Annotated in this window: 37 protein-coding genes and 1 tRNA gene (1 of these 38 only partly in view); 25 read left to right on the top strand and 13 right to left on the bottom strand. The window is 57.6% G+C overall.

All coding sequences use genetic code 11. The features are described 5' to 3' along the window. Positions 1–233 precede the first annotated feature (233 nt). Complete coding sequence (locus tag ACIPUD_RS34020) at positions 234–572, bottom strand: DUF3175 domain-containing protein (protein WP_446482401.1); 339 nt, start codon at positions 570–572, stop codon at positions 234–236. A gap of 182 nt (positions 573–754) precedes the next feature. On the opposite strand from ACIPUD_RS34020, the gene ACIPUD_RS34015 reads away from it, so the two are divergent. The 3 genes from ACIPUD_RS34015 (at position 755) to ACIPUD_RS34005 (ending at position 4,769) form a co-directional block, all read left to right on the top strand. Further along, positions 755–2,242, top strand: a complete 1,488-nt coding sequence (locus ACIPUD_RS34015) for an MFS transporter (protein ID WP_446482400.1) — start codon at positions 755–757, stop codon at positions 2,240–2,242. A 3-nt stretch (positions 2,243–2,245) separates the two neighbouring features. Continuing rightward, positions 2,246–3,067, top strand: a complete 822-nt coding sequence (otsB, locus tag ACIPUD_RS34010) for a trehalose-phosphatase (protein WP_085348220.1) — start codon at positions 2,246–2,248, stop codon at positions 3,065–3,067. 238 nt (positions 3,068–3,305) lie between these two features. Continuing rightward, entirely contained in the window at positions 3,306–4,769 is a 1,464-nt protein-coding gene (locus ACIPUD_RS34005; protein ID WP_085348221.1) for a trehalose-6-phosphate synthase, read from the top strand. A 51-nt stretch (positions 4,770–4,820) separates the two neighbouring features. Here ACIPUD_RS34005 and ACIPUD_RS34000 read toward each other — a convergent pair whose 3' ends face one another. After that, positions 4,821–5,162, bottom strand: a complete 342-nt coding sequence (locus tag ACIPUD_RS34000; protein ID WP_018452861.1) for a hypothetical protein — start codon at positions 5,160–5,162, stop codon at positions 4,821–4,823. Between the two features lie 196 nt (positions 5,163–5,358). On the opposite strand from ACIPUD_RS34000, the gene ACIPUD_RS33995 reads away from it, so the two are divergent. The 4 genes from ACIPUD_RS33995 (at position 5,359) to ACIPUD_RS33980 (ending at position 9,780) form a co-directional block, all read left to right on the top strand. Then, positions 5,359–5,448, top strand: a tRNA-Ser gene (locus ACIPUD_RS33995). A 668-nt stretch (positions 5,449–6,116) separates the two neighbouring features. Beyond that, positions 6,117–7,556: an SMODS domain-containing nucleotidyltransferase gene (locus ACIPUD_RS33990; protein WP_446482399.1), complete on the top strand. Its 1,440-nt coding sequence runs from the start codon at positions 6,117–6,119 to the stop codon at positions 7,554–7,556. A 4-nt stretch (positions 7,557–7,560) separates the two neighbouring features. Next, positions 7,561–8,667 carry an SAVED domain-containing protein gene (locus ACIPUD_RS33985; protein WP_446482398.1) on the top strand — a complete coding sequence of 369 codons (1,107 nt, stop codon included), beginning with the start codon at positions 7,561–7,563 and terminating at the stop codon, positions 8,665–8,667. Positions 8,668–8,991: 324 nt separating this feature from the next. Continuing rightward, positions 8,992–9,780 carry a S1 family peptidase gene (locus ACIPUD_RS33980; RefSeq protein ID WP_446482397.1) on the top strand — a complete coding sequence of 263 codons (789 nt, stop codon included), beginning with the start codon at positions 8,992–8,994 and terminating at the stop codon, positions 9,778–9,780. A gap of 131 nt (positions 9,781–9,911) precedes the next feature. On the opposite strand, the gene ACIPUD_RS33975 is transcribed toward ACIPUD_RS33980, so the two are convergent. From ACIPUD_RS33975 to ACIPUD_RS33965, 3 genes are read right to left on the bottom strand one after another with little or no spacing between them, the layout of a single operon-like run. After that, the gene (locus ACIPUD_RS33975; RefSeq protein ID WP_446482396.1) at positions 9,912–10,337 is read right to left on the bottom strand and encodes a hypothetical protein; all 426 of its coding nucleotides are present in this window, start codon (positions 10,335–10,337) and stop codon (positions 9,912–9,914) included. Continuing rightward, on the bottom strand, positions 10,334–11,671 hold the full coding sequence (locus ACIPUD_RS33970; protein WP_446482395.1) for a recombinase family protein: 1,338 nt from the start codon (positions 11,669–11,671) through the stop codon (positions 10,334–10,336). Before ACIPUD_RS33970 ends, ACIPUD_RS33975 begins: the two co-directional genes overlap by 4 nt. After that, positions 11,668–12,114, bottom strand: coding sequence for a DUF2924 domain-containing protein (locus ACIPUD_RS33965; protein WP_446482394.1), 447 nt, complete (start codon positions 12,112–12,114; stop codon positions 11,668–11,670). The genes ACIPUD_RS33970 and ACIPUD_RS33965 overlap by 4 nt, the downstream gene beginning before the upstream one ends. Positions 12,115–12,386: 272 nt before the next feature. Here ACIPUD_RS33965 and ACIPUD_RS33960 point away from each other — a divergent pair, with 272 nt between their 5' ends. The 13 genes from ACIPUD_RS33960 (at position 12,387) to ACIPUD_RS33900 (ending at position 26,725) form a co-directional block, all read left to right on the top strand. Next, positions 12,387–13,553 (top strand): hypothetical protein, encoded by a 1,167-nt coding sequence (locus tag ACIPUD_RS33960; protein ID WP_446482393.1) that lies wholly within the window; start codon positions 12,387–12,389, stop codon positions 13,551–13,553. A gap of 80 nt (positions 13,554–13,633) precedes the next feature. Next, positions 13,634–13,852, top strand: coding sequence for a helix-turn-helix domain-containing protein (locus ACIPUD_RS33955; RefSeq protein WP_446482392.1), 219 nt, complete (start codon positions 13,634–13,636; stop codon positions 13,850–13,852). Between the two features lie 176 nt (positions 13,853–14,028). Then, positions 14,029–14,826: a helix-turn-helix domain-containing protein gene (locus ACIPUD_RS33950; RefSeq protein WP_446482391.1), complete on the top strand. Its 798-nt coding sequence runs from the start codon at positions 14,029–14,031 to the stop codon at positions 14,824–14,826. 429 nt (positions 14,827–15,255) lie between these two features. Beyond that, the gene (locus ACIPUD_RS33945; protein ID WP_446482404.1) at positions 15,256–16,539 is read left to right on the top strand and encodes a site-specific DNA-methyltransferase; all 1,284 of its coding nucleotides are present in this window, start codon (positions 15,256–15,258) and stop codon (positions 16,537–16,539) included. Positions 16,540–16,551: 12 nt separating this feature from the next. Continuing rightward, a complete protein-coding gene (locus tag ACIPUD_RS33940; protein ID WP_446482390.1) occupies positions 16,552–17,010 on the top strand; it encodes a phage terminase small subunit P27 family in 459 nt (152 codons plus the stop codon). Positions 17,011–17,089: 79 nt separating this feature from the next. Next, positions 17,090–19,123: a DNA/RNA helicase domain-containing protein gene (locus ACIPUD_RS33935; protein ID WP_446482389.1), complete on the top strand. Its 2,034-nt coding sequence runs from the start codon at positions 17,090–17,092 to the stop codon at positions 19,121–19,123. A 245-nt stretch (positions 19,124–19,368) separates the two neighbouring features. Beyond that, positions 19,369–19,650 (top strand): His-Xaa-Ser repeat protein HxsA2, encoded by a 282-nt coding sequence (gene hxsA2 / locus ACIPUD_RS33930; RefSeq protein WP_446482388.1) that lies wholly within the window; start codon positions 19,369–19,371, stop codon positions 19,648–19,650. Further along, complete coding sequence (locus ACIPUD_RS33925) at positions 19,625–19,975, top strand: hypothetical protein (protein WP_446482387.1); 351 nt, start codon at positions 19,625–19,627, stop codon at positions 19,973–19,975. Before hxsA2 ends, ACIPUD_RS33925 begins: the two co-directional genes overlap by 26 nt. 27 nt (positions 19,976–20,002) lie before the next feature. Then, a complete protein-coding gene (hxsB, locus tag ACIPUD_RS33920) occupies positions 20,003–21,451 on the top strand; it encodes a His-Xaa-Ser system radical SAM maturase HxsB (protein ID WP_446482386.1) in 1,449 nt (482 codons plus the stop codon). Continuing rightward, complete coding sequence (hxsC, locus tag ACIPUD_RS33915) at positions 21,448–22,626, top strand: His-Xaa-Ser system radical SAM maturase HxsC (protein ID WP_446482385.1); 1,179 nt, start codon at positions 21,448–21,450, stop codon at positions 22,624–22,626. Before hxsB ends, hxsC begins: the two co-directional genes overlap by 4 nt. A gap of 227 nt (positions 22,627–22,853) precedes the next feature. Continuing rightward, entirely contained in the window at positions 22,854–23,072 is a 219-nt protein-coding gene (locus ACIPUD_RS33910) for a hypothetical protein (RefSeq protein ID WP_446482384.1), read from the top strand. A 1-nt stretch (position 23,073) separates the two neighbouring features. Further along, positions 23,074–25,407, top strand: a complete 2,334-nt coding sequence (locus ACIPUD_RS33905) for an AAA family ATPase (protein ID WP_446482383.1) — start codon at positions 23,074–23,076, stop codon at positions 25,405–25,407. Further along, on the top strand, positions 25,400–26,725 hold the full coding sequence (locus ACIPUD_RS33900; RefSeq protein WP_446482382.1) for an McrC family protein: 1,326 nt from the start codon (positions 25,400–25,402) through the stop codon (positions 26,723–26,725). Before ACIPUD_RS33905 ends, ACIPUD_RS33900 begins: the two co-directional genes overlap by 8 nt. 230 nt (positions 26,726–26,955) lie before the next feature. On the opposite strand, the gene ACIPUD_RS33895 is transcribed toward ACIPUD_RS33900, so the two are convergent. Continuing rightward, complete coding sequence (locus ACIPUD_RS33895) at positions 26,956–27,621, bottom strand: hypothetical protein (RefSeq protein ID WP_446482381.1); 666 nt, start codon at positions 27,619–27,621, stop codon at positions 26,956–26,958. 192 nt (positions 27,622–27,813) lie between these two features. Here ACIPUD_RS33895 and ACIPUD_RS33890 point away from each other — a divergent pair, with 192 nt between their 5' ends. The 3 genes from ACIPUD_RS33890 to ACIPUD_RS33880 all read left to right on the top strand — a co-directional run bounded on the left by ACIPUD_RS33890 (position 27,814) and on the right by ACIPUD_RS33880 (position 34,984). After that, on the top strand, positions 27,814–29,985 hold the full coding sequence (locus ACIPUD_RS33890) for an AAA family ATPase (RefSeq protein ID WP_446482380.1): 2,172 nt from the start codon (positions 27,814–27,816) through the stop codon (positions 29,983–29,985). A gap of 92 nt (positions 29,986–30,077) precedes the next feature. After that, positions 30,078–31,331: an McrC family protein gene (locus tag ACIPUD_RS33885; protein WP_446482379.1), complete on the top strand. Its 1,254-nt coding sequence runs from the start codon at positions 30,078–30,080 to the stop codon at positions 31,329–31,331. A 254-nt stretch (positions 31,332–31,585) separates the two neighbouring features. Further along, entirely contained in the window at positions 31,586–34,984 is a 3,399-nt protein-coding gene (locus ACIPUD_RS33880; protein ID WP_446482378.1) for a TM0106 family RecB-like putative nuclease, read from the top strand. A 243-nt stretch (positions 34,985–35,227) separates the two neighbouring features. Here ACIPUD_RS33880 and ACIPUD_RS33875 read toward each other — a convergent pair whose 3' ends face one another. The 7 genes from ACIPUD_RS33875 to ku form a co-directional block, all read right to left on the bottom strand. Beyond that, complete coding sequence (locus ACIPUD_RS33875; RefSeq protein WP_446482377.1) at positions 35,228–35,746, bottom strand: hypothetical protein; 519 nt, start codon at positions 35,744–35,746, stop codon at positions 35,228–35,230. Positions 35,747–35,765: 19 nt separating this feature from the next. Continuing rightward, positions 35,766–37,154 (bottom strand): hypothetical protein, encoded by a 1,389-nt coding sequence (locus ACIPUD_RS33870; RefSeq protein WP_446482376.1) that lies wholly within the window; start codon positions 37,152–37,154, stop codon positions 35,766–35,768. Between the two features lie 617 nt (positions 37,155–37,771). Next, entirely contained in the window at positions 37,772–39,016 is a 1,245-nt protein-coding gene (locus tag ACIPUD_RS33865; RefSeq protein ID WP_446482375.1) for a pentapeptide repeat-containing protein, read from the bottom strand. Positions 39,017–39,041: 25 nt separating this feature from the next. Continuing rightward, a complete protein-coding gene (locus ACIPUD_RS33860; protein ID WP_446482374.1) occupies positions 39,042–39,866 on the bottom strand; it encodes a S1/P1 nuclease in 825 nt (274 codons plus the stop codon). Between the two features lie 73 nt (positions 39,867–39,939). After that, positions 39,940–41,832 (bottom strand): phospholipase D-like domain-containing protein, encoded by a 1,893-nt coding sequence (locus ACIPUD_RS33855; protein ID WP_446482373.1) that lies wholly within the window; start codon positions 41,830–41,832, stop codon positions 39,940–39,942. A gap of 378 nt (positions 41,833–42,210) precedes the next feature. Continuing rightward, positions 42,211–43,398, bottom strand: coding sequence for a hypothetical protein (locus ACIPUD_RS33850; RefSeq protein WP_446482372.1), 1,188 nt, complete (start codon positions 43,396–43,398; stop codon positions 42,211–42,213). Between the two features lie 192 nt (positions 43,399–43,590). Further along, a complete protein-coding gene (gene ku, locus ACIPUD_RS33845; protein ID WP_446482403.1) occupies positions 43,591–44,538 on the bottom strand; it encodes a non-homologous end joining protein Ku in 948 nt (315 codons plus the stop codon). A gap of 166 nt (positions 44,539–44,704) precedes the next feature. Here ku and ACIPUD_RS33840 point away from each other — a divergent pair, with 166 nt between their 5' ends. After that, the gene (locus ACIPUD_RS33840) at positions 44,705–45,073 is read left to right on the top strand and encodes a hypothetical protein (RefSeq protein WP_446482371.1); all 369 of its coding nucleotides are present in this window, start codon (positions 44,705–44,707) and stop codon (positions 45,071–45,073) included. Between the two features lie 7 nt (positions 45,074–45,080). Next, on the top strand, positions 45,081–45,316 hold the 5' portion of the coding sequence (locus ACIPUD_RS33835; protein ID WP_446482370.1) for a hypothetical protein. 214 nt of this gene lie beyond the right edge of the window; only the first 236 of its 450 coding nucleotides appear in the window; the start codon lies at positions 45,081–45,083; its stop codon lies off the right edge, out of view.

Below are 45,316 nucleotides of genomic sequence, written 5' to 3'. Positions count from 1 at the left end.
ATTGGCCGAAAGGCGGGCAATCTCGCATCGATCGTCAAGGGAGAGCTGTTTGTAAGTCCGCCCCATGGCAACACCTCCAGATGGAAGTGTTGCACTTCGTTTGTGAACTCAGGGGACCCATTACCCCAAGGCGGAGTTGCCGGGCGAACTGCCAACTCCGAGTCATCGCCAAACCGCTCCCTGGGGTAATAGGTCCTGGATCGGCGCTGCGCTTGTCCAGGACGACCTGGCGCTCACTCCCTCCCGAACGCCCGCTTCAGCTCCACCTTTGCCCGCTCCAGCCGCGTGCGCTGCGTCTGCGGCAGCGTCTTGCCGGCGCGGTTGATGTAGAACGTCAGCATCGACAGCGCCGAGCGGTAGGCGCCGGTCTTGCGACGCGCGCTGTGCTCGGCCGAGCGCTTCAACGAAGCCGCGATCTTCTTCGCACTGGTCAGCTTGAACACGCCTTGTTTGAGGTTGAGCGCGTCGCTCTCTTTCGTCACGCGCTGTGACCAGCGCTTCGGTGCGGCGCGTCTGGTGCTCTTGCGCGCCGATGTTTTGCGAGAATGTGTCGTCTTTCTGGCATGAGCCATGCGTCAACTCCTTGCGGCTCCACCGAAAACCAACGCCGTCAGCGGTCGTTCCTGCTGGAACCCGCCCCTGCCGCAGACGTTGTCGCAGGTGGCAGGCGGAATGCCGCACCCCCTTGATCGGATCGCCCCCATCCACGCCATGTGAACCGGGGCCATGTCCATTGGTCAGATGCAACAACGCGATGGAATTGCAGCGAAGCCCAGCGCCGAACGATGGACCTGTGGTCTCCACGGTGGCCGCGGCCGATCGAATCATCGAAACCAGCATTCCTGCACGGCTTGACGCGCTGCCGTGGAGCGGGTTTCACACGCGCGTCGTGCTTGCGCTCGGCATCACCTGGATTCTGGATGGCCTCGAGGTAACCTTGGCCGGCGCGCTCTCCGGCGCGCTGAAGCAAAGCCCCTCCCTGCATTTCTCCAATCTCGATCTCGGCATTGCCAATTCCGCCTATCTCGCGGGCGCGGTGCTCGGCGCGCTCGGCTTCGGCTGGCTGACCGATCGCATCGGTCGCAAGAAGCTGTTCTTCATCACCCTCGCGCTCTATCTCTCGGCGACGGCCGCGACCGCTCTGTCGTGGGATGTCGCGAGCTACGCACTGTTTCGCTTCCTCACCGGCGCCGGCATCGGCGGCGAATATACTGCGATCAATTCGACCATCCAGGAACTGGTGCCGGCGCGCTATCGCGGCTGGACCGATCTCGTCATCAACGGCAGCTTCTGGATCGGTGCCGCCATGGGCGCCGTGGCGGCCATCGTGCTGCTCGATCCCGCGGTGATCGGCCCCGATCTCGGCTGGCGCCTCGCTTATCTCATCGGCGCTGCCATCGGCCTCGTCGTGCTCTTGATGCGGATGTGGATTCCGGAGAGTCCGCGCTGGCTGATGATCCACGGCCGTCCCGACCAGGCCCACGCGATCGTCGACGAGGTCGAGCGCTCGGTGCTCGGACACGGCCAGGAGACGAGCGACGCGCGTTTCGCCAAGATCCGCCTGAAAATGCGGACTCACACGCCGATCCGCGAGGTGGTGCACACGCTGTTCTCGGTCTATCGCCAGCGCGCGATGGTCGGCCTCGTGCTGATGATCGCGCAGGCCTTCTTCTACAACGCCATCTTCTTCACCTTTGCGCTGGTGTTGACCGATTTTTACGGGATCAGCGCCGATCATGTCGGCTGGTATCTGCTTCCCTTCGCCGCCGGCAATTTCCTTGGTCCGCTGCTGCTCGGCCGCCTGTTCGATGCGCTCGGCCGCCGGACCATGATCATGTTCACCTACGGCGCGTCGGGCGTGTTGCTGGCGCTGTCGGGTTATCTGTTCTCGATCGGCGCCTTGAGCGCGCAGGGGCAGACCATCGCCTGGATGGTGATCTTCTTCTTTGCCTCGCCCGCCGCGAGCGCCGCCTATCTCACCGTCAGCGAGACTTTTCCCTTGGAAGTCCGCGCGCTCGCGATCGCGGTGTTCTATGCGGTGGGCACCGGCATCGGCGGCGTGATCGGCCCCGCATTGTTCGGGGCGCTGATCGACACGGGATCACGCAGGAGCGTGTTCGCAGGCTATTTGCTGGGGGCGTTCCTGATGATCGCGGCCGCGATCGTGGCGTGGCGCTATGCCATCTCGGCGGAACGCAGATCGCTCGAAGAAATCGCGCGGCCGCTTGCGTCCATGGAGTAGACTATGAAATCGGAACTGGCTGAATTGGATCTAAAGCGCACCATGGTCGACGATGAAGCGCCCGATGCGGTGCCGGTGCCCCACGCACTCGTGCCGCATCTCAATGAAACAGCGATCCTGCTCGACATCGACGGGACACTGCTCGACCTGATGCCGACGCCGCGTGAGGTGTGGGTGCCGCCAGGCCTGTCGGAAACGCTGAACCGGCTGACGGAGCGCACGTCGGGCGCGCTGGCGATGGTCAGCGGGCGTTCGCTCAACGACATCGACCTGATCTTCGCGCCCGATGTCTTTCGCGCCGTCGCCGGCCACGGCGCCGAGATGCGGCTTTCCATTGACAACGAAGCCGATGCCGTCAGCGCGCCGCCGCTGGATAAGGAGCTGAAGCGGCGGCTCGCGGCGGTGGCCAAGCTCAGTCCCGGCATTCTGCTCGAAGACAAGGGCTATTCGCTGGCGCTGCACTACCGCCTTGCGCCGCATGCGGAGAAAGCGATCTACGAAGCCGTTTCGCTGATCCGCGCCGACCTGCCCAATGCGCCGATCGAGGTGCTGCCCGGAAAGTTCGTTTGCGAGATCAAGCATTCCGGTTTTACCAAGGCGACCGGCGTGCGCGAGTTGATGAAGCACGAGCCTTTCAAGGGGCGCCGTCCGATCTTCATCGGTGATGACGTTACCGATGAGACCGTGTTCGCGATCATGCCCGACATGAACGGGCTCTCTTTTTCGGTTGGTCGCCGCGCCATGGGGGTCAACGGGCACTTCGACGCCCCGAACGATGTGCGCACGTTCCTTGCGCGGCTGCTCGACGACTCAAGGTTGGAATAAGGCACCGACATCTCGGAGCCACATATCGCGTGCGTAATTCCTCCAGCGCGTCGCTTCATGCTGCGCGCGCCACGGTTCCAAATCCGGCTTTGTGTAGCGAAATCGTCAGGTTGCCTGGAGGTAAACCGGTTCCAACGCGCACGCCCGATTTTGGTTTCAATTGGTGCAAAGGATGATCAGGAACCATATTGATGAACGGCAGTTAAATGGGGTGGAATGAAACAGGAGGGGACGACCTGTGAACTTAGTCGTCGTTTCGAATCGCGTCGCGCGCGGCAAGCCCAATGAGCCCATGACGGGTGGTCTCGCGGCGGCCTTGCTACCCGTTGTGGAACATTCGGGCGCGATCTGGGTGGGATCCTCGGGCCGTGTGCGTGACGGTCATCAGAAGGAGCCGTTCGCCGAGATCGAAGCACTGGGTTCGGGCGCGATTGCGACGCTGGATCTGCCGGCGGCGCACTATGGCGGCTATTACGAGGGCTTTGCCAATTCGGCGCTGTGGCCGGCGCTGCACTCGCGCAGCGATCTGATCCGCGTCTCGCGCGACGACTATGTCAGCTATCGCGAGGTCAACGCCTTCATGGCGCGCGCCTTGATGCGCTTCCGGAAAGCGCAAACCGCGTTCTGGGTGCAGGATTACCATTTCCTCGCGCTCGGCGCGGAGCTGCGGGATCTCGGCGTCGACGATCCGATCGGCTTCTTCCTCCATACGCCATGGCCTGTCGCCGCGGTGATGCAGGGCGTGCCCAATCATCGTGAGCTGATCACGGCGATGCTGGCCTACGATCTGATCGGCTTCCAGACCAATGACGATTGCCAGAATTTTCTCGGCTATGTCGCGGGCGAACTCGGCCTCGCCGTCGAAGACGGCGTTGCGATCTCGCAGCATGGCCGAACGCGCTGCGAGGTGTTTCCGATCGGCATCGACGCCGAGAAGTTCGCGCAATACGCGGCGAAATCGGCGTCCCATCCGGACGTGTCGCGGCTGCGCCGCAGTCTCAACGGTGAACGGCTCGCGATCGGCGTCGACCGGCTCGACTATTCCAAGGGCCTCGTCAACCGCATCAGCGCGTTCGATCGGCTCTGGACCGAGCATCCGCACTTTGCGCGCAGCATCTCGCTGTTGCAGATCGCAAATCCCTCGCGCGGTGCCATCGAAGCCTATGGCAATTTGCAGAACGAGGTCGCGCGGCTCGTGTCCGACGTCAACGGCCGCCACGGCGAGGCCGACTGGACACCGATCCGCTATCTCAACAAGGGCTTTAGCCAGGCCGTGCTCGCGGGCCTCTATCGCACCGCGCAGATCGGCGTGGTGACCCCGCTGCACGACGGCATGAACCTTGTCGCCAAGGAATACGTCGCTGCGCAAAATCCGGCTGATCCCGGCGTGCTGGTGCTGTCGAAATTCGCCGGCGCGGCCAACGAGCTCGACGCCGCGCTGCTGGTCAATCCGCATGACATCGACGGCATGGCGCGCGCGATCGCCGTCGCGGCGGCGATGCCGCTCACCGAGCGCAAGATGCGCTGGGATGCGATGATGAAGAAGCTGCGCGGCCACACCATCCAGCAATGGTCGGCGGATTTCGTCGCTGAACTGGAGAAGTGCCGGACGGAGAAGGCTGCAGTCGCGCCGCTCGCCAACCAGCCGCCGCAAGCGCTGCGCTGGCTCAAGTCGGCGATCTCAGGCGTGCGGTTGATCTAGTCTTCTTCTCCCCCGTTCTTTACAGCGAGGGCAGGGGCGAAGACGACAGCCTCAATAGCAGTACGACACGCCCTCCAGAATCGCACACTGCCGCTTGTTCGGCGCGTTCGGATCGTCGAGCGGCACCATGCCCTTGCCCTGGCCGACGAACACGCCGGGCCCGACATGCACTGAGCTCTTGTGGCCGATGATGACGCTTTGATGCGGCGTCGCGCTCGAGCGCGTGCCGTCCGGCCAGAGGATGGCATCGCCCGAAAGCATCCCGCGCCGTCCGTCGTCACAGCTGACATCAACCCCGTGCCGGGTGCAGACCTGGGCGGCGGCCGGTCCGGCGAAGGCAGCGGCAAGGGCCCAAATCAGGCTCAGCGCGGCAATGGTGTTGCGGATGGTCATGGTGCCCCCGGACGTGTTTGACGGTCTTGAGTGAATCGTCGCGCCAAACCCGCCGCCGGTTCAGCGGGCGGCCGGTTCCAAGCGTCGCCGTGGCGCCTGATATTGTCTATAAAGTACAATATCTTACGGAAAAATCATCCGATTTCCCCGCGATCCCTTGCAAAATCACCGGCGCCCCTTCAAGAGAGTGCGCTCCGGAGAGATGGCCGAGTGGCTTAAGGCGCACGCTTGGAAAGCGTGTGTGCGGGAAACCGTACCGTGGGTTCGAATCCCACTCTCTCCGCCAGCCTGCACGAGGCCGCGTATTCTCCGGGCGTACTCGTGGGCAAATATGCACGTAACAGCAGCGATTTCTCATCTGAGCTCCGCGCTCCCGATCGGCAGAGCCGGCCCATTGTTCTCGGAAAGGCCCGTTTCTCTCCGAAGCTTTGGACCCCATCCATTCGGTACGGTTCTCGAAATTCGAACGTTTGGAGTTGCTTAAGAACCTCCGCTGAAGAGGTTTCTGCCGCTTCGCTCGGACAGGCGAGAGCGCCTGATTCAAGCACGCCATATCGGGGTTCGACGCCCCCCGCATCAGTAGCAGACGTAACCTTGGCCTGGCGCGTGCATCTGCTGATGACCACAGCGTGTCCGCTCCGTACCGGCTTTCCGAAGCATAAGTCCGCTTTTGGGCAGTAAGCAAACTCGGTGTCGGGCTGGTCGGATTCCGCCTTGAACCTTGAGCGGACCGGACGATCCGACACAGTCCGCTTTTAGGGGCAGCCGCTGCGTGTAGTCCCTAGGCCTTACAAATGGGCCCAGAACGAACGAAGGCCCCGCTCGTGGGCTTTCCTATTGATATAGATCGCTATTTTAGCAGCGGGCGAAGTGGAACTTTCGTTTCCTGAACAACCCCGACTCACCTTAGAATAGTGCTTTCGCCCTTCTGCACGGCGGATAGAGGGTTTGCGTATGTTGTTTATTGAAGCGTTCGATACGTTCCTAGCCGAGGAAGTGAATCTCAATAAGACCCGCATCGATACCTTGGTGAACCGAGTCTCGACCATCGAGGGATTCATCACCGCCAGTTCATGGCAACCAACGATCACTCGGTACAGCCGGCAGGGGTCTTGGGCACATAAGACGATCATCAAGCCTCCCGGCAACGGCGGCTTCGATGCGGACGTTCTCGTTATCGTAGAGCATGTCCCGGGCTGGAGCGCCGAGAACTACGTCCTCAAGCTGAAAGAGGTATTCAACGGCTCGGGCACCTATAAAGACAAGGCGGGCTTAGGCAACCGCTGCGTCACACTCGAATACTCAGGCGATTTCGAGATCGACATCGTTCCGTGCGTCATCAACCGCCCTGGCCGAACGTCGAACTTCGAGGTCTGCAACCGCCGGGACAATAAGTTCGAGGCGACCGACTCGGAAGCCTATACCCGCTGGCTGGAGCAGCGGAATGACTGGGTCGGAAATGACCGCTTCCGAGAAGTGACCCGACTGCTCAAATACATTCGCGACGTGAAGCTCACGTTCAGTTGCAAGTCGATCTTGCTGACGACCCTCATAGGCGAGCGGATCACGCAGACCGACGCGCACAGTCAGCACATTTACTTTCCAAATCTTCCGACCGCCCTGCACACATTGGTGCATCGATTGGACGACTACCTTCAGGCGCGCCCGAAACTTCACGAAGTGCGGAATCCCGTCCTTCCCTCGGAGAACTTCATTCGTCATTGGGACGACGAGAAGTACGAGAACTTCCGGGAAATGATCCACAAATACTGGCAGTGGATCGATGAGGCGTACCTTGAGACGAACGAAGCGGAGAGTACGCGCAAGTGGCAGAAGATCTTCGGCGATGAATTCAATAAGGCGGACACGAAGGCCCTTGCCAATCTTACCGAAGCAGCGCTGATTCCCGTACCCGGTACGCCTGCAAACGATGCAGTGCAGTTGGTCAAGACATTGGGCACGGCCATACTTGCGAACGTAAAATCCGCTCTGCCCTGGCTGAAGCCGCCAGCTTGGAAAATGGTGAGCCAGGGGAATGTCGCGATACGGGCGACCGCCTACCGTTCTCGCAATAACTTGAATTCGCTGATCGACCGCATCGTTTCCGGTCAGATCCTGCCGAGCGGAATCGATATTCAGTTCGAAGCCATTTCTTCGACGGGTATCCTCTATAATTCGAAAGACTTTGATGTGAAGTGGCAGGTGGTCAATACGGACCACGAGGCATTCGAGAAGAGAGCCCTGCGCGGCGGCTTTTACGATTCGGATACCCGGGGCGTTCGCTGGGAAGCCACCGAGTACCGCGGCATTCACTGGATCGAGGCTTTTGTCATCCTGAAGCGCAACCGCGTTTGCACGGCCCGATCAGGCCGGTTCTTTGTTGTGATCGAGTAGCAAAATGGTCTCACCGAAAACAAGGGCTGTTCTGTGGGCTCGAGGCGCCGGTCGGTGCCACTACTGCAATACGTCGCTTATTGGCGACTACATCAGTGGAAATGAGGACGCGAATTTCGGCTTTGTCGCCCATATCGTTGCCGACAAGCCGACTGGCCCTCGCGGCGATCCAGTTCGCTCCTCGCTGCTCGAAGACGACGTGAGCAACCTGATGCTCATGTGTTATCCGCATCACAAGCTGATCGACCGCGACGAGCTCGATCAATACCCGGAGCAGCGCCTACTGGACATGAAGGCCGGCCACGAAGAACGGATCAGGATACTCACGGATGTTACGCAAGATCGATCCTCTCACGTGCTCCGATATGGGGCGAAGATCGGCGCGCATGACTCTCCCGTTTCCTTCTCCCGAGTACGACAGGCAATGCTCCCAGAGCGCTATCCATCCGAAGGGCGCTCGATCGGGATAGGTATCATTGGCAACATAGCGACCGATGGCGAAGAGAAGTTCTGGTCGGTCGAATCCGATAACCTGAAGCGGCAGTTCCAACGGCTTATTGCCGAACGGATCGCGGCGCGAGAAATCGAACACCTATCGGTTTTTGCTCTCGGCCCAATTCCGCTCTTGGTCGAGCTGGGGAGCCTCCTCGGCGATATCACGCCGGCAGACGTCTATCAGCTTCACCGGGAGCAAGCAGGTTGGCGATGGGCGGAAAACGGTCCTCGCATTACGTATGTCCGTAGGCGCGCGGCCGAGATCAAGCCGAAGGTCGCACTCAAGCTCGGGATCAGTGCCACCGTCACGGATGATCGAATTACATCCATATTGGGCGACGATGTGTCGATCTGGTCGCTTACGGTTGAAAACCCAAACAATGACATCATGCGCTACGCCGCAGACCTGGCTGAGTATCGAAAGCAGATTCGATGCTTGTTTGATGAGATCAAGGCCGCTCATGGACAGAGCGCCGTCATCAACGTCTTTCCTGCAATTCCGGTTTCCTGCGCTGTTGAGACCGGGCGCGTACGAATGCCAAAAGCAGATTTGCCGCTCGTAATCTTCGACCAGGTACCCAACAAAGGATTCATCTCGCGTCTCACCATCGGTTAGACCCAGCCTCCCCCGATCGCCTGTGAATGCTTCTTGAAACAGACTGAGACACAAAATCAGATGGTGCGGACGGCCGGGTTAGACGTTTTTCCGCGCTTTCGCACTTGTACCCCGGCTGCCTTGCATCATTTAGTGGATGTATTTTTGATGTGTGACCCCCGAGTCAAACACGTTTTCCTGGCGAAGATCGATGCACACAAGAGGCCGCTATTGCTAGCGACCAAATTTGATGCTGCCGATTAAGGCTCACCCAACGATGCGCACTGCGCCTTAGTGCATACCCACATGTACTACAGACCAGGAACGAGCGATGAAGGGGACAGCATGACAGCAGAGTTGGATCGCTTCTCACTCGTTACCGTTCCGCTTTCCCTCCATTTCGATGACACGCATCTTTCCGATGCGACCGGTTTCATTTGGCAAGAGGGTAGGCAGAATTATTTAATCACAAACTGGCATGTCGTCACAGCCAGGCACTCGCAGACCGGAAAGTCACTCAATACGCATGGCGGCCGCCCGAACAAGATTCACGCACTCTTCAATACCCGCATCCTACAATTCCTGAAACAAACGCACGTCATCAATATCCGGGACGCCGATGACAAGGCTCTATGGCTAGCACATCCAGCGCGGGGCCGTGCGGTAGATGTGGTCGCCATTCCGCTGCCCTATGCCGATGAAGATCCGATCTTCGACCTTCACCCGATCAATAAATACGCCGCCGTCCAGCACACTGCCCGAATCGCCATGGAAGTATTCGTGCTGGGCTATCCGTTCGGTCCGGAACCTCCGGGCTATCCGGTCTGGAAGCGTGGGAGTATGGCGTCCGAGCCCGACCTCGCGCGGATCGGCACCGGTTACTATTTGGTCGATACCGCATCCCGCCCTGGAATGTCCGGATCGCCTGTGATCCGCCGAATCTGGAACCAGCGCGTCGATGGTGACCGGGTAATCCCAGCGCCCACGCCTCTGCGAACAGAGTTCGTTGGCGTGTACTCAGGAAGGCGCCACACCAACGATCCGAACGACGCCCAGCTCGGGATGGTATGGCCACGTGCCTGCATAGAAGACATCATCGCCGGCAACAGGCGGGACGAAGAGCAAGAATGGTAACACTCCCTTCAAAGCCTACATCTCTCTTCACCGTATCCATTCCGCTCCGCTAAAAACGCCCGTGTTTCCTGCATTTCCCCGCATGTTCGCGACGGCTAAGCGAATCGCGGTCTCACGGCTTTGGCGACCCGCTACTGCGGAATGCGTAGCTTGGAGCGCTGTTGGCTCCACGCCGCAGGCAGAGGCTTAAGCAACTCATCAAGTTGAAGCGTACTGGGTTGGCGTCCGGTCAGGATCGCATCGATGATGTCTGGCGCAAGCAGGGTCAGCCGCAAGATGCGGCTTAGATAAGAATCGTTGACCTTCTCTGCTTTGGCCAGTTCTGCGGACGAGGCGTACTTGCCGTTCTCGATCATTTGGCGCCACCGGTGTGCGCGGACGACTGCTTTGACTAGAGCGCTGTCCACACGCGGGGCGGGCGACCAGACCTCCGCTCCCGCAGGAGACAGGATCTGCTTGCGGCCGGCCCGCTGAAGAAAACTCACCGCAATGCTGATCATCGCCGTACGCCCATCCTGGCTGATGAGGGCTTTGCTGGCTTGAGGGCTGGTCGTCATGCGGCATCCTGTTGGGTGGCGGAATTGGCGGCCAACTCGCCGATCAGTGATGTCACGCCTGCGATCCGAAGCTTGATATCAACGCGGTCAGTCCGGACATCAACCCGCTCGACAAGGAGTTGTATGATACGGGACTGTTCAGCAGGGAAGAGTTCATTCCAGAGCGGCTCGAATGCCAGCAGCGAGTTGCGGACGTCAGACTCGGTCAAGCCCTTAATGGATTTGCGAGCGCTGCGCCAAGTCTGGACGACGATTTCAGGGGAGAGAAGCAGAAGGCGAACCTGATCGATCACGATCCTCTCGATCTCAGCGGCGGGAACGCGTGCGACGGGACAATCGCCGGCGCCCTGTTTTAAGACGGTCTGGCTCAGATAATAGCGATAGAGCTTGCCATTCTTCCGAGTGTGCGTCGGGGACATCGCGACGCCAGTGGGGCCGAAGATAATCCCCTTCAGAAGGGCGGGCGTTTGTGCCCTTGTACTAGCCGCTCGTTTGCGAGGGTTTTCCTGAAATTTTGCCTGTACCTTGTCCCAGACCTTGCGATCAATAATGCCACTGTGCTCACCGGCGTATGAGACGCCCTTGTGCAGGGCCACACCGACATAGACTGGGTTATTGAGCATCTTATAGAGCATACCTCTGTCGATCAGCTTGCCGTATTTATTGCGGATGTTTTCTGCCACTAACTGCTGGGCCAATGTCGTGGCCGACCCAACCTTCAGGAAGCGGTCGAAGATCGAGCGGACGAGCTTGGCATCTTCATCATTGACGAGAAGTTTGCGGTCTTTGACCTCGTAGCCCAACGGCGCCCACCCGCCCATCCACATGCCTCGTTTACGGGACGCCGCGAATTTGTCCCGGATGCGCTCGCCAATCACCTCGCGCTCGAACTGTGCAAAAGATAGCAGAATGTTCAGCGTCAGGCGGCCCATCGACGTGGTGGTATTGAAGGACTGCGTCACTGAAACAAACGTGACCTTGTGCTGATCGAAGACCTCGACCAGCCGGGAAAAATCCATCAGTGAGCGTGACAGCCGATCGATCTTGTAGACTACGACGATGTCGATCTTGCCGTCCTCGATATCCGCGAGCAGTCGCTTCAGCGCAGGCCGGTCCAGGGTGCCACCGGAGAACCCGCCGTCGTCATATCGGTCGGGCACGAGGAGCCAGCCCTGGGCGCGCTGGCTGGACACGTAAGCCTCACAAGCGTCCCGCTGGGCCTCAAGCGAGTTGAACTCCATCTCCAGACCTTCTTCGCTGGACTTGCGGGTGTAGACGGCGCACCGGAGCTTTTGCAGTGGAGCGGGCGTGGCGGGCTGTGGCTTTCTGGTCATGCAGCACCGCGGTGGTTCTTTAGCCCAAAGAACACCCAGCCGTTCCAGCGCACGCCTGTGATCTCCCTGGCAATGGCGGAGAGGGACCTGTAGGGGCGTCCCTGGTACTCAAAATCGTCAGCGCGGACGGTGACCGAATGCTCGACTCCCTGCCACTCCCGGATCAGACGGGTCCCCGCGATCGGCAGGCGTAGACTCCGCCCCTTCGGCCTCTCCCCTGGCTTGCCGTCATATTGCTTTGCCAGCACCCGAAGCCGCTCGACGGTTTTCTTTTTCAGTCCGCCATAGGCCAGTTCTTGAATGCGGTAGGCTAGCCGGTTCTCCAGGAAGCGCCGGTTATAGGGTGGTGGCTCTGTGTCGAACAATGTGCGCCATTTTGCCTTCAGGGCCGACGCGGGCGCATTCTTGAGGGCGGCCAATTGAGCTAGAACCGGATCAGTCATGGGGTGCCTCAGCGGAGTAGGAAGGCACACCACCGCTCTGGTCGGGCGAGAAGTGAAGCGAACTTTCTCCGCAATTGGCGGGTTTCCGACTGGACTTCCGGCCTTCAAGGCGCAAGAGGGCGGTTGCGAGCACCTGGGCGATTTCTACGATGTGGTCTGGGGTTTGGCTGATCATGTTGGTGACCAACCTGTTCGGCAGAAATCCTAAAATCTAGCGCAAGAATCGCTCGCAGAAGACAAACGCGCTCAGGCGCAAATGGTGGAGGTCCGCCGTGCCACTAACCCTGTGCAAAAGCGGCGACCGAACCGGCCACGAACTGCCCAAAGTGCGAAAATTGACCAGAATGATTCGGCCAGCAGATATGACGCACGAACTGCAGAGTCACGGGTGGACGCTGGATGAAGCGATCAGGCGGGTGACAAACTCAACCGATGGGCGTCCGGAAATCGTTTCGCTGTTGGTAGCCGGGAAACTGCTTGCTTACACCTGCGGTGAAACTACCCGTTTGACCAAACTGTCCAGCTCCGATTTTGGCCATGGCTGGAGTGATGACGAAAGGCGGTTTTCGAAACTACTCATTTTTCCAATTCTGCATTCACCCGACGTTTGTGCGCTTATCAGCGGCAGTTCATTGAGGGACGCCTTTCAGAACTACGTTTTCAACGATCCGGAAGTGCGGCAACTCAGTATTGAGGCCATTCGGACTGATCCAGACACCGTGCGTGTTCTCGAAGGTAACTGGCAGCCCCGCGGCGCAGCCGAATGGCCTGTCGACGACGGAATATTGGACGAGGACGATCCTTACGAGTGGACTCAGAGTGAATTAGGCCGGTTGATGAGCCGAGACACTCCGGACGAGGTTCGAAAATTTCGGCATGTGCTGCGACTTCGTTTCGGTACACTGCTCAAGCTGCTTCAAAGTGGAAAATTGCGTGCGCGGGGTGATCCGTTAAGAGGCGACAACCAGGAGATACTGCCAACCATTTGGTCACATCACGATTTCCTGCTCGACGCCAAAGCTGGAGATCTTCTTCAGTGGAATGACGGCTCCGATCCCGTCCACCGAACGAGCAGACTTCTCAGGCGGTGGCGTGCTATTTACCTAGCTCCCACCGTAATCGAGCCCGAAATCCCAGGCTTTATGTCGGATCAGATCATAGGTCCCTCCGCAGTGGAGACTACGTCCAAGGCCGCAGTTGTTCCTACGTCCAAGACGACCAGCCGAGATGCTTGCAGGAAATGGCTTATCGAGGAGATGCGTCGGAGCCCCAATCAACGACCGGCTCCGAAAGAGGCGTATCGGAAGCAAGCCCTCGATAGGTGGCGGGGATCACTCAGCAGCCGCATGTTTGATCGAGTTTGGGCAGAAGCGATCAATCAAGCTCCGGCGGAACGGTGGTCGTCGCCGGGGCGCCCTACAAAATCCCCCCAGCCCTAAATCCTCGCACCAATAAATCGTGGCATCTATTTCCGAACTGCAATTGCCGTCAGTTTCGTCTCTATCGAAACCGATAGTGGATGATACCGATGCAAGCCGCTCAGAGCCCCATTGATCCCGATGCCCTGATTGCCGAGGTGCAAGCTGCTGATTTTGTAAGAATTTCTATTAGGACGCTGCAGGCGTGGCGTTGCCGAGGCGCGGGACCTGCTTATGTTCGCGTCGGGCGAGCCATTCGATACCGCCGACGCGATCTTCTCGCTTGGATCGAAGTGAACACCGTCACGTCTGCGCGCTGATTCGCGATGAGGTCGCCCGGTCGCCTGTTCGTCTTCGAGACATCTATGGATTCTACGCAGGGCTCACGTTTGTTTGCGACTAGATGCGCGCCGGAAATCTGAGGCTTGCTTTTGGCAGCTGGTCGATGACTTTCGTTCTCGAGATCAAAGCTTAAACCCACCTTCTCGGAGGCGATATGCGACCAAACAAGTCGGACGTCCTCATTGCTTTCAAGGCAATAAGTCTCACCGAGGATATGTCCGTTACAGAGAAACGCGTCGCTGCCACGCTCCTTGATCATTACAATCGATGCACGGGCCAATGCGACCCAGCGCTCAACACTATCGCCACGCTACTCGGGATCAATCGGCGCACCGCCATTCGCGCGACAGGCTCTCTCGAAAGATCTGGCTATTTCCGTATCGACCGACACGGCGGAAAGTTTCATCGGAATAGCTACCAGCCGATATGGGCCCGCTTTCGTGCGTGGGAGAACGGTTGGGCCGAAAGGCGGAGACTTGCGAAGCAATTTCGATCTGCGGCGCAAAACTTGTCACCTTTGCAGGGGCCAGGATGTCACATTGGTGATGGCGGCAGCGCCACCCAAACCTGTTCTAACAACCAATCTGACTTAACATCTGCGCCGCAGCAGCAGGAAAGCCAACGGGCCTTGTCTGCAACGGAGGTCACAGCAGTCAAGAGTCTCTCCAAGCAAAGCGAAAGCGGCCAACAGTATTCAAACGCACAAGAGCGGTTTCACGGGAAACAATCTTACGGCGAAGTTGCACGCATCGCGGCTGAACGCCGATGGAATGAAGCGCTCACGAGACAATTGGCTTCTGCACCCGATGTCTTTGCGGGCGTGATCGACGCCATTGATAGCGATCTCAGCAACGCAACCACGGAAGTTGAGATGACGCGGCGGGGCCGCGGAGTTGAATTCCTTTTGGTTCAGCTGGATCGGCGCAAGGCGTTCACGAATGCGGATGCCTAAGATGATCGCTGAAAAGGTCGTGTTCAGTGGGGGGGCGGGTCGAAAGTCCCGGAAGGATTTCGCTGCGGACCGGCCCCTCTCTCATTCAGGGATTTTTTTCCAGCGCAGGCGAATTTTTGGGCCTGTGGAGGGATGCATTTCGGGCGCCTCACCCTGCCAAGCATTTAGCCGTGCGGCGACCAACTGCAACACTTTGAAGACGCAGCACAATTTCGGCGCGGGTGGTTCCGTTGCCCTTCGCCTCTACCTCAACGCAGTAAGCAGCAGGCAAAACCGACCATTATTTTCCTTTGAGCGGCTCGGGATGGTCACGCGCGGCCCTGCTCAAAAAGGTGAATCAATTCAATGGCACTGGTTTCGGACAATTGTCGCGAAATTCCCCAGGGGGGAGGGGTGCCCGATGACAGCGCGATGCGCAAAGGCCGAGACATGACACAAGCAACGTACCCAGAAGAAGCGAACGCACGACTTCGAATCGAATACTGGCCGCTTGATCGGCTGATCCCCTACGCGCGCAATGCGCGCACCCATAGCCCGGCCCAGGTCGCCGAGATCGCCGGCAGCATTCGCGCCTTCGGCTTTTCCAATCCGATTCTCGTCAGCGAAGACGCAGATGTCATCGCAGGACACGGCCGGCTGGCCGCTGCTCGCAAGCTCGGTTTGACGGAGGCGCCAGTCGTAGTCCTCCGAGGATTGACGGAGGTGCAACGCCGCCAGTTGGTGCTTGCCGACAATAGGATTGCGCTAAATTCAGGTTGGGACAGCAAGATGCTAAGCCTCGAACTGGCTGATCTGTCTGCGTTGGGGGCCGATCTCGCATCTATCGGCTTCAGTAAAAAAGAGTTGGCGGCCGCGCTGTCACGGGTCGAAAGCGGCTTAACGGACGAGAACGATACCCCCTCGGTCGTCGAGGTCGCGGTCTCCCGACATGGTGACATCTGGCAGCTCGGTCCGCATCGTGTTGCGTGCGGCGATAGTCGAGACGCAGCTCTCGTCCATTCACTGCTGGCTGGTGCCTTGCCTCAATTGATGGTCACTGATCCGCCCTATGGTGTCGAGTACGACCCGGAATGGCGTCATCGCCGCGGTGTCAACAACTCGAAAAGGACCGGCAAAATCCAAAACGACGAGATCGCCGACTGGGCGCCTACTTGGGGCTTATATCCAGGCGAGATCGCTTACGTCTGGCATGGTGCTCTACGCTCGACCATCGTAGCCGAGAGCCTTCTAAAGAGCGGCTTTTCGATCCGTGCGCAGATCATCTGGGCCAAGGAGCGCTTAGTCATGAGCCAGGGAGACTATCACTGGCAGCATGAGCCCTGCTGGTATGCGGTCCGGAAGAAGGGCAACTGGACTGGCGATCGCAAGCAGACGACCGTCTGGAATATCAGCAGCGGTGGGCAGGATGCCGAAACCAAGCATTCGACCCAAAAGCCCGTCGAATGCATGCGCCGGCCGATGCTGAACAATTCCAGTCCCGGACAGGCGGTGTATGAGCCCTTCCTGGGGAGCGGAACCACGCTCATCGCGGCGCAATCGTGTGGGCGCATCTGCTTGGCATCCGAGATCGATCCATTGTTCGTCGACGTTGCGATCCGCCGATGGCAAGCGTTCACAGGTGAGAAGGCAACTCGCGAGCAAGATGGCGCTGTGTTTGAAACGCTAGAGCAGGAGACGCAATCCGCGGGCGGCGCTCGTGATCCGCTGGTGTGATCGAGAACGGACATGCGTGGCCGTCGTCCAAAACCAACAAGGATTAAGGCGTTGACCGGCAACCCGGGGAAGCGTCCCCTTAATATGCACGAGCCGCGGCCTGAACCCGCGTTACCCGACTGCCCACTAGAACTCAATTCAGTTGCCAGACGGGAATGGGCGCGGCTGACAGGCGAGCTTGCAAAACTCGGCCTCATAACTCACCTCGATCGCGGCGCCCTTGCTACCTACTGCGGCGCCTATGCGATGTGGGCAGAAGCGATGGAGCAGATCCAGAAGTTCGGTACCATGGTAAAATCACCGACAGGATATCCGATACAATCACCCTACCTCGCAATCGCTAACCGACAGGCAGAGATCATGATGCGCATTGCGTCGGAGTTCGGTTTCACGCCTGCAAGCCGGAGTCGGATATCCTTGCCCCCAAAAGATCAGCTACCACTTTTTGATGGGGAGGATGGAGAGAGCTGAACGCCCTGTGGACATTTGAGCCTTTAGTGGCCAGTAATCTAGAAATGCTTGCGCAGATAAGACGGGATACTTCTTCGATATGGTCGCATATGCGAGCTATACGGCTCAAGAATTTCTCATTACGTCGGACGACGCAATCTTCGCTCGGCTGGTTCGAAGTGATGCAGTTTCTGGGTTCAGCCAATTCTCTCATAAGCAAGGATGGTCGTGGGGTGAAGCCGTTCGGCTTATGAAATCGGCTTGCGAACAGCTCATCGCCGCGAACGCACGATACTCGGATGTCGGCGTCGTCTTAGAATACCGCATCCCCCGTCGAGAAAAGCGATTGGATGCTGCTTTCCTGTTTCGCGAAACAATCGCCGTTGTCGAGTTCAAAGCAGGAAGTTCCACAGCGACGAGCGACGCTTTGGCTCAAGTCGCCGACTATTGTCTCGATCTGGCCTACTATCACGCGGAAAGCCAAGGGCTGAAGATCGTTCCCATCGTGTGCTCAACGGAGGCCCAGTCCAGCCGTGTGGTGCCCACATCCGATGCGACGATGATCGAGGACACACAGTGCGTCGGTGAAGCCGATTTCGCCGCGCTGCTAATTCGCATCGCGAACGACGACGGGAAGGGGAGTTCGGACGGTATTTCGCACGAACGGTGGTGCTCGAGTTCCTATCGTCCGATTCCTGGAGTCATCGAGACCACGGTGAGTTTGTTCAACAAGCACGGCTCCGAAGACATCAACGCCGCGCTGGCCGACCGCGATACGATAGATCGCTCCATGCAGGCGATCGAGGGTATCGCGCAAGACTCTCGCGAGCGGAGCCAAAAGACCTTGTGCCTTCTCACAGGCGTTCCTGGCGCCGGGAAGACGCTAACGGGACTTCGTATCGCGCATAGCCCTGCCTTTCTGCAGGCGGGGTGGCGGAGCGTCTTCCTGTCGGGAAACGGTCCACTGTTGAAGGTCTTGAAGGCCGCTTTGGCGGCAGACTATAAGGATCATCAAGGCTGCACTAAAGCTATCGCGCAGCGACATGCCGAATCGTTGCTCCACAGCGTGCATGCATACCTTGCCGAAGCGCAAAAGACCCAATCGCCGCCGTCAGAGAGCATTGTAATTTTTGATGAAGCGCAGCGCGCCTGGGATGCAGCCAAGATGCAGAAGATGGCGGCGCGACAGCGTAGCTTCGGTGCCGTGTCCGAATTGGCCACACCTGTTGCGGCAACTTCCGAACCGGCTCAGATCCTGGAAGTAATGAACCGCCATGCGGGCGGCGTCATGGTCGTGGCTCTCTGCGGAAGCGGGCAAGAGATTCATGATGGGGAAGCTGGTGTTGGAGAATGGATTGCCGCTCGAAATCAGTCCTATGCCAACTGGCGGCTCATTTGTAGCCCTTCCGCAATCGAGCGAGCGGGTGTCGACGCCGCAGGCGTGAATGCGGAGGTGTGGCCAAGTATGCATCTGAGTAGCTCAATCCGCAGTCATCGTGCGTTGGAGCATGCCGACTGGGTTGATGCTGTACTGACGGGGCGACCCAAAGATGCGCGCCGACACATGAATTATACCGGTTTCCCGATAGCCCTCGTCAGGCGCCTGGATGATGCCAGGGCGTGGTTACGCAAGACGACCCTCGGCTCCAGGCGCTTCGGCTTGGTCGCAAGTTCGGGCTGTTCTCGCTTGAGGCCATATGGGCTCGAAGTTTCGGCCGGGTTCAGGAAGGAATTGGACTACGCTGAGTGGTTCACCGCGCCGCGAGGTGATTTGCGATCGTCATTTGCATTGGAGACCGCCGCAACGGAATTCGAGTGCCAGGGCCTCGAATTGGATAGGGTGGCCGTTTGCTGGGGGTGGGACCTGACCGTTGGGGATGGTGAACTTCTGCCGCGGACATTCCGCGGGACCAACTGGACCAACGTGAGGCGGCCGAGGGAGCGTGAGTACACGATCAACAAGTATCGTGTTCTTCTGACCAGGGCACGTGAGGGGATGGTGATTTGGGTGCCTCTGGGAGATGAGGAGGACCCGACCAGATCGCCCTTCGAGATGGACCGGCTGGCTGATTACCTGGTCGATTGTGGCGCGCAGCCAATTCGGCAGTCGGTCAACGGCTCACTTCTTCCATAATCTCTCATACGCGATGGCCAAGAGATCGTCTTAGCCCAACTCCCGCTTCGCATGGCCAATGCTGGCTTGCGCGCTACCGATGGAAAGCGTCCACTGCGCGCCTCCCCCGGACCCCTGGCCCGGGCTGATCTAGACCTGGGGTAGACTAAAATCGGGTGGCCATAGACAATGGAAACTGTAGACTGAGTGCCCTCAGAAGTTGTAGTAACGCAAGCTCAGACTAATCAGACGGGGGGCTGGCGGATATGACAGAGAAATCAAAAGTTGTGCTTTCGCTTGGCGCGGCGCTCGCTTCGCTAACCGGAATGTCGGTTCAGAGCGCTGAGGCAAAGACCGCAGTTGCCAACGATAGAACAGCAGTAGCGGCTGAAAACACCGGCACGAAGCCTCAGGCAAATGCCTACTATCAGGCGGGGGAAGACCTTCTCGGGTTCGTCATGACGAAGCAGGCCGACGGCACCATCGTCGCGGGACATAGCTCCCACGCGTCGCATGCTTCACATGCCTCTCATGCCTCCAGCCGCTAAGCTTCCTGCGGCGTCTCAGGTCGAGGTAGCTGTCGATTTCGATTCAAGCATCCAAAACCTGAGTGCTTTGGATGCGGCAGCCTATCGTCTGATCGGGTCGGCGACCTGCCAGGTTGAACGGGCAGGAGACCGCTATATTTGCCACTTAATTTCTTCTGGCTATCCGCAAAAAGGAGCCGCGCTCAGTTCAGACGAACTGAGGGAGCGGTTTCTGTACCTTGTTGCCGACGAAAACTTGCGGATTCGCGTTGCTGAAAAAACCGACGGCGTTCGGAACGTCATCCTCGCTCTCGCCTTCGGGGCCCTGGCCCACCAACCAAAATAATGCCGGATAGAGTCCTACCGGAGGACCATGGCGCGGTTTTTATCTCCTGAGACCTTCAGAACGGCAACCGAAGATCTATCGTTGTTGCCGTTCAATTTTGAGCGCACCGGCGCCAATCAATATCTTGTCGCCAATATGGTCGGCGATTTCATCCGCCTGACGGAGGATGAACTGACCAGGCTGATCGACCTTCGTGTCCGCCCCGGCGACGGTCTCTACGAAAAGGCCTATGCCGCTCATCTGGTCAGCGGAGCGAACCAGAAGGCGCAACGGCAGCTCTTGGCGGCCCGGCTGAGAAGCCGGATGTCGTTCCTACAGCAGACGACCCCGCTTCATATTTTCGTCGTGACGCTGCGGTGCGAACACTCTTGCCCATATTGCCAAGTCTCGCGTCAAAGCACCGACCGATCACGCTTCGACATGAGCGAAGAAACCGCGATGCGCGCGCTCGACATCGCGTTCGCCAGCCCGACGTCACGGATCAAGATCGAGTTCCAGGGTGGGGAGCCACTTCTCAATTTTTCGCTCATCAGGAAGATTGTTGCCGCTGCAAAGCAACGGTCCGGCAAGAAGCTCGACTTCGTGATCGCGTCGAACTTGGCCTTATTGGATGACGCCGTTCTCGAGTTTTGCAAAGAGAACAACGTCCTGCTCTCAACTTCTCTCGACGGTCCGGCCGACCTGCACAACAAGAACCGTCCCCGACCGGGTGCAAACAGTCATGAACTAGCTGTTGCCGGAATCCGGCGGGCCAGGGAGGTTCTAGGTCCCGACAGGATCGGGGCCTTGATGACTACCACGGAGGCGAGCCTCGACCGCGTCGATGAAATCATCGACGAATATCTCCAACTGGGGCTGGACGGCATCTTCCTGCGGCCGCTCTCGCCGTTTGGTTTTGCCATCAAGACAAAGCAGTTCGCCAAGTATGACGCGCAGAAGTGGCTTGCGTTCTACGAGCGAGGATTGCGCCGGGTTCTGGAGATCAACCGGCAGGGCACCCCATTCCGGGAGTTCTATGCGACGCTGCTTCTCACACGGATGCTCTCGGACCGGCCCATCGGCTACGTTGATTTGCGCAGCCCCGCGGGCGCCGGCATTGGCGCGCTGGTCTACAACTATGACGGCAGTGTTTTCGCATCGGATGAAGGCAGGATGCTGGCCGAGACCGGTGACGACGCTTTCCGGCTCGGTCACGTCGAACGCGATAGTTACAATTCGCTCATCCTATCGGACAAGCTGATCGGCGCGATTTCGTCGTCGCTGACGCAGTGCGCTCCCGAATGCTCGACCTGTGTGTATGAGAGCCACTGCGGCGCGGACCCCGTCTATCATCACGCAACGCAGGGTGATGCCTTGGGAATCAAGCCTTTGTCTGCATTTTGCGCTCGGCAAAAAGGCATCATGGGCCTGTTGCTGGATATTCTGGAGAACTCTCCGGAAGATGCTGCCATCTTGCGACAATGGGCCGCCGCATGACCCTTCCTCTCTATGGCACAGCCTCGCAGAGCGCTGGATTTTCCTCGGACAAAGCCCGATCGGTCCTCAGGCTCCGGTCGGTCGACAGTGCCGCCGAACGTCACGTGGCTGATTTCGCGCTCGCTAGAACGGCAGCCGACATTCGGCGCGCGATAGAAGCCGATTGGCCGTCCATCCTCGTCGTCTCCGACGGCTCAATGGATCTACCCGGCACGTTCACAGGACAGCTCGTCGCCGTCCCCCCGAAATATGACTATCTCGCGGACGGCGATGTGATCGGCTTCGATCATGTGTCCAGGAAATTCCGTACGCTGTATCGCCGGAATTCGGCTCACAACTCGTTTCTTGTCACGGAACGGTGCAACAATTATTGCCTGATGTGCTCGCAACCACCGAAAGATGTCGATGACCGGTGGATCCTCAGCGAAATCAAAGAAAGCCTGCTGCTCGTCGACCCGGCGACCCGCGCGCTGACGTTCACCGGCGGGGAGACCCTGTCGGATTGGGAAGACTTCATCGCCGTTCTGAAGGAGTGCCGCGATTGGCTGCCGGAAACCGCCATACAGGTGCTGACCAACGGCAGGGCGTTCGCCGACTCGCGGATCGTCGACGCCTGGAAAGAGATCGGCCACCCGAATCTCATGGCGGCCATTCCGGTCTATTCCGCCGTGGATCATATCCATGATCACGTGGTGCAGGCCAAGGGTGCGTTCGACGAGACAATCTTAGGCATCCTAAAGCTCAAAGACCGGGGACAACGGGTGGAAATCCGTGTCGTCCTGCATGCATTGACCGCGCCGATCATTGAGGACACGGGCCGGTGGCTTGCCCGCAATGTGCCGTTCGTCGATCACGTCGCGTTGATGGGCCTCGAAAACACGGGCTTTGCCATCGCAAACGATGCCATGCTCTGGATGGATCCGGTGGACTATTGCGATGGTCTCGCAAGAGCCGTCGATCACTTGAGTGCCGCTGGCGTCAACGTGTCGATATACAACCTTCCCAAGTGTGTTCTTCCAAAGTCTGTTTGGCCGCACGCGCTCCAATCGATCTCGGATTGGAAAAACGGTTTCGTGGAAGAATGCGATCGCTGCGACGAAAAGAACGCTTGCAGCGGCTTTTTCACAACCGGGCGACCACGCTTCAGCCGGGGAATACGCGCGATAACTTCCTAGCAGAGCGGCCTGGAAGGTTGTCCGACTCCAGATACAGGAGAGCACGCATGAGATTAGCAACGGTTTCATTCCCAGCTACTGCTAAGTGCGGTGTCTCTCCCGCTCCAACGTTCGCAAGGATTGTGAGAGCAGCATCCCGACGTTCGCTCGAGGTACGTAGACGAGCAGAATATTAAGATGTTTCGAGGTGCTCGACGCGCAGCCGTCCTCGACCGGTATGAGATCCGTTGGACACACTCGGCCGCAAATTGATCGAATCCGCCGTTGCCGGTCTGCAGATGTGGCACCCCAACATTTACCCGAGATGGGAACACTTTCTCGATGACCGCTTCCTTGTCTCCATCGGCGCCCAGGCCGAAAAAATTGATCTTTTCACGCCCGTCCTCGGCTTCCTCCGCGAACTGACATCAGGGACGGCTAAGCAAAACCAAGATTGGAAAGGTTAATATGGATATTGAGCCGCAGCTATTGGATGACCTGAAGAGCGCCATCGATCGCGGCCAAGCGGCCGGCGAAATAATCACGTCTCAGCAACATGATGAGTACATCCGCAATTTCCGCGAACGATTTGGTCCGGATGCGCTTCGAAGGTTGGATGGTGAAGCTCTACTCAAGACGATGCACGGCCGTCGGAGTAGCGATTCCCGCTGTTTGAGTTACTGGCTTGAGTTTATGAACGACGAGACGTTTGCCACGAACGCATTTGGCGGAATCGGAGGCGGGTCAGCACTGAAGTTCGGCGTATATCAGAGACCGACCGATGGCGAGTGGATGGGCGGTAAAGGCACGAATCCAAAAGCCATTACGGTTGACGATGCAATCCAAATAGCCCGGCGTCAACGTGATGAGCTGCTAGCGGGCGACAAGCTCCTAGCAGAGCTAAATTCGGTTGATTGTTCAGACGAAGCTTATAGTGATCTTCAGAAACTCATGGAGGGTGCCGCGCCGGAACTCTCTGGGGATGGTTGGGCGCATAAATATTGGTTTTTAACGCACTCCGATAAGCTCGATGACTACCATAGCCCGCGCTACCAGCGCTTTCATCTGTATAAACTGTTGCAGATGCCTCCCGACGGTGTTGGAATACTTGATGGCGGAGCGCCCCGCTTCGTTTGCGCTGGGCGCTTCGTGAGAATTGCGCGCGCTCTCAATGTTCCAGTTAGCATCCTGACCTCAGCGCTTAATCGACGGACAGGAGGCTTCCATCGGTTCTGGCGCATTGGAACGACCGAAGGAAGTGATGGCGATAGCCAATGGGCCAATATGCGCGATGGCAATTACGTTTCTATTGGTTGGCCTGATTCCGTTCCAGATCTCTCTCCTCATCTTAGCGAAGAGAAGGTCACTCTTAAAGATCGGATTAGGGAATGGCTGGTTCCTGCTTACTCGAATTCGGGAGTCGCTTCTCGTAAGGCGGGCGAGGTAGTCAAGTTCGTGCGCGAGATGGCCGAAAACGATCTTGTGTTAGCCTGCGAAGGACAAACGGTGCGTGGTGTCGGACGAGTCAGTGGTTCGTATGAACATGAAGGAGGGCTCCGTTTCCCCCACAAGCGCCCCGTACAATGGCTTCTCCTAGATCCCTGGCAATTGCCACAGCCAGAAGGGCCGCGCACCACCGTTTTTGAACTGGGTAGGAATGGCGAGAATTTACTTGAACTGGAGCACAAGATTTTTTCTGGAGGAGTTTCGAACTCACCTACCAGTCGGCTGCATACAGCGCGTGCCAAGGCAGCTACTGCTGTGACGCAACTGCCGCCGTTGGATCAATTCGCGGCAAGGGTGGATGGTATCCTGCGTCGCAAGGGGCAAGTACTTCTCTACGGCCCGCCTGGAACCGGCAAGACCTATCTCGCGGTTCGAGCTGCAACAGAGCTTGCCGCACGTCAGCGCTTCGGCAAGACCCATTCGATGCTTACGGATCCCGAGCGCGCTGAGATCGAGAATCCGAACGGTCTAGTACGGAAATGCACCTTTCATCCCGGATACGGTTACGAAGACTTCATAGAAGGCCTGCGGCCCGAGACGGTGTCGGGGCATTTGTTCTTTGAACGGCGCGCTGGAATTTTCAAGCAACTATGCGCCGATGCCGAGAAGGCTAACGATAGACACTTTTTCCTCGTTGTGGATGAAATCAATCGAGGTGATGTTCCCAGAATTTTTGGCGAGTTGATTACGCTCCTTGAGCGCGACAAGCGAGGCAGCGTTGTCACGCTTCCGAGCGGATCACATTTTTCCGTCCCGTCTAACGTCTTCGTCATCGGCACGATGAACACAGCCGATAGGTCGATCTCGCTGTTAGATGTCGCGCTTAGAAGGCGCTTCGGATTCATCGAGCTGATGCCGGATAGCTCGCTGCTTGAAAGACGTGCCGTGGGCGAGTTGCCGCTTGGCCCCTGGCTCGACGCGCTCAATGCTCGTTTGCGACGTCATTTGAAGCGCGACGCGCGCAACCTTCAGATTGGGCACGCATACTTGCTCGGTCAGCCCATCACATCTGTTGCGGAATTCTCGCGTGTACTTCGCGAGGATCTTATCCCGCTTCTTGAAGAGTACTGCTACGACGACTTTGATGCATTGAGCGAAATTCTCGGGCCAGGCCTAGTAGACGTCCAAGGCGCGCGAATTCGGGACGAAATATTTAATATAAAGAATGAGGATAGTCTGCTTCAGGCTCTTGCTTACGAAGAAATGCAATCGTTGACGCTAGTTGAAAATCCAGAACAAAACGATGCTGTAGATGATGCGGCTGACTCGGCCGCTGACGAAACGGACGATGCTTAAGTATCCTCAAACTGACGTCGAATCCGTTCCGCTCACGCTTAATGAGTGGGGTCGCGTCGAAGCTGCTTCATGTCCGCAACTCTCGGGTACGACGCTCAAGAATAATCTCGCAGCGCAAACCCTAGCGCTTGCAATTCGCAGCCAGGTCGACGTCCGAGAGGGATACAAGGGCCTCGAAGTTTCCACGACCTCTTTTGTGGGGCACATCTCTGTGGGCCCTCTTCGGATCAACATCAATCCCAAGCTGCAGGGGTTGGCCCTAACGTCGCTGGTTCGCTACGCCTATGGTCTACGTGACTTCCAAGTAATTGGGCAGACCCTCACTCCGACAGCTCAATACGGTATGCACGATATTCTCATATCGCTGTTAGCGGCGGAGATTGAGGAACTGCTGCATCGGGGCTTGCTGCGCCGGTATGTTCCAGTTCCCGAAATGCTCACAAGTCCCAGAGGGCGAATCCTCGTCGATAAGATCGCGTCTCGCGGCGGGATCGTGAATGGAGCACTTCCGTGTTTGCACTTCCAGCGGCATGCCAATTGGAGGCTGAACCAGGTTCTGCGATCGGGGCTCGACCTCGCAGGAAGCATGACAACCAATCGGGATTTGTATCGACGCGTTCGGAGCTTGTCCGAAGCATTCGACGCAGTCGAAACAACTGCGCTCCAAGGGCGTGATCTCGATGAGGTTGAGCGAGGGCTGACGCGTCTCACGGCAACAAGTCGGCCTGCACTGACGCTTATTCGACTTCTATTTGGAATGCACGGCACGTCAATAGAGACGGAGACGGCTTCTCACCGCACCCTCGGATTTCTGTTCGACATGAATCTCTTTTTTCAGCGTCTGCTTTCCCGATTCTTGCGCGAGAACCTTGATGACCTCTCGATAAGGGATGAGCACGCTACCAAAGGCATGTTTGCATACCCACCACTCGGAAACCCCAAAGGACGCTCTTTACCGAGACCGCGGCCTGACTTTGCGCTATTCAGCGCTAAGGGCCTGATCGGTTTCCTAGATGCAAAGTATCGTGACGTCTGGGAAAAAGGTTATCCTGCAGGTTGGCTCTACCAACTGTCCATGTACGCGTTAGCTTCGCCAAATCAGAAAAGCATTATTCTGTACGGGACCACTTCATCAGAAGCTCGCGAAGAGCGGATAGAAATTCGTCACCCCGTGCTCGGGGGTGCCGGATCTAACCCGACGGTGATCTTTCGTCCAGTGCGGTTGCAAGAGTTGGCTATGCTGCTGCGTTCCTCCAATGATGGGACAGCGAAGTGGGAACAGCGGAGGAGTTTCGCGCGCTCCCTTGTTACTTTTTGAGTCTTTAAGCTGCCCGGATCGAACATTCGCACGTCGTAACAGGTGGATTAGTCTTGGCTCATGTACTTGCGCGACCGTGGGCTCGGCCGCTGGCTGAGTTCTTCCATAACAACTGATGTGCGAATCGCAGTAAAGGCGGGCCGTTCACCAATTCTCGATGTCGCTGGAAACCTAGCGGGTCCCCCGCGTCGATACGGCAGGTAATGTCCCGGTGGAAGGCGAGCTAGCCCTCAATCAAGGTTGGACTGGGCCCGCTGAACCAGCTTGGCAAACGGCAGAAGTCGTTGTGCGGCGTCCATCGCTGCGTCGATCGACCTTCTTTGCTTTTCAACCGGTGCAGTAATATCGAGAGCGTCCGTCCTTGTCACCAAGTCTACCGTCCTATCATGATGCTCAAGCCACATCGAACTGGGAATATCTGCCAGTGCCGCCGACGCAATTTCCTTCCAATGGCCTTCGCACACCAGGGAGACGGTAGAGTTCGTGAAACGATGCACCAGTCTCATGTAGGTGGGGAAATCGACCGCTTTGAAATAGTACGCTCTATCCCCGCCGGGCTGGAAGGTGAGGTCGAATTGCTCGTATCTGCTCAAGATGTATGCCCGGTAGTCCTGCTTGAACTTGGTAAGCGTGTTGCCTTCCTCCGCTCGCGGGGTAACTTGTTCCTTCAGTAAAGTCACGCTGACGACGTAGCCGTCGGGCCCATTTATGGGAACGTCGATGGCTCCAGCCGCGACAGCATGTCCGATGCAGCCCTTGTCCATACGACGCCGATCGCCGTTGAAGTCCAGGAAGACCGGGACCTCCCGAGTCCCGAGGTGCCATGCGATGTTTTCCAATTGCCTTAGGAAGTGTTCTTGGCGCGGTCCCTCTGCCGTCGCCGTCGTCTTACCCAAGGATCTCGCATCAAACACGGACGCGGACGCAACGAATGTCTCTGCTCCAACTCCATAACTCTCGTAGACCAATGGTACCGGCGTCCAATCGGGCATTGCAAAATCCAGTGTTGCCGAGGGAAGGAGTATACCGAATTCGTTTGTAGCTTTAGGGTTGTACCGTCACCCGAATGATTCTCTGGAAAAGTGCTCATGAGTCAAGCTGACGACATTCGTCGTTTCGTGTGTATAAACATTACTGAACCGGCTAGAGCGCGCGGCGACACTTCCGTTTCAATCAGAGCGGGCGACGTGCACCGACAAATGGAGCTTAGCAACGCTCTCCCGGCCGTTTGTAGCGCCATTGGGAGCGACAAATTTCTTGCGGAAGCCGCTGTTTCGCTGATGGCGAGGGAAGGTCCTCAGAACAGCACAACGACGGTGTTCACATTCGCGATCGAGAATGACGCAGCTATAGACGTTCCTGCCGCCGAAGCAGAACTGCGACGCCGGTATGGCACGCCGGATGTCGACACCAAGTATTTGGTATCGTTCAATCTGCCAGATGCACGGACAGTCGCTCTCCAGCGCGGCAACGCGATAGTGCAATTGTGGTTCGAGGACGATGGATCGTCGGTCCCTGACGCTCAACAAAGGCTATATGGGCCTGACGAGGGCCGGCATTCAAACCTGCCTAACCGTCTAACGCACCAGCCGTCGACCTCCATGAGGGCGGAAGGCTTCCCTCGACCTGTAAGAAGCGTGCGCGTGACAAGCAGTTCGCAGCTTAGGTCGGTCTTAGACTGGTACGAGCAACGAAAGTTCGGCGCGACCACCCGAGATTCACGACAGCTGCGCGACCGGGAGATCCAAGTGGCAGGGCAAATGGCTACAAACCTAATTCTCTTTGGCCCGCCGGGAACGGGCAAGACATACTCCAGCGCGCGAGAGGCCGTAGTTCTGTGCGATGGAGCGCCGCCGGTAGACTCCAGTCGAGAGGCGCTCATGGAGCGCTTCAACGTACTCAAAAAGGCGGGTCGCATTGCTTTCGTAACGTTTCATCAAAGCTACAGCTATGAAGAATTTGTGGAGGGTCTAAGGCCTGAAACTGCGGGTCAAGAGGGCGAGGGTCAAAGTTCCGGAGGCTTTAGGCTGAAGCCAACCGATGGAGTGTTCAAACGCGTGGCGACGGTTGCTCAGCAGGCCGGTCGTGCGACGTCGATTCACATAGACCTAAGCACTCGAGACTTCTTTAAGATGTCGCTTGGCTCTGTTGACGAGGACGAAGATATCTATCGCTCGTCGATAGATGGAAACTATATTGCGCTAGGATGGGGGACCGAGTTCGATTGGAGTGATCCTGTCTACCGGGACTTTGATGCTATTCTGGAAAAATGGCACTCCAAGGATCCGAATTTAACTAGCCAAAGCTCTCGCGTGCGTCAAAGCCACTATATGCGAGCGGTAGTCAAGGAAGGGGATATAGTCGTTGTCTCGTATGGAAATAATCAGTTTAGAGCGATCGGGGAAGTAACTGGTCCCTACGAGTATGTCGCAGATGCGAGTCAGTTTCGTCATAGACGAAAGGTTAAGTGGCTTCGGGTATTTGATCGCCCTCTGCCAGTCGAGACAATCCTACGAGGGAAATTTACACAACCTGCCCTTTACAAGCTTGATCGAGATCGGCTCAATCTTTCGGCGCTGAACACCCTCATTGGTGGAGGCAAGCCAACCGCTTCAGATGAGGGGCCGCCGCTTCCTTACGTTTTGATTATTGATGAGATCAATAGAGCTAACATCTCAAAGGTATTCGGCGAACTTATTACGCTGATCGAGCCTGACAAGCGCCTAGGAAGCGTGAACGCGCTGACTGTAACTCTGCCATATTCGGGAGAGGATTTCGGTGTGCCGGCCAATTTGCACATAATCGGGACAATGAATACGGCCGATCGATCGATCGCATTGCTTGATACCGCCCTGCGACGGCGATTTCAGTTCAAAGAGTTAATGCCCGACCCTTCTGTCTTAGGTCGAGCTGGTTCGATTGATGTTTCGTCGGTGCTGCGGCGAATGAACGAGAGGGTCGAATATCTCTTTGATCGGGAGCACCAGATTGGTCACGCATATTTCATGAGCTGTGACACGCGCCATCAGTTGGACGATGTCATGCGCAACAAGATCATACCCTTGCTCTCTGAGTACTTCTATGACGATTGGGAAAAGGTCAGGCTAGTCCTCGGAGAGACGAGCGACGAAGGAAGATTCGTTGTTCGAACGAAGCTGCCGCCGCCACCGTCTCTTTCCGAAGAGAGTGCGCCAGAGCGGTTTCGGTATGCGGTCCGTTCGAGTTTTCCAGAAGGGGCCTATGAAGGTTTAATGGCGTGATTCATCGAACGGTTAAGGAGTGGGAATATCTGCAGATTGAGCCTGCTTCGGACGGGCCCAGGGCGTTCACCCGGTCCGTCGCCGATCGTGTCATGAGCGTTGCTCGGAACGTGAGCTTAGGAGGTGATGGCGGGGAACGAGTATTGCTGGAGGGGTCGTCGAAGCTCCGCGCACAGCAGGTTGTTGGTGTGTTGGTTGCAAAAGGTGTGACGGTAGAAATCCTGCCCAAAATCGAGGGGTTGAACGAAGATCAAGCGATCCGGCGAAGCCTCGTGCATATGTTGGCTCTAGTTCTCGATCTAGATATTGCGGTCGGGGCAACGGCGACCTTTGCCTGGCAGGAGGAGAACTTGCTGGAGATCCTCATTCGCCTGTTCAGCGAAAAACTATTCGCGACGCTCCGTCAAGGGATGCCGAGGGCGTATATTGGTCGCGAGGATGACGTGTGGGCTCTGCGTGGGAGCCTCAACGTCGTGCGCCAATTTACAATGTTGGCAGCAACGCCGCAAAGACTGGCGTGCCGCTTTGACGAATTGAGTCCGAACATCGTTCTAAATCAAATCATGAAAGCGACGGTCGCTCGGCTTCTAACAATCTCCGGAAATGCCGAAAATCAGCGGCGCTTAAGGGAGCTGGCCTTTGTCTATGAAGAAGTAGCGCCCATTCCGGTCCGGACTCTACGTTGGGACCAAGTCGTGCTCGATCGAACAAACGTCGGTTGGACAGAACTTCTTAGGTTTGCAAGGCTGCTACTCCAGAGCCGCTATCAGTCCACAACGACGGGGACATCGGACGGGTTCTCTCTGCTCTTTGAGATGAACAAGCTCTTTGAGGAGTTCGTCGGGCGCAGCCTCAAGGGTGCGCTGCAGGGGACAGGCCTTGCCGTACGGCTCCAAGGCCCCAGGGAATATGCGTTGATTGATCGACGAAGTGGAGCGTTGCGCTTTGCCACTCGGCCGGACGTTGTCGTTAGTCAGAACGGAAAGCCGCTGCTCGTTATCGACACTAAGTGGAAGCGACTTAAGGAGGCGACTGACGATCCAAAGCGGGGAGTTGGTCAGGCTGACGTCTATCAGATGATGGCCTATGCTCACGTGTATGAGTGCGATCGTTTGATGCTGCTCTATCCCCATCATCATGAGCTTGCTGAACGGGATGGGCTAGTCGCGGTTCATCAGATTGCAAGGAAGTTGGATAGTCTCATTGGAATAGCGACGGTGGGCCTGGCTCGTCCCGAGCGCGTTGGTATACTCTTGAAACGCTTGCTTCTCAATGAAGAGAGCCCTTTCGATCTAAAAGTGGACCGCTCTCGAGACGTGCAACAGATTGCTCCCGTTCCGGGATGAGGAGCGAATTCGGAAGAGGGCGGGATTGGGTGTTAGCTGGCTCGCGTCGGCACGCTCTGATACGAAACGGCAGCCGCTGCTCATGCTCTGCATGACACGCTTGCCGTCAATGACAGGAAAGGCCCCGGGGGCGAATTCGACTTTACCTCCCTGTTTCTCCACATGACCTTTCGCGCCCATTGGAAGGCCGATATCGTTGCTGCGGAAGCCGTGCCCCCAAGGGGCATGGCAAAGCCGAACTCGCGGGGACGTAGATGCAAAAGAGTGGTGAGGCGATCGTCTTTAGCGCTGGCGACTTGGTGGGGCACCTGAATTGTCGTTACCTCACGCACCTCGACCTTAAGGTCGCCCAGGGCGAACTGCCCAAACCAAAACTCCGTGACGACCCAACCCTCGATGCCCTGGTGGAGCGCGGCAAGGCTCATGAGCAGGGTTTCGTCAATCATCTCGCCACGGAGGGCGGGACCGTCACAGTAGTTGCCGGCGTCGGTGTCGATGACGCATCGGTTGACCAAACGTGGCAAGCGATGGTGCGGGGCGATGCGGTGATCGTTCAGGCGGCGTTATGGAATGGGCATTGGAGCGGTCGCGCCGACGTGCTGCGGCGAGTCGAGACACCAAGCGGTTTGGGCGCCTGGTCCTACGAGGTCACGGACGCTAAGTTGGCTCGCGAGACGAGGGGCAACACGGTTCTGCAGCTGAGCCTCTACTCAGATCTACTAGCGATCATACAGCAGAGAGTCCCGGAGGCAGCCCATGTTGTGACGCCCGGGACAGAGTACCAGCCGGAGGCCTATCGCGTGTCCGATTTTGCGGCGTTCTACCGGCGCATCAGGCGAAGCCTGGAGAGCTTTGCGGCTGCGCCCCCGAATGACGGCCTCTATCCCGATCCGATCGAGCACTGCGAGGTCTGCCGATGGCGCGAGCCGTGTGCTTCGAGGCGGCGCGCGGACGATCACCTGTCGCTTGTCGCAGGGATAGCCAAATCACAGATTGAGGAGCTGGTCCGGCGAGGTGCGGGTACCATGGCCGCACTAGCGACGCTGCCGATCCCGTTGCCGTGGCGACCCGATCGGGGCACTGTGGCAAGTTACGAGAAGATACGCGAGCAGGCGAGGCTCCAGGTGGAGGGGCGTATTGCGGGCCAGGCGCTTTACGAGGCGCTGCCGCTGGTCGCGGGATTCGGCCTATTCCGGCTGCCTGAGCCTTCGGCCGGCGACATCTTTTTCGATTTCGAGGGTGATCCGTTCGTGGACGACGGAGGGCTCGAGTTCTTATTCGGCTACCTCTATGCCAACGGCGACGGCACAGACGCCTATACCGGCGACTGGGTGACGACACGGCAGCACGAACGGACGGCGTTCGAGCGCTTCATCGACTTTGTCACGCAGCGGCTGGCCGAGCACCCCGGCCTGCACATCTATCACTTCGCGCCCTATGAACCGGCGGCGCTAAAGCGGTTGATGGGGCGGTACGCCACGCGGGAGGACGAGGTCGACAACCTGCTTCGAGCGGGCGTGTTCGTGGACTTGTACGCCATTGTCCGGCAGAGCATTCGCGCCAGCGTCGAAAGCTACTCGATCAAGAAGCTCGAGCCGCTGTACCGGTTTGACCGCACCGTCCCGCTGATCGATGTTGGGAGCGCCATGGCGCGGGTGCAAGCCAGCCTCGAATTGGGCGCCGCCGATGCGATTGATCCGGGTGATCAGGCTGCCATCGTCGGTTACAATCGCGACGACTGCGCCTCGACCCGCGCATTGCGGGACTGGCTTGAAGGCGTTCGGGGCAGGCTAATCGCGCAGGGGCAGACGATCGATCGCCCGCAGCCGAAGGCTGCCGAGATTGGAGTGGATCTAACTGCCTGGAAGCGCCGGGTCGCCGGACTTGTGGCCCGGTTGACCGGCGATGTTCCGGACGATGTGGCCGAACGAAGCCCAGAGCAGCAGGCGCGCTGGCTACTGGCTCACCTGATCGACTTCTTCGGCCGCGAAAACAAGGCGGTTTGGTGGGAGTATTTTCGGTTGAGCGATTTGTCGGCCGAGGATCTCTTGTATGAGCGCGCGGGATTGGGAGGATTGACCTTTCTCAGTCACGTTGGTGGAACAGCGAAGGCCCCGATTCATCGCTACAGGTTCGCGGTTCAGGAGACTGATGTCCGCCCCGATGATGATCTGAAAAGTGTAGGCGGCGATAAGCTTGGCAGCGTCGTCGCGATTTCCGATGATGACAGAACAATCGACATCAAGAAGCGCCAGGACACAGCAGGTTTTCATCCCGAGGCCGTGTTCGCCCACAAGTTCATCGATAATCAGGTTCTCGCAGAATCGGTGTTTCGGATTGGCGAATATGTAGCGGACCACGGGATCGTCGGGCCAGGCGCCTATCGGGCTGCCCGCGACTTGCTGCTCAATGTCGCGCCGCGTCTTCGCGAGCAGGCGTTAGAACAGGCTGGCGAGCCCCCGCTGGCAGCTGCAATGCGCGTTGCGCTCTCGCTTGATCAAAGCGTTTTCCCAGTGCAAGGGCCGCCGGGGGCCGGCAAGACATATGCCGGTGCGCGCATGATATGCGCACTTGTGCGCGACCAGCGGACGGTCGGAGTTACGGCCAACAGCCATAAAGTTATTCGCCACTTGCTAGAGAAATCCCGGGAAGCGGCGGCCGAGCAAGGTGTTACAATCCAATGCATTCAGAAGGTCAAGGATGAGCCGGCCTCTCTGCCGGGACTGCAGCAGACGACGAAAAACCCAGACTTCATCGACGGGCTAGGCAACGGCTGCCAGGTTGGCGGAGCCACAAGCTGGTTTTGGGCGCGACCGGACGCGGCAGGGATTGTGGATGTTCTTTTCGTCGACGAAGCGGCGCAGATGTCATTGGCAAACGTGTTGGCCGTGTCGCAGGCGGCCGAGAGCATTGTCCTCCTGGGCGACCCGAGGCAGCTTGAGCAGCCGATACAGGGGAGCCATCCGGATGGCGTTGCAACGTCGGCGCTTGATCATGTCCTGGTCGAACACGCAACGATCGAGGCCAGCCACGGACTTTTCCTTGGTGAGACATGGCGCTTACACCCCGATATCTGCACCTTCACGTCGGAGCTATTCTATGAAGGCCGACTTCGCTCGCGCGCAGGAATGGAGCGACAGGAGATCAGGTCGTCGAGCCGTGTGAACGGGGTAGGCCTTCGTTATCTCGCTGTCCCGCATGCCGGTAACCAGAACTCGTCCCCCGAAGAGGCGGACGAGATCAAGACGCTCGTCGATGAAATACTCGCCAACAACACAAGTTGGATCGACGGTACAGGGAAAGAAGCGGTAATCAGGCTAGAGGACATACTGATCATCGCTCCTTATAACGCGCAGGTCTTCGAACTTCAGGAACGATTGCCTGGCGCTCGGATCGGGACCGTTGACAAGTTTCAAGGACAGGAGGCGCCGATCGTGATTTATTCGATGACCACCTCGTCTCATGCCGACGCCCCGCGAGGAATGGAGTTCCTCTACAGCGCGAACCGGCTGAACGTGGCAACGTCGCGGGCGAGGTGCATCTGTGCATTGGTTGCCAGCCCCCGGCTGTTCGAGGTTGAGTGCCGAACGCCCCGCCAGATGCAATTGGCGAACGCGTTCTGCCGATATCTCGAATTGGCTCGTCCGCTTTAGCTGCGAGCTTCCTCGTGCGGGCAGGTTAGTCAGCGGGGCCGAATCGGCCAAAGGCCGACTTCTTCCATAACAATGGATACGAGAACGCAAGGTTCAAGCGAGCAAGCAGTTAGGGGTAGCTCTAGTACGTTAGGATGCAAGCGACAGGTTAACTGCAATGGGTTGAAGCCAGGCCGTTGGAATTCGGGCTTTGTCGGTGCGATCGCTCAAACCAAAGTGCTTTCGTCGGAAGATTTTCTTTTGTCATTGTGTTGGGGGACTTGGATGAACAGCAGCATTTGTCGGACTTAGTCCAACTTCCGAGTGGTTGAATTCCGTTTCCGAGCGCCTGATCTCTTCAGACTGGAAGAGAAAGGCGCCAAGTGCACCGGTTGTTATATTCATAAACGATATAATCAGGGTTACATAAGTCATAAGCTGAGGAAACGTCATTCCCTCGCGATGTCCTGGCTGGTTCGAAAGATAGAAATAGAACAAAACAGCGGCTGCTAGGCACCAAAACACTATAAATGGCGCATAGATAAGTGTACGGAGCAGACTCTGATCAGCTATCGTGCCGGCCGACGGATTGCCGCGGAAGAGAAACAGAACGGCTGCGCCGATATAACCAGCGAATACGGGAAAGACGACTTGGACGACCTGTAACGCTTGCTGCGCGTCGAAGGGCGTAAATAGAGGTGAGACGATAACGAAAGCTGAGAAAAGGACAGTCGTCATCAAACTGAGCAGAATAAGCCTGCGTCGCGCGTGTTCGGCGGTCATCACTAAGCTCCTGTCAAACTCAAGTGCCTCGACTGGTTTTGCATTTCAGAGACGGCGATAGCAGCCGGATAATCCCGTTGCGCATCGCAGTCGCATCTGCATCCTGCAAGAGTTTGTATCCATCTTGGTTGAGGCTATGCGTGAACGAGGTAGCAGCGGTAAGTGCAACTGCCGCTGTCATTCGATCGGTCTCTTCTAAAGATAAATCGACTCGCGTGGTTGAGATCTCATATGTTGTCTTGTCTCGGAAAAACGCTGATAGACCATAGCGCGTCGCCATGAGGATTGTCCGATTAGCTCCTTTCTTTACGATTTCCACCGAGTAAGCTGGGTCTGCATTTCCCTGATTGATCTTTCGCAGATCATCCGCAATTGCATTCGCGAGCACATCGATGTCAGCCTTGATTAAAGCAGGTACCGGATCGCAAGCAATCTCATCCCCTCCAATGCCGTCGAGTCCATTAAGTGCAGTTGGATAGAATGAGATGCGCAAGTACGAGGACGTCCCGTTAGATGTATACACCGTATAGCAATTCTCTGGACTTCCAGGCACACCAGCTACGCTGATCAGGCTGCAATGCGCAATGGACCGGATGTGATCCTCCGGAGATGTCAGCTCGATCGCAATACTGCAAGTGCTAGCGCAGTTGCGAACATCAGCTGTTCTCGAGAAGGTGACATAACTTTCCCAAAACTCGACAACTTTCATTCCATCGGCGACCCGCCTACTGTCTGCGAAGTCGCCGAAAAGATCGTGACCATAGAAGTCGAACTCTTGATGCAAGAGTGCTTCGAACCGGCCGCGATCGAGGGAGATTGAAATGTTCTTCAAGTTCTCCGGATTAGCATCATAGATCAAGCGGCCTTCAAACCAGCCGTCGGTCATGGCGTCGTATTTATCTCGCTGCGGCTTTGGTACCTCGCTGTCGTATTCGAAGGAATGGTTAAGCGCATCGTAAAGCGGCGAGATGGTCCCGTCATAGGCAGCGAACGGGATAAATCCTGGATAGGGCGACGAGAGAAGAACCGGGACGACTTTTTGATCTCTATCTCTTGTGTCCCGAAAGGCGTTCACGATTGTCAAGCCATTGATTGGCGGATAGTTGCGCTTCTTGAGGACTTGGAGAGCTCGCGGTGCGGCCTTGGCTGCCGCGCTCACGACACGTTTTCGTTCTGCTGGTGTCAGATAGCGGCGCGTGCATTGCGATCGGTAGCCGAAGAAATCGCATGTCCGCTTTTCTTTAGCAGTCAATATTTCATCCAACACAATACTCGCGGCGTTCGAATACTCCGCTTCTGCAAACACCTCCCGAATACGAGCGCGGGAGCCTTCCGCCGCGTCTGATGCAGTGATCGCGGCTATACTTGAAAATAGAATGAAGCTCACTTGAGCCAGTATACGTGCCATGAGTTTCCTCGTATTATTGTCCATGACAGTCGAGCCGTGCTTCGATCGTCAAGGCAGCAGCTCCACTTAGGCGTCTCCCATTGGGCTCATCTCTCGGTTTTGTACTCGCTCGCGTTACCGTGACGAGCAATCGGAAATGTAAAGCGGCTAGCATTGCAGAGTAGCAGGTCAGTTGCACCTGCTCGGCTGCGACCGTGATCTCCGCTCTCAGCGCATGTGGGTAAACAAATCTCTCGCCATCCACCTGTAGCATATGGCAGGCCCGCGGCTAGGAAGCGTTGGCGGGGTCAGACAAATTACTTTGCGGCGCAGCCGAGCCGTTCAATGTGAATTGTGCACAGTTGCAGGCTGAGCCGCGAAATTTAGAAATCGCTTAAGTTTTTTTTGGAGGTTGTTCGAACATCGAAAGGGCCGCGGTCCATTAAAATTGGTCGTACGTGTCAATCCCGTTCACCCAGCTCTGCGAGAAATCCCAGCTCAATTTAGTTTGGCGTTGTGACAAACGGTGCCGCAAATCTTGCACAACCACTGGGCGATGTCCACTCGGCTTTCTGCTGCAATGCAAAGCGGAGCGCCTGCACGGGGAAGGTGACGATGATCTCGACTTCGGGCACGCGTCATTGCTGCGATAGCGGCGGGCACGCGATCGGTTTGTATTCGAAACCTACCGGCTCCGTGCATTGCTTGATGCCCTTTGCAAGGGTCGCGCTCTTCTTCAGCTCGGCCAGCATGTCTTTGGTGAAATATGGCTGTTCGCATTCGAGTTGTTCGGCTGTCATGCCTGGCGCGCCGACGCAGGCGTTCTCCAGTTCCTCCACCTTCAGTCCGGTGACTCCCTTGAAGCTGACCCGCGAAATCGTCGCGTGGTCGAACTTCGCTCCCGCGAGCGTAGCTCCCGAGAAGTCAGCACCCTGAATGTTAGCATACGAGAAGTTTGCATCCGTGAGATTGGCGTCGATGAAGTGCGTGACGTAATGCCGCCTTTCGTCGCCATTCCATGTACCTCGGCACCGTCGGGGCCGCGAGTCATCCGCTGCGGGTTCGTGGAGGCGATTGCCGATCGCCGTGCACCAGCCACGGTTCTGCCAGTCACCTGCCTCGATGCCGATGAATTCGGTGCCCGGCAATTCTGCCTTCACGAAATTGGCGCGGTGCATCTTGGATGCCGACATTCGAGTATGGCCCAGGCCTTTGACGACGCCCCATTCGTCCTGCAGATCGAGGCCAACGTAGCAGCCATGCTCCAGGTCAAAATGCTTTCCGCTCGGATCGTCCTGGGCCTTTCGCTCGCCGATGCTCCGCATCGCGAGTTGAACTGATCCGTCTAGTTTGAACTCGAGATGGCGATACGTTTCGCCCGAACAAAGCTTGTCGGAGGCTGTCTTAACATAGGACGATAGCGCATCGAACACGGCCCGGTGGTAGGTCCGGTCGCTTCGTGCAACAAAGGTGAGGACGTGGATCGCCTCCGCCCGCGCGGGCTCCGATCCAGCCGTAGCGTCGGTCGACAGCAGCGGCTTGATATTGGCGGCAAACAGTTCGGCCTTCTTCTGATTGAATGCGTCTTCAGTCCCTCTGATGCCTTGGAGGCTCGTGATGACGGTGCCGAAGACGGCAAGTCCCCCCAGCGTCTGCATGATAGCTGAGCGGACCTTTGACCGCATCTCAATGATCTTGCCCAGGTCATCGGGCGGAATGGGAATGAGCCTGCCGTCGTCGCCCAACTTGCGATCGATGGGCACCGCATAGACCGGAACCAGAATAATCAATGTGATCGAAAGGACCACGTAAAGAGCAATCGAGGTGAGCAGAACATCCACTGGGATGTACAGCCCCCATAGCGTCAGCCCCGCGTCCATCATTCACCTGTGCCTATCCTGCCGAAACTCATCCGGCAGCATCAATTGCAAAAATGCTGTCGAGAAGATGCGCAAGGCGCACGCCCGCCTTCTGCAACCGCTCCCGGATAATGACGTCGCTCATGGCCAGATACGTCGCATCGATAGTCACACTGCCACTTTCAGGTGGATCGCAGGAGCTTCCATGGAAACTGCAATAGCCCGTTTCGGCTGCCTCGCTGATTGCAAAGGACTCATTTGCCCAATCGTGGGGATCAGACGTATTCCATTCAGCGATTTGCTCATCCGTGATGGCATCAAGCAGCTTGTCGGCGGCAAGCTTCACATCCGTACCGACGGCGTGCGCCACAAGGCAAGTATCCCAGGCGGAGTGAAGATTTCGGCTACAGGCGCCGGAGACGTCGATGTCGTTGCCTCCACGATCATCCGCGAAGGAAACATGGAGTGGCTGATGGACGTCGCCGACCCAATGTCCCAGAGACTTGAGCGCTATTAGGCGGTCGGCGGTTTTCGACGACTTCGAGGCCACGTTCTTGGCATCGTTGAGGATGGCTGTCACCACGCACTCGGTGGCGCCACCGCAGTCATCTGTGGTCAGCGGCTTCCCATCGCGAGCCAAGTTCAGGAAGTGGCGCGGCGGGTGGATACGCGGATGGTCGGGAAAGATGCAAGAGTCTGCGAATGTATCAAACTCCGTTCCGGACTTGGTTAGTTTGCGGACAGCGGCACGGGTGTCGGGTTGAGCAAGACGGAAGGCAATTTCGCAGACGATCTTGTGTCCCTCGTCGCCCCACGCGGCGGCCTGACCGCAAAGGGCGGCCCACACGATGATGGCAAGCGAAAGACACCGCATGATACATCTCCCTTCAGATATGTAACTCGAACGACGGGCTCGAGCGCGCTCCTTGCGATGCCGAACCGACCTCCTATTGCCCCGAGAAGTAGAGGCGCCGAAGACTTCGGTCGGTTCCTTTTGCGAAATAGCTCGCGCTCGGCCGCTCACCGTCGATCCAGTTCGGATTGTCGATCAGATATTTCCGCAAAAGAGCGGCGGCCTCCGTCTGGTTATCCTTGAACGACAGCGATTCACGGAAAGCATAATGGGAGAAGAGCCGCATGAACTCACCGAGATAAATATCCGCCAGGGTCTCATTGCCCTCGATCACCAGCATGTTTTCGTCATTGGTGATGGCTGAGGCGTCGGAGAAGTTCGCAGAGCCTACGACGATGACCGGGGTCTGGCCGAGCGGATCGGAAAGCATGTACTTGGTATGTACGTAAAGCACGTGCTGATCTTTGGTGATCCGATCGATTTCCTGAAGCCACCGGTCGAAGTTGTTCAATTCGACCTTGTGGCCCACGGACACAACCGTGTTGGGTAGCTTTCGAATGCGGTCGATCTCGGCCGATTGCTGCTTCATCGTCTTGCCGTTGCCTTTCTTCTCCATCAGGGCAAACCGCAGCACGTCGTCCTTGCGTTCATACACGTCGACGAAACGGCTGTTCATGCCAAATGCAAAGGTCATGAACAATGCTCGCTCACTCTTACCGGCGATCTCTGCGTACCAGTCCATCGCAGCGAGTTCGGTTTGCGGCGAGAAAACGGGCGTGACCTCCTTGTCCCAGGGATGCGCCGGCGCGGGCGTCGCTTCGTCATTGGCTTCCGCTGTGAGTTTCTTGGTCGGGTCCTTGTCCAACAAGGTCCAGAACTCATAATACTTCTGTGCGATGTCTCGGTCGCGAACGATATGGGCATTGTTGGAATGGCCGTATATGCCGTTCTCGCTGAGATTGGTTGAGCCCGTCCAAACCTGCTCTGATGTATCATTTTTGCGAAGAACTAGAAATTTGTTGTGCGCGAATTGACCAGTATGGATACGCGGCTTGACCATCTTGCCAAGGCCGGCTCCCTCCATCGCCGCACGGTTCTTGTCGCCTTGCGTTTTTCCGTCGTACAGGATCTTGACGGTCGCGCCGCGCTTCTTGGCTGCCTTGAGCGCGGTATAGATTTCCTCGTTCTTGAACTCGAAGAAGGCCCCGTAGAGCTCGTCGCCCTCGTCGGCCTGTTTGATATAGGCCTGCAGTCCCTCGATCAGACCGCGAGACAGCCAATCAAAGGCCGCCTGGCCCACCTCGTCAGGCGTCCGGTTCTGAAAGCGGCGTGCATATTCCTGGGAGGCGACGGCGCCGCGGTTGAAGAACACGGCGTGTTTCCCGATCTCAGTGCCCTCCGTTTTGACATCCAGCGAAACATCAGGCCCATCCTTCAGGGCCGTCGGTGTTCCACAGCGCGGTACGATGCGATACGTATAGTCGTGGATCTCGTCGACCGTGTAGTCGGACCATTGAAAGGTCTGCAGGGGATGTTTGTAAGATGTGACCGGGACTCCCGGTGCCGGGTGCGGTTCGACGGCTTTGAAGGTCTTCATGCCCGGCAGCCAGATGACCTCGCCATCTGAGTGGCGGGTGCGTTCGATGGCAAACCCCAGAACCTTGTCCTTCCGGATGGACGCGGCTGGATAATCCCATCCCAGCAGCACAACGTGGGTACCGGCGATCGCGAGGGCGGGAAATGGGTCGGTTGGCTTGCTTTTCTTGCGCATGGATCGTTCAACATTTTCCAGAATGAATTTAGAAAGAATAGAGAGGCACGCCAAAATGGCGGCCCGTTCAAAGCGTTCGTCACGAAACCGGCAAATAGAGACCGGCCAGCAGGCGGCGGCTTCACGCACAAACGAGCGCGCGCAGGCCTTGCGCGGATTTCCGCCAACCAGTCGATGAATCTTTCTTCCCAGGCTCGGAACCTCAAAATTCTGCACAATTTCGATTTCAATTACAAGACGTGTCAGGAAATTTCACACGCCCGGGCTAGCGTTGACGCCGAGGGCCAACGTTCGCCACTGATCACGGGATTGTCGATCCAGAAACACACCCGTCGTCTCGGATGGATTTTCAAGGTGGAGGTGTTCATAGCGGGCCTAAACGTCCCAGCCCTGCGCCTTATTGAATTAGATCATGTTGCACTGCGAGGAGTCGTTCTCGCCAGCATCACTTGCGCGCTCACGCCCGCGCCGACAGCAATCGGGGCAAAGGGTCATTGGAGCGAAATGAGCTTAAACAGCATGCGTGTTGATCGGCCGCTTGATCCGAATCTTCCATAACAACGCATACGCGCGCGACGGCGCAGACTAGCCGAGCTAGTTACATAACTTGACTGCACGTTTGAGTGCGTCTGCGGATAAGCCATGTTGCAGGCGGCTGATGAGGTCGTCTGTAGCCCGAAGGATTGCCTCTTCCTCAGGTGAGCGTGGAGCGCCTGGCCCCCACGAAAGATAATCTCTGAACGCAATAATCTTCTTCAGCTTGATCAACTCATCCGCCTTGGCTTCAATGAAGGCATCAAGCTGAGCTTCGTATCTCCGTCGTTCTTGTTCTTTGAGGTAAGCCTGGTGAGCTTCCTCTCTCCGGCGCTTTTCGGCTTCTGCGGCAATGCGATTGTGTCGCGCCGTTGCAGCGCCCGTCAGCATCCCAACCAGGACGTCACCCAGGAAGGTTTCGAGTTTACTCGTCCGTCTGTCGTTCCACCGACCGAGCACGTAGCCATCCTGCCATTGCGATCTAAGCGGGTCAGTCAGAGTCAGCGACAACCGACCGGAGGGTTGATAGTCCCAGCTGCGCCAATGCCGTCGATCGAGATTATACAGTGACGGCCATTTGCGGTGTTGTTCTTCCCAGTTGGCCTTCGCCTTCAGTTCGGCCTGGGTGGGCTGATGTGCTGTCTTGTCCCTTGTCTCGCCAAGCTGGAGAGACAGGCATTCGCCGTCAACGATCACAACGAGCCCGGTGTCAGTCGCCTTAGTCTGCTGCCCGGCAGCGTCCACGGCCTTTAGGAGCGTATCGACAATTAGCCAGGCCCGGTCGCGGTTGGCCGCCCCTAGGGATGCGACCAGGAGGCCCGGGCCACCAACCCGCAGAAAACCCTCGTCATCTGGCTTTGTCGACCGGAGTGCCTGCCTGAACGCGCTGGCGGCCGGGTGAAGACGCGCGGGCGCCTGTTCCGGAACAAGAATGGGTGCTGTGATCCTTTCGTGAGCCTTCGCCGCGGCCTCCATTACTTCCTGGGGCACATTTGGATGCGCAAATACGGAGACGAGGACGTGGTCGGACACGCCCGGACTCGGCGGCAACAGGGGCGTCTTTTTAACGGGCTTGCCAAAATTGAGCTTTGCCCAATAGCCGAGCGGCGGGGTGGGTACCTGATGGCGGACACAGGTTTTTCGTAAGCCGACGTCGGATAGCCCAAACTCCTTGGCGAGTTTCACGAGAGGGGTCGTCCAGACGAGGTCGTAAAGTTCTTGGCGGGTGAATTCCCTGGTTTTGCTCATAGCCGAATCCCGAGTGGCATTGGTCGGTCAACGGCCGATTTATGTCATAACTTTCAATACGGGAGCGCGCTGAGCTCAATTCCCAATTCTGCGGCAAAGCGCTCTGCCGATCGGCCGAGTTCTTCCCCAACAGCGCAATGCGAGTCGTGATTGGGTTCACTCCGCTGAGCGCAGTGGACGATGATGTATCTCTCAAGCCGCCGCTACGGCTGCTGCACGCCGACTTACGCTGCGATCTGGCCGACTTTTTGACGAGGTTCCCTTTGCAGGCTTCGTGCCTTGGATCGACATCAGCATTTCCTTCTGGCCCGCTGCCTTTTTCAGCGGCTTCTTGACCGACTTCTTCGCAGCTTTGGGTTCTGACGCAGTTCCCGAGACGCTTCGGCGCAGCGCCTCCATCAGGTCGACCACGTTCTCACCGCGTGGGCGTTCCTTCGGTGTGATTGTCTTGCCAGCCCGCTTTTGATTGATCAGTTCGATTAGAGCGCTTTCGTACTGATCTTCGAACTTCTCCGGCTCGAAGCGCCCCGCCTTCTGATTGACGATGTGCCTGGCCAGATCCAGCATATCCTTCGTGACTCTTACATCCTGAATCTCATCGAAGTACTCCTGCTCGCTGCGCACCTCATACGGGTAGCGAAGCAGCGTGCCGACGAGACCCTTATCCATCGGCTCAAGCGCGATAATGTGCTCGCGGTTCGTCAGGACCACTCGTCCGATTGCGACCTTGTCCATCTCGCGGATGGTCTCACGGATTACCGCGAAAGCGTCGTGTCCAACCTTGCCGTCCGGACGGATGTAGTAGGGACGAATCAGGTAGCGCGGGTCAATGTCGGTACGATCGACGAACTCATCGATCTCGATGGTCCGCGTAGACTCCAACGCGATCTCCTCGAGCTCCTCCTTCGAGACCTCGATGTACTGGCCCTTCTCAAGCTTATAGCCCTTGACGATGTCCTCGTTCGGCACCTCGTCGCCGGTGTCTGCGTCCACCTTCAAGTACTTGATGCGGTGGCCGGTCTGCCGGTTGAGCTGGTTGAAAGAGATCTTTTCGCCCTCAGATGTGGCCGGGTAAAGCGCCACCGGGCAGGTCACCAGAGACAATCGCAGGAAGCCTTTCCAGTTGGCGCGCGGTGCTATTTACGCAGAACTCCTGTTTCGGGACCCACAGACTCAAGACGAACGATTGCGCCCGGTTCCGACCGCCCGAACGGGCCCACAGGATGATTTTTTCTAACGGGGGATCGACTCCATTGTTCCTGATATGTTCTAATCGGACATGACCGACCGACCCGCGAGCTGGCGCATGCCGACCCCGAAGCAGATGGAAAAGATGATTGGTGCCGTCCGCCGAAACATGCCGCCCGCGCCTGGGTTGGCTCCAAATGACGACCTACCGCCTGAATACTGGCAGGCTCTCCTCGATGACAGTCATGCGGAGGCGAAGCCCGGGCACTCCGCAGGGGCGTTGCGGCTATTACAAATCTCCCACCATATTCTGCGGCTTGGCTGTGGCCGGTGCGGCAGGCTGGTCGAGATTCAGAAGGTCGACGCCACACGCCTCTACGGCGCGGATGCGGTGTGGAACGAGGTCGGCCAGCGTCCTTTAAACAACACCTGCAAGCAGCGGACTGGCCGTTACGAAGAGGATGGCTGCTGGCCGACGTTCGACTAAGCCGTCGATGGCGCCCAAGTACCATCCCACACCCCTCTCCGGGACCGATCGAAAGGCACTCGGCAAAGAGCTCAGCAAAGCCCGCGCGATGACCACGATTCTGGGAGCGCAGTCGGCTGAAGCCCGTGCCAAGGGCGAAGCTCTCATCCGTCAGGCCGACAAGCTGCTGTGCGAATCTTGGAACGAGAAGTTGTGGGCAGATGGGGGACCGATCGATCCATCCCCCACGATCGACCAAGCCTT

Source organism: Bradyrhizobium sp. CAR08, from assembly GCF_052871955.1.
This window is presented reverse-complemented; position numbering and strand designations above follow the sequence as displayed.

Coding starts and splice junctions, on each gene's coding strand:
- ACIPUD_RS33905 (WP_446482383.1), top strand. CDS start 23,074: ATGGATATTGAGCCGCAGCTATTGGATGACCTGAAGAGCGCCATCGAT.
- ACIPUD_RS33880 (WP_446482378.1), top strand. CDS start 31,586: ATGCAAAAGAGTGGTGAGGCGATCGTCTTTAGCGCTGGCGACTTGGTG.
- ACIPUD_RS33970 (WP_446482395.1), bottom strand. CDS start 11,671: ATGACCAGAAAGCCACAGCCCGCCACGCCCGCTCCACTGCAAAAGCTC.
- ACIPUD_RS33890 (WP_446482380.1), top strand. CDS start 27,814: ATGAGTCAAGCTGACGACATTCGTCGTTTCGTGTGTATAAACATTACT.
- ACIPUD_RS34000 (WP_018452861.1), bottom strand. CDS start 5,162: ATGACCATCCGCAACACCATTGCCGCGCTGAGCCTGATTTGGGCCCTT.
- ACIPUD_RS33975 (WP_446482396.1), bottom strand. CDS start 10,337: ATGACGACCAGCCCTCAAGCCAGCAAAGCCCTCATCAGCCAGGATGGG.
- hxsA2 (WP_446482388.1), top strand. CDS start 19,369: ATGACAGAGAAATCAAAAGTTGTGCTTTCGCTTGGCGCGGCGCTCGCT.
- ACIPUD_RS33840 (WP_446482371.1), top strand. CDS start 44,705: ATGCCGACCCCGAAGCAGATGGAAAAGATGATTGGTGCCGTCCGCCGA.
- ACIPUD_RS34015 (WP_446482400.1), top strand. CDS start 755: ATGGAATTGCAGCGAAGCCCAGCGCCGAACGATGGACCTGTGGTCTCC.
- ACIPUD_RS33955 (WP_446482392.1), top strand. CDS start 13,634: ATGATACCGATGCAAGCCGCTCAGAGCCCCATTGATCCCGATGCCCTG.
- otsB (WP_085348220.1), top strand. CDS start 2,246: ATGAAATCGGAACTGGCTGAATTGGATCTAAAGCGCACCATGGTCGAC.
- ACIPUD_RS33990 (WP_446482399.1), top strand. CDS start 6,117: ATGTTGTTTATTGAAGCGTTCGATACGTTCCTAGCCGAGGAAGTGAAT.
- ACIPUD_RS33985 (WP_446482398.1), top strand. CDS start 7,561: ATGGTCTCACCGAAAACAAGGGCTGTTCTGTGGGCTCGAGGCGCCGGT.
- ACIPUD_RS33865 (WP_446482375.1), bottom strand. CDS start 39,016: ATGATGGACGCGGGGCTGACGCTATGGGGGCTGTACATCCCAGTGGAT.
- hxsB (WP_446482386.1), top strand. CDS start 20,003: ATGGCGCGGTTTTTATCTCCTGAGACCTTCAGAACGGCAACCGAAGAT.
- ACIPUD_RS33875 (WP_446482377.1), bottom strand. CDS start 35,746: ATGACCGCCGAACACGCGCGACGCAGGCTTATTCTGCTCAGTTTGATG.
- ACIPUD_RS33945 (WP_446482404.1), top strand. CDS start 15,256: ATGACACAAGCAACGTACCCAGAAGAAGCGAACGCACGACTTCGAATC.
- ACIPUD_RS33950 (WP_446482391.1), top strand. CDS start 14,029: ATGCGACCAAACAAGTCGGACGTCCTCATTGCTTTCAAGGCAATAAGT.
- ACIPUD_RS33870 (WP_446482376.1), bottom strand. CDS start 37,154: ATGGCACGTATACTGGCTCAAGTGAGCTTCATTCTATTTTCAAGTATA.
- ACIPUD_RS33925 (WP_446482387.1), top strand. CDS start 19,625: ATGCCTCTCATGCCTCCAGCCGCTAAGCTTCCTGCGGCGTCTCAGGTC.
- ACIPUD_RS33850 (WP_446482372.1), bottom strand. CDS start 43,398: ATGAGCAAAACCAGGGAATTCACCCGCCAAGAACTTTACGACCTCGTC.
- ACIPUD_RS33935 (WP_446482389.1), top strand. CDS start 17,090: ATGGTCGCATATGCGAGCTATACGGCTCAAGAATTTCTCATTACGTCG.
- ACIPUD_RS33965 (WP_446482394.1), bottom strand. CDS start 12,114: ATGACTGATCCGGTTCTAGCTCAATTGGCCGCCCTCAAGAATGCGCCC.
- ACIPUD_RS33885 (WP_446482379.1), top strand. CDS start 30,078: ATGAGCGTTGCTCGGAACGTGAGCTTAGGAGGTGATGGCGGGGAACGA.
- ACIPUD_RS34020 (WP_446482401.1), bottom strand. CDS start 572: ATGGCTCATGCCAGAAAGACGACACATTCTCGCAAAACATCGGCGCGC.
- ACIPUD_RS33940 (WP_446482390.1), top strand. CDS start 16,552: ATGCGTGGCCGTCGTCCAAAACCAACAAGGATTAAGGCGTTGACCGGC.
- ACIPUD_RS33860 (WP_446482374.1), bottom strand. CDS start 39,866: ATGCGGTGTCTTTCGCTTGCCATCATCGTGTGGGCCGCCCTTTGCGGT.
- ACIPUD_RS33980 (WP_446482397.1), top strand. CDS start 8,992: ATGACAGCAGAGTTGGATCGCTTCTCACTCGTTACCGTTCCGCTTTCC.
- ACIPUD_RS33900 (WP_446482382.1), top strand. CDS start 25,400: ATGCTTAAGTATCCTCAAACTGACGTCGAATCCGTTCCGCTCACGCTT.
- hxsC (WP_446482385.1), top strand. CDS start 21,448: ATGACCCTTCCTCTCTATGGCACAGCCTCGCAGAGCGCTGGATTTTCC.